Source organism: Catellatospora sp. NPDC049111 (assembly GCF_040648615.1).
GTDB lineage: Bacteria > Actinomycetota > Actinomycetes > Mycobacteriales > Micromonosporaceae > Catellatospora > Catellatospora aurea.
Genome location: NZ_JBEZEB010000024.1, coordinates 1 through 57,671 on the forward strand (window position 1 = coordinate 1; position 57,671 = coordinate 57,671).

Annotated in this window: 47 protein-coding genes and 2 pseudogenes (1 of these 49 running past the window's edge); 32 read left to right on the forward strand and 17 right to left on the reverse strand. The window is 71.9% G+C overall.

What is annotated here, in order from left to right:
* The coding region (locus AB0B66_RS27370; RefSeq protein ID WP_360535466.1) for a helix-turn-helix domain-containing protein at positions 1–526 on the reverse strand (526 nt) is incomplete at its 3' end.
* An 89-nt stretch (positions 527–615) separates the two neighbouring features.
* Positions 616–1,614 (reverse strand): YihY/virulence factor BrkB family protein, encoded by a 999-nt coding sequence (locus tag AB0B66_RS27375; protein WP_360535290.1) that lies wholly within the window; start codon positions 1,612–1,614, stop codon positions 616–618.
* 255 nt (positions 1,615–1,869) lie between these two features.
* On the opposite strand from AB0B66_RS27375, the gene AB0B66_RS27380 reads away from it, so the two are divergent.
* The 3 genes from AB0B66_RS27380 to AB0B66_RS27390 all read left to right on the forward strand — a co-directional run bounded on the left by AB0B66_RS27380 (position 1,870) and on the right by AB0B66_RS27390 (position 5,077).
* Positions 1,870–4,239 carry an MMPL family transporter gene (locus tag AB0B66_RS27380; protein WP_360535292.1) on the forward strand — a complete coding sequence of 790 codons (2,370 nt, stop codon included), beginning with the start codon at positions 1,870–1,872 and terminating at the stop codon, positions 4,237–4,239.
* A gap of 70 nt (positions 4,240–4,309) precedes the next feature.
* On the forward strand, positions 4,310–4,672 hold the full coding sequence (locus AB0B66_RS27385) for a hypothetical protein (RefSeq protein ID WP_360535294.1): 363 nt from the start codon (positions 4,310–4,312) through the stop codon (positions 4,670–4,672).
* Between the two features lie 6 nt (positions 4,673–4,678).
* Entirely contained in the window at positions 4,679–5,077 is a 399-nt protein-coding gene (locus AB0B66_RS27390; protein ID WP_360535296.1) for a DUF948 domain-containing protein, read from the forward strand.
* A gap of 64 nt (positions 5,078–5,141) precedes the next feature.
* Here AB0B66_RS27390 and AB0B66_RS27395 read toward each other — a convergent pair whose 3' ends face one another.
* Complete coding sequence (locus AB0B66_RS27395; RefSeq protein WP_360535298.1) at positions 5,142–5,657, reverse strand: MarR family winged helix-turn-helix transcriptional regulator; 516 nt, start codon at positions 5,655–5,657, stop codon at positions 5,142–5,144.
* Between the two features lie 88 nt (positions 5,658–5,745).
* On the opposite strand from AB0B66_RS27395, the gene AB0B66_RS27400 reads away from it, so the two are divergent.
* Genes AB0B66_RS27400 through AB0B66_RS27415 form a run of 4 tightly spaced genes read left to right on the forward strand, consistent with a single transcriptional unit; the run spans position 5,746 to position 9,423 of the window.
* On the forward strand, positions 5,746–6,795 hold the full coding sequence (locus AB0B66_RS27400; protein WP_360535300.1) for an LLM class flavin-dependent oxidoreductase: 1,050 nt from the start codon (positions 5,746–5,748) through the stop codon (positions 6,793–6,795).
* Positions 6,788–7,816 (forward strand): LLM class flavin-dependent oxidoreductase, encoded by a 1,029-nt coding sequence (locus AB0B66_RS27405; RefSeq protein WP_360535302.1) that lies wholly within the window; start codon positions 6,788–6,790, stop codon positions 7,814–7,816. Before AB0B66_RS27400 ends, AB0B66_RS27405 begins: the two co-directional genes overlap by 8 nt.
* A gap of 28 nt (positions 7,817–7,844) precedes the next feature.
* Positions 7,845–8,567 (forward strand): NAD(P)-binding domain-containing protein, encoded by a 723-nt coding sequence (locus AB0B66_RS27410; RefSeq protein WP_360535304.1) that lies wholly within the window; start codon positions 7,845–7,847, stop codon positions 8,565–8,567.
* 43 nt (positions 8,568–8,610) lie between these two features.
* Positions 8,611–9,423, forward strand: a complete 813-nt coding sequence (locus AB0B66_RS27415; protein ID WP_360535306.1) for a hypothetical protein — start codon at positions 8,611–8,613, stop codon at positions 9,421–9,423.
* Here the strand turns inward: AB0B66_RS27415 and AB0B66_RS27420 are convergent.
* The 3 genes from AB0B66_RS27420 to AB0B66_RS27430 form a co-directional block, all read right to left on the reverse strand.
* Positions 9,377–10,624: an MFS transporter gene (locus tag AB0B66_RS27420; protein WP_360535308.1), complete on the reverse strand. Its 1,248-nt coding sequence runs from the start codon at positions 10,622–10,624 to the stop codon at positions 9,377–9,379. The two genes, AB0B66_RS27415 and AB0B66_RS27420, sit on opposite strands and share 47 nt — an antisense overlap.
* Positions 10,612–12,021 carry an FAD-dependent oxidoreductase gene (locus AB0B66_RS27425; RefSeq protein ID WP_360535310.1) on the reverse strand — a complete coding sequence of 470 codons (1,410 nt, stop codon included), beginning with the start codon at positions 12,019–12,021 and terminating at the stop codon, positions 10,612–10,614. Before AB0B66_RS27425 ends, AB0B66_RS27420 begins: the two co-directional genes overlap by 13 nt.
* Positions 12,022–12,094: 73 nt before the next feature.
* Entirely contained in the window at positions 12,095–12,454 is a 360-nt protein-coding gene (locus AB0B66_RS27430) for a metalloregulator ArsR/SmtB family transcription factor (protein WP_360535312.1), read from the reverse strand.
* 90 nt (positions 12,455–12,544) lie between these two features.
* Between AB0B66_RS27430 and AB0B66_RS27435 the strand changes: the two genes are divergently transcribed.
* The 5 genes from AB0B66_RS27435 to AB0B66_RS27455 all read left to right on the forward strand — a co-directional run bounded on the left by AB0B66_RS27435 (position 12,545) and on the right by AB0B66_RS27455 (position 15,943).
* Positions 12,545–12,898 (forward strand): metalloregulator ArsR/SmtB family transcription factor, encoded by a 354-nt coding sequence (locus AB0B66_RS27435; protein WP_360535314.1) that lies wholly within the window; start codon positions 12,545–12,547, stop codon positions 12,896–12,898.
* Between the two features lie 91 nt (positions 12,899–12,989).
* Positions 12,990–13,307, forward strand: a complete 318-nt coding sequence (locus AB0B66_RS27440) for a metalloregulator ArsR/SmtB family transcription factor (RefSeq protein ID WP_360535316.1) — start codon at positions 12,990–12,992, stop codon at positions 13,305–13,307.
* Positions 13,307–14,056, forward strand: coding sequence for an MIP/aquaporin family protein (locus AB0B66_RS27445; RefSeq protein ID WP_360535318.1), 750 nt, complete (start codon positions 13,307–13,309; stop codon positions 14,054–14,056). Before AB0B66_RS27440 ends, AB0B66_RS27445 begins: the two co-directional genes overlap by 1 nt.
* Positions 14,053–14,466, forward strand: a complete 414-nt coding sequence (locus AB0B66_RS27450; protein WP_360535320.1) for an arsenate reductase ArsC — start codon at positions 14,053–14,055, stop codon at positions 14,464–14,466. Before AB0B66_RS27445 ends, AB0B66_RS27450 begins: the two co-directional genes overlap by 4 nt.
* A gap of 145 nt (positions 14,467–14,611) precedes the next feature.
* Positions 14,612–15,943, forward strand: coding sequence for a YibE/F family protein (locus AB0B66_RS27455; protein ID WP_360535322.1), 1,332 nt, complete (start codon positions 14,612–14,614; stop codon positions 15,941–15,943).
* Between the two features lie 138 nt (positions 15,944–16,081).
* Here the strand turns inward: AB0B66_RS27455 and AB0B66_RS27460 are convergent, their stop codons facing one another.
* On the reverse strand, positions 16,082–16,579 hold the full coding sequence (locus tag AB0B66_RS27460) for a winged helix-turn-helix domain-containing protein (RefSeq protein WP_360535324.1): 498 nt from the start codon (positions 16,577–16,579) through the stop codon (positions 16,082–16,084).
* A gap of 365 nt (positions 16,580–16,944) precedes the next feature.
* Here AB0B66_RS27460 and AB0B66_RS27465 point away from each other — a divergent pair, with 365 nt between their 5' ends.
* On the forward strand, positions 16,945–21,294 hold the full coding sequence (locus AB0B66_RS27465; RefSeq protein ID WP_360535326.1) for a S8 family serine peptidase: 4,350 nt from the start codon (positions 16,945–16,947) through the stop codon (positions 21,292–21,294).
* Positions 21,295–21,363: 69 nt separating this feature from the next.
* On the opposite strand, the gene AB0B66_RS27470 is transcribed toward AB0B66_RS27465, so the two are convergent.
* On the reverse strand, positions 21,364–21,876 hold the full coding sequence (locus AB0B66_RS27470; RefSeq protein ID WP_360535328.1) for a winged helix-turn-helix domain-containing protein: 513 nt from the start codon (positions 21,874–21,876) through the stop codon (positions 21,364–21,366).
* Positions 21,877–22,197: 321 nt separating this feature from the next.
* On the opposite strand from AB0B66_RS27470, the gene AB0B66_RS27475 reads away from it, so the two are divergent.
* Complete coding sequence (locus AB0B66_RS27475; RefSeq protein WP_360535330.1) at positions 22,198–24,489, forward strand: UvrD-helicase domain-containing protein; 2,292 nt, start codon at positions 22,198–22,200, stop codon at positions 24,487–24,489.
* Positions 24,490–24,771: 282 nt separating this feature from the next.
* Here AB0B66_RS27475 and argG read toward each other — a convergent pair whose 3' ends face one another.
* On the reverse strand, positions 24,772–26,223 hold the full coding sequence (gene argG / locus AB0B66_RS27480; protein ID WP_360535331.1) for an argininosuccinate synthase: 1,452 nt from the start codon (positions 26,221–26,223) through the stop codon (positions 24,772–24,774).
* A gap of 126 nt (positions 26,224–26,349) precedes the next feature.
* On the opposite strand from argG, the gene AB0B66_RS27485 reads away from it, so the two are divergent.
* Positions 26,350–28,353: a glycogen debranching N-terminal domain-containing protein gene (locus AB0B66_RS27485; RefSeq protein WP_360535468.1), complete on the forward strand. Its 2,004-nt coding sequence runs from the start codon at positions 26,350–26,352 to the stop codon at positions 28,351–28,353.
* Here the strand turns inward: AB0B66_RS27485 and AB0B66_RS27490 are convergent.
* Positions 28,348–29,283 (reverse strand): LysR substrate-binding domain-containing protein, encoded by a 936-nt coding sequence (locus tag AB0B66_RS27490; protein ID WP_360535333.1) that lies wholly within the window; start codon positions 29,281–29,283, stop codon positions 28,348–28,350. The genes AB0B66_RS27485 and AB0B66_RS27490 overlap by 6 nt on opposite strands.
* A 70-nt stretch (positions 29,284–29,353) precedes the next feature.
* On the opposite strand from AB0B66_RS27490, the gene AB0B66_RS27495 reads away from it, so the two are divergent.
* The 4 genes from AB0B66_RS27495 (at position 29,354) to AB0B66_RS27510 (ending at position 32,286) form a co-directional block, all read left to right on the forward strand.
* The gene (locus AB0B66_RS27495; RefSeq protein WP_360535335.1) at positions 29,354–29,977 is read left to right on the forward strand and encodes a LysE family translocator; all 624 of its coding nucleotides are present in this window, start codon (positions 29,354–29,356) and stop codon (positions 29,975–29,977) included.
* 61 nt (positions 29,978–30,038) lie between these two features.
* A complete protein-coding gene (locus AB0B66_RS27500; RefSeq protein ID WP_360535337.1) occupies positions 30,039–30,599 on the forward strand; it encodes a GNAT family N-acetyltransferase in 561 nt (186 codons plus the stop codon).
* 128 nt (positions 30,600–30,727) lie between these two features.
* Positions 30,728–31,297 (forward strand): hypothetical protein, encoded by a 570-nt coding sequence (locus AB0B66_RS27505; RefSeq protein ID WP_360535339.1) that lies wholly within the window; start codon positions 30,728–30,730, stop codon positions 31,295–31,297.
* Positions 31,294–32,286, forward strand: coding sequence for a tyrosinase family protein (locus AB0B66_RS27510; RefSeq protein ID WP_360535340.1), 993 nt, complete (start codon positions 31,294–31,296; stop codon positions 32,284–32,286). Before AB0B66_RS27505 ends, AB0B66_RS27510 begins: the two co-directional genes overlap by 4 nt.
* A gap of 51 nt (positions 32,287–32,337) precedes the next feature.
* On the opposite strand, the gene AB0B66_RS27515 is transcribed toward AB0B66_RS27510, so the two are convergent.
* Both AB0B66_RS27515 and AB0B66_RS27520 read right to left on the reverse strand, forming a co-directional pair.
* Positions 32,338–33,705: a permease prefix domain 1-containing protein gene (locus AB0B66_RS27515; RefSeq protein WP_360535342.1), complete on the reverse strand. Its 1,368-nt coding sequence runs from the start codon at positions 33,703–33,705 to the stop codon at positions 32,338–32,340.
* A complete protein-coding gene (locus tag AB0B66_RS27520; RefSeq protein ID WP_360535344.1) occupies positions 33,702–34,076 on the reverse strand; it encodes a PadR family transcriptional regulator in 375 nt (124 codons plus the stop codon). The genes AB0B66_RS27515 and AB0B66_RS27520 overlap by 4 nt, the downstream gene beginning before the upstream one ends.
* 106 nt (positions 34,077–34,182) lie before the next feature.
* Here AB0B66_RS27520 and AB0B66_RS27525 point away from each other — a divergent pair, with 106 nt between their 5' ends.
* Positions 34,183–35,292, forward strand: coding sequence for a hypothetical protein (locus tag AB0B66_RS27525; RefSeq protein WP_360535346.1), 1,110 nt, complete (start codon positions 34,183–34,185; stop codon positions 35,290–35,292).
* Between the two features lie 55 nt (positions 35,293–35,347).
* Here AB0B66_RS27525 and AB0B66_RS27530 read toward each other — a convergent pair whose 3' ends face one another.
* Complete coding sequence (locus AB0B66_RS27530) at positions 35,348–36,331, reverse strand: glycoside hydrolase family 11 protein (RefSeq protein ID WP_360535348.1); 984 nt, start codon at positions 36,329–36,331, stop codon at positions 35,348–35,350.
* 348 nt (positions 36,332–36,679) lie between these two features.
* Here AB0B66_RS27530 and AB0B66_RS27535 point away from each other — a divergent pair, with 348 nt between their 5' ends.
* Together AB0B66_RS27535 and AB0B66_RS27540 are read left to right on the forward strand one after the other, a co-directional pair.
* Positions 36,680–37,183 (forward strand): GNAT family N-acetyltransferase, encoded by a 504-nt coding sequence (locus AB0B66_RS27535; RefSeq protein WP_360535350.1) that lies wholly within the window; start codon positions 36,680–36,682, stop codon positions 37,181–37,183.
* Positions 37,184–37,300: 117 nt separating this feature from the next.
* The gene (locus tag AB0B66_RS27540; protein ID WP_360535352.1) at positions 37,301–37,777 is read left to right on the forward strand and encodes a hemerythrin domain-containing protein; all 477 of its coding nucleotides are present in this window, start codon (positions 37,301–37,303) and stop codon (positions 37,775–37,777) included.
* A gap of 39 nt (positions 37,778–37,816) precedes the next feature.
* Here the strand turns inward: AB0B66_RS27540 and AB0B66_RS27545 are convergent, their stop codons facing one another.
* Entirely contained in the window at positions 37,817–38,401 is a 585-nt protein-coding gene (locus AB0B66_RS27545) for an NAD(P)H-dependent oxidoreductase (RefSeq protein WP_360535354.1), read from the reverse strand.
* Between the two features lie 111 nt (positions 38,402–38,512).
* Between AB0B66_RS27545 and AB0B66_RS27550 the strand changes: the two genes are divergently transcribed.
* Positions 38,513–38,875 (forward strand): helix-turn-helix domain-containing protein, encoded by a 363-nt coding sequence (locus AB0B66_RS27550; RefSeq protein WP_360535470.1) that lies wholly within the window; start codon positions 38,513–38,515, stop codon positions 38,873–38,875.
* A 3-nt stretch (positions 38,876–38,878) separates the two neighbouring features.
* Here AB0B66_RS27550 and AB0B66_RS27555 read toward each other — a convergent pair whose 3' ends face one another.
* The gene (locus AB0B66_RS27555; protein ID WP_360535356.1) at positions 38,879–41,236 is read right to left on the reverse strand and encodes an FdhF/YdeP family oxidoreductase; all 2,358 of its coding nucleotides are present in this window, start codon (positions 41,234–41,236) and stop codon (positions 38,879–38,881) included.
* A 198-nt stretch (positions 41,237–41,434) separates the two neighbouring features.
* Between AB0B66_RS27555 and AB0B66_RS27560 the strand changes: the two genes are divergently transcribed.
* From AB0B66_RS27560 to AB0B66_RS27580, 5 genes are all read left to right on the forward strand, one after another.
* Entirely contained in the window at positions 41,435–41,869 is a 435-nt protein-coding gene (locus tag AB0B66_RS27560) for a nitroreductase family deazaflavin-dependent oxidoreductase (RefSeq protein ID WP_360535358.1), read from the forward strand.
* A gap of 101 nt (positions 41,870–41,970) precedes the next feature.
* A complete protein-coding gene (locus AB0B66_RS27565) occupies positions 41,971–46,080 on the forward strand; it encodes a trypsin-like peptidase domain-containing protein (RefSeq protein WP_360535360.1) in 4,110 nt (1,369 codons plus the stop codon).
* Between the two features lie 2 nt (positions 46,081–46,082).
* On the forward strand, positions 46,083–46,439 hold the full coding sequence (locus AB0B66_RS27570; protein WP_360535362.1) for a CU044_2847 family protein: 357 nt from the start codon (positions 46,083–46,085) through the stop codon (positions 46,437–46,439).
* Positions 46,440–46,465: 26 nt separating this feature from the next.
* Entirely contained in the window at positions 46,466–47,209 is a 744-nt protein-coding gene (locus AB0B66_RS27575; RefSeq protein ID WP_360535472.1) for an ABC transporter ATP-binding protein, read from the forward strand.
* Positions 47,194–49,080, forward strand: coding sequence for a hypothetical protein (locus tag AB0B66_RS27580; RefSeq protein ID WP_360535364.1), 1,887 nt, complete (start codon positions 47,194–47,196; stop codon positions 49,078–49,080). Before AB0B66_RS27575 ends, AB0B66_RS27580 begins: the two co-directional genes overlap by 16 nt.
* Positions 49,081–49,134: 54 nt before the next feature.
* Here AB0B66_RS27580 and AB0B66_RS27585 read toward each other — a convergent pair whose 3' ends face one another.
* Entirely contained in the window at positions 49,135–49,809 is a 675-nt protein-coding gene (locus AB0B66_RS27585; protein ID WP_360535366.1) for an alpha/beta fold hydrolase, read from the reverse strand.
* A gap of 370 nt (positions 49,810–50,179) precedes the next feature.
* Here AB0B66_RS27585 and AB0B66_RS27590 point away from each other — a divergent pair.
* The 3 genes and pseudogenes from AB0B66_RS27590 to AB0B66_RS27600 all read left to right on the forward strand — a co-directional run.
* A pseudogene (locus AB0B66_RS27590) lies at positions 50,180–51,970 on the forward strand (family 43 glycosylhydrolase); the annotation flags it as partial.
* A gap of 156 nt (positions 51,971–52,126) precedes the next feature.
* A pseudogene (locus AB0B66_RS27595) lies at positions 52,127–53,116 on the forward strand (ATP-binding cassette domain-containing protein).
* A gap of 67 nt (positions 53,117–53,183) precedes the next feature.
* Positions 53,184–54,032 carry an ABC transporter permease gene (locus tag AB0B66_RS27600; RefSeq protein WP_360535368.1) on the forward strand — a complete coding sequence of 283 codons (849 nt, stop codon included), beginning with the start codon at positions 53,184–53,186 and terminating at the stop codon, positions 54,030–54,032.
* 22 nt (positions 54,033–54,054) lie between these two features.
* Here the strand turns inward: AB0B66_RS27600 and AB0B66_RS27605 are convergent, their stop codons facing one another.
* Positions 54,055–57,129, reverse strand: coding sequence for a tetratricopeptide repeat protein (locus AB0B66_RS27605; RefSeq protein ID WP_360535474.1), 3,075 nt, complete (start codon positions 57,127–57,129; stop codon positions 54,055–54,057).
* A gap of 240 nt (positions 57,130–57,369) precedes the next feature.
* On the opposite strand from AB0B66_RS27605, the gene AB0B66_RS27610 reads away from it, so the two are divergent.
* Positions 57,370–57,671, forward strand: partial view of a hypothetical protein gene (locus AB0B66_RS27610; RefSeq protein WP_360535370.1) — the beginning only. It continues 727 nt past the right edge of the window; 302 of the gene's 1,029 nt are visible here — the first part of the coding sequence; it begins with the start codon at positions 57,370–57,372; its stop codon lies off the right edge, out of view.

Below are 57,671 nucleotides of genomic sequence, written 5' to 3' on the forward strand. Positions count from 1 at the left end.
TGCTGCGGATCCGGAACGACAACTGAGCGCGCTTTTTCGATTTGAACCTGGGGAACCCGACCCGGCGGCCTTTACGGTCGCCGGTCCGCGATGCCTTGTACGCGGCCAGCCCACGACCGAGGTCGACCGCGGCCTCCTCGAACACCTGCTGACACACCTCGGCCCGCCACGCCAGCCCCGTGGTGGTGCCGTCGGCGGCGGCCACCAGCACCCGGCCCGCCGCAGCCGAAGCCTTCCACGCGTTGAACGCGTTGATCAGGTCGAAACCCGACCACGGCACCTTGCCGACCGTCCCACGGCGCTTGCCGTCCAGGGCCTGCTTGACCAGCCGAAGGCACTGGTTGAATCCGAACCGGGCCGCACCCGCATGCCGACGCAGCACCAACTCCTGCTCGACGGTCGGGTCCAGACAGAACCGGAACGTGGTGAAACGGGCCACGGCAGCACCCTGCCACACCCCACCGACAAACACCCACGACCAGGAACCCCAACACAGCTTCGCCCGGAAACGCGTGACGACCGACACCGCCAATCACTTATGAAACACGCCGTAGGCCGCGACCGGGCTCCGGGCGTGTTCGCCGAACCGGTCGCGGCCGCGAGGGCGTGCGCTGGTCAGAGGTGCTGTTTGTCGTCGCGGTCGATCGCCGAGCTGTCCCGTACCTGCAGGTAGGGCTCGCTGTCGGCGGGGTGGCCTGCGGCGATGGCGCGCTGGCGTTCGAGTTCGGCGTCGAGTTCGGCTCCGAACAGGATCGCCAGATTCGAGATCCACAGCCAGACCAGGAACACGATGATGCCGCCGAGGCTGCCGTAGGTCTCGGCGTACGAGCCGAAGTGGGTCACGTAGAAGCCGAAGCCCACCGACGCGGCGATCCACAGCACGACGGCGACCAGGCCGCCGGGGCTGATCCACCGGAAGCCGCCCTGCCGCGCGTTGGGCGACGCCCAGTACAGGATCGCGAACAGCAGCGCGATGAGCGCGACCAGCAGCGGCCACTTGCCGATCTGCCAGGCCGTCACCATCGGCCCGGACAGGCCGAGCACCCGGCCGAGAGCCTCGGCCAGCCGCCCGCTCACCACGACTATGAGCACGCTCGCGACCAGCAGCACCCCCGTCGCCAGGGTCACCGCGAGCCGGATCGGCAGCCGCTTCCACAGCGGCCGGCCCTCGGGCACGTCGTAGATCGCGTTGGACGCCTGCATGAACGCGTCCACGTAACCCGATGCCGACCACATGGCCACCACCAGGCCGATGATCGCGGCCACCCCCGCCTTGCTGTCGTCGGCCTGCACGTTGTCCAGCGCGGCGGTGAAGACCTCGCGCACCGCGGTCGGCATGATCGGTGTGACGTCGTCGAGCACGTCGTCGACCAGCCGGTCGTCGAACAGGCCGACGGCCGCGGCCAGCACCAGGATGCCGGGGAACAGCGACAGCACCCCGTAGTAGGTCAGGGCGGCGGCCCACACCTGCAGGCTGTCGGTGTCGAACTCCTTGGCGGTCCGGCGCAGCACCTGCCACCAGGCCCGCAGGCTGAGCTGGGTGGGACTGCGCGGGCCGGCGTCCGGCGGTGGCGCGGGCACGGCGTTCGCCGGGTGGGGATCTTCGGAGGTCATGCCCCTGCCATACCGCCGCCGGCGCCGCCGCTAACGCGCCCGCGGCGCGCCCGACGCGGGTGTGCGCGGCTCGGGTCTTCGTCGTTTGCCGCGCGGTCGGCCGGGTACCCGACTCACGAAATCCCACCCTGCCGAACCGCCCCGCGGCAACGGCCCCCACCGGGCTGCGCGTGGCGGTTCGACAGGTGTCGCCACAGGAGGAAACGCCATGCGGATGAGGCAGTCGGACCCGGTCGTCGCCGAGCGGGTGCACCCGTGAGCGGGGCGGCGTCGCCGTCGGGCGAGGACATGCCGGTGCGCAGCCGCTGGCGGCCGAGCCGGCTGCTGGAGTACTACGCGATCGCGGTGGTGTGGCTGCGGTGGGTCGTGGTGGCGCTGTGGATCGCCGCCGTGGCGGCGTCGGTGCTGTACCTGCCCGCCATCGGTCACGGCGGCAGCGATCTGGGGCAGCTCGTGGCCACCGACAACGCCGCCGTGCGCAGCGAGGTCCGCTCCTTCGAGAAGTTCGGGTTCCCACTACTGAGCCGGGTCTCCGTGGTGCAGCGCAACCCCGACGGCCTGCCGCTGACGGTCCAGGCCGAAGCCGTCGCCCGCGCCCGCGCCGTGACCCAGGGCGAATACCCCGACGCCGCGCCCATCCTCGGCGCGGTGCCGGTGACCAACACGCTGCAGCTGATGCCGGGCTCGCAGGAGAACGGCACCACCGTCATCACCATGCTGTTCACCGCGCCCGACGTCAGCTTCGCCGGCCAGCTGGCCGCCGCCGAGAAGTTCGTCGCCGCGCACTACGACGCCGACGACGCCGTCGTCGGGATCACCGGCTCGGTCCCGGCCCGGGTGGAGCAGGGCGACCTCGTCCTGTCGACGCTGCCCTGGCTGGAGGCCGTCACCGTCGCCGCGGTGTTCATCATCGTCGCGATCGCGTTCCGGTCGCTGATCGCGCCGCTGCTGGCCCTGGGTGTGGCCGGGGTTGCGATCCTGCTGACCCTGCACGTCGGCGGCGCGCTCGCCGACCGGCTGGGCGTGCCCGTGCCGCAGGAGACCCAGCCGCTGCTGGTGGCGCTGCTGCTCGGCGTGGTCACCGACTACGTCGTGTTCTACCTGGCCGCGGCGCGCACCCAGCTCGCCGCGGGCGCGCACCGGCTGGAGGCGGCCGAGACCGCCACGGCCAGGTTCACCCCGATCATCGCCACCGCCGGGGCGACCGCCGCGGCGGGCACCGGCGCGTTGGTGGTGGCCGGTTCGGCGGCGTTCCGGGCGTTCGGGCCGGGCATGGCGCTGGCGGTGCTCATCGGCATGCTGGTGTCGGTCACCCTGGTGCCCGCGCTGCTGGCCATCCTCGGCCGGGCGGTGCTGTGGTCGCCGCGCCGTGGCCGGGCCGCGGCGCCGAGCGCCCCGGAGCCCGAGGTCGGCAGCGGACGCTGGTCGCGGTTGCTGACCCGTCCCTGGGTCGCCGCGCCGGTGCTGCTGCTGTGCGTCGCCGGGCTGGTCACGGCCGCGCTTCCGGTACGCGACCTCGCGCTCGGGGTGTCGTTCGTGGAGGCGCTGCCCGCCGACCATCCCACCCGCCAGGCCGCCGCACAGGCGCAGCAGGGCTTCGCCGAGGGCATCCTGTCGCCGACCGAGGTGCTCCTGGAAGGCCAGGGGGTGGGCTCCCGGACCAAGGAGCTCGCCGGCCTGCAGGACGCGCTGCGCAAAGTGCCCGGGGTAGCCGCAGTGCTCGGCCCCGCCGACGACGCGATCCCGCAGGATCTGCACGTGTTCCGCACGGCCGACGGCACCGCGGCGCGTTTCCTGGTGGTCCTGGCCGACGAGCCCCTGGGCGCCCGCGCCGTGCAGACCCTGAGCCGGCTGCAGCAGGACCTGCCCGGCCTGGTAAGGGCCGCCGGGCTGACCGACGTGCGGACGAGCCTCGGCGGCGACACCGCCATCGCGCAGCTCATCGTCGACCAGACCAAGCAGGACCTGGGCCGGATCGCGCTCGCGGCGCTCGCGGCCAACCTGCTGTTCCTGGTGCTGTTCCTGCGCGCGCTGGTGGCTCCCATCGGCCTGCTCGCCTGCAGCGTGCTCGCCATCGGGGCCACGCTCGGCCTGACCACCTGGCTGTTCCAGGACGTGCTGCACGCCGACGGCCTGACCTTCTACGTCCCGTTCGCCGCCGCGGTGCTGCTGGTCGCGCTGGGTTCGGACTACAACATCTTCGGCATCGGCCCCGCCTGGAAGGAGGCCCGGGGACGTCCCCTGCGCGAGGCGCTCGCGATCACGCTGCCGCAGTCGGCGCACGCGATCCGCATCGCCGCGTTCACCCTGGCGGTCAGCTTCGGCCTGCTCGCCATGGTGCCGCTGCGCCCGTTCCGGGAACTCGCGTTCGCGCTGGCGATCGGCATCCTCATCGACGCGTTCATCGTCCGGTCGATCCTCGCCCCGGCGCTGCTGACCGTGCTCGGATCGGCCAGCGAATGGCCGGGTCGGCGGCTGTTCGGCCGCCTCTCGCAGCCGCACGGGCGGCCTTCCGAGCCGGTCCCGGGCGATGCGCCGGCCGCGACCGAGCCAGTGGCGGACGACGCGCCGGTCAGGACCGAGCCGGTGGCGCGTGACGCGTCGGCCAAGGCCGCGGCCGATTGATCGCTGTGGCATACGCCGCGGGCGAGCGGGTATCGGCCTGCCAACACCACACACCACTTGGGGAGATGACATGCCAAGCAAGGACGACGCCATCGCCGGCGCGCAGGACGCGCTGAACACGGCCGGGGCGGTCGTGGTCGAAAAGGCGGCCGAGGCCAAGCAGGCCGCGATCGACACCGGTCACGCCCTGGCCGCGGGCGCGGGCGAGCTCAAGGCCAACGTCGCCCACACCGCCGTGGTGGCCAAGGACGCGGCCGCCGAGGCCCTCACCGCGGTCAACGACCGCCTGCCGCACACCGCCGACGAGTGGGAGGCCGCAGGGCGGAGCCTGCTGGACAACATCCGCCGCAACCCCACCCCGTGGGCGGCCGGTGCGGCGGTGTTCCTCGTGGGCTGGCTGCTGGGTCGCAGTTCGGCCGGGTCGAAGAAGTAACCGCCGATGTCAGGTACGGAGATCGCGGCGCTGGTCGCCTCGGGAGCCTTCGCGATGCTGGTGCTGGTGCTCGCCGTGCCGATCCTGCGGCTGCGGCGCACCGTCGACGCGACCACCGACATGATCCGTGAGGTGACCGCCAAGACCGGCCCGCTGCTGGAGAACGTCAACAACACCGTCGGCGAGGTGAACACCACCGTCGGGCAGGTCCAGACCACGCTGGACGGCATCAACGTCCAGCTCGTCCGGGTCGACGCGGTCACCGGGCCGCTGTCGTCGGCGGCGGCGAACATCGCCAAGGTCGCCGACGCCATCACCGGCGCGTCGACGACGCCGGTCGGCAAGGCCGCCACGCTGGCCTTCGGTATCCGCCGCGCGCTTGCCGCGCGCAACCACCGGCAGTGACGTGCAGCCGGTGACGTGAACGGCCGGGCCCGGCACTCGGGCCCGGCCACGTCTCGTTCGCGGGTCAGCCGGTCTGCGAGGGCGTGCCCCGCCGCCTGCCCGATTCTTCGAGATGGGCTCGCAGCGTGGCGGCGAGGTCGCCGGCCGCGACGATCTGATCACGGCTGAGCGCGTCCACGAACAGCTCGCGTACTGCGGTCAGGTGCGGCACCGTCGACTGCCGGAACGACCGCAGGCCGGTGGCCGTCAGCACGATCTCCGCGCCCCGGCTGTCGGCGGCGCACTCCTCCCGGCGGATCAGGTCGCGCCGCTCCATCCGGCCCAGGTGGTGGGAGAGGCGGCTGCGTTCCCAGTCGATGTGCGCCGCCAGTTCGGAGGAGCGCATGCGGTGCCCCTCGGCCTCGCTGAGGGCGAGCAGGACCGCGTAGTCGCCCGACGACAGCGACGACTCGCTCTGCAGCCGCGCGGTGAGCGCGGACCGCAGGACCTCCGCGGTCTCGATGAAGTCGCGCCAGATCCGCAGCTCCTCGGTGGTCGGCAGCCGGCGTGCCCGGCGTGGCCGAGGTGTGTCCTGGGTCATCCCACCTCCAATTGACATGTCAATCATACCGGGGCTACTAATTGACATGTCAATCAGCCGTGCGCGGCGCGGTGCGGAGGGGGAGACCATGACGACCGAACGCTTCGAACTGGGCCTCAACTCGTTCGGAGAGGTGGCCACCGACGGCGACCGGGTGCTGAGCGACGCGGAGACCCTGCGGCTCATCGTCGAGGAGGCGCAGCTCGCCGACGCGGTCGGGCTCGACGTGTTCAGTGTCGGCGAGCACTACCGGGAGGGCTTCACCGACTCGGCGACGCCGGTGCTGCTGGCCGCGATCGCGCGGGCCACCGAGCGGATCCGGCTCGGCACCTCGGTCACCGTGCTGAGCACGAACGACCCCGTCCGGCTGTACCACGAGTTCTCGACGCTGGACGCGGTGTCCGGCGGCCGCGCCCAGCTCGTGCTCGGCCGCGCCTCGGCGACCGAGTCGTTCCCGTTGTTCGGCTACGAACTGGCCGACTACGAGCGCCTGTTCGAGGAGAAGCTCGACCTGTTCATGCGGCTTCAGCGCGAGGACGCGGTCACCTGGTCGGGCACCGTGCGCACCCCGCTGACCGGGCAGCGGCTGCACCCGCGGATGCCCGAGGGCGGCATCCCCACCTGGATCGGCGTCGGCGGCAGCCCGAACTCGGTGCTGCGCGCCGCTCGCTACGGGCTGCCGCTCATGATGGCGATCATCGGCGGCCGGCCGCAGCGCTTCGCCGGCAACGTCGAGCTGTACCTGCGCGCGCTGGAGCAGTTCGGGCACGCCCCGCTGCCCATCGCGCAGCACTCGCTCGGCCTGGTCGCCGACACCGACGAAGAGGCCGTGGAGACCTGGTGGCGCTACTGGCAGCCGGTCGTCACCGACCTCGCCCGCGAGCGCGGCTTCTACGCCCCGACGCGCCAGCGCTACGAAGCCGAACTCGACGGCGGCGCCCTGTTCGTCGGCTCTCCCGAGACCGTCGCCCGCAAGATCGCGACGATGGCACGTGACCTGCGGCTCAGCCGCTTCGACCTCAAGTACGACATCATGCGCCTGCCCCGAGCGGCCCGCGCCCGCAGCATCGAGCTGTTCGGCCGCGAGGTCGCCCCGCGGGTGCGCGAACTGCTCGCGAAGGAGCCCACCCATGTCTGATCTCGTGTTCGGCCTCGACACCTTCGGCGACGTGCCGGACGACGACACCGGCCACCCCGTCTCCTACGCCGCCGCGATCCGGCAGGTCGTCGACGAGGCCGTGATCGCCGACGACCTCGGCGTCGACGCCCTGGCCGTCGGGGAGCACCACCGGCCGGAGTACTCGGTCTCGACGCCGGAGACCGTGCTGGCCGGGATCGCGACCCGCACCAAGCGCATCCGCCTCGGCTCCGGCGTCACCGTGCTGAGCTCCGACGACCCGGTAAGGGTGTTCCAGCGCTTCGCCACGGTCGACGCGCTGTCGCACGGGCGCGCCGAGGTCATCCTCGGCCGTGGCTCCTTCACCGAGTCGTTCCCGCTGTTCGGCTACGACCTGGCCGACTACGAGGTGCTTTTCGAGGAGAAGATCGACCTGTTCGTGAAGCTGCTCGACGAGCAGCCGGTGACCTGGAGCGGCACGGTCCGCGCCCCGCTGCGGGGCGCCGACGTGTTCCCGAAGACCGAGTCCGGGCGATTGAGCACCTGGGTCGGTGTCGGCGGCTCGCCGCAGTCGGTGGTGCGCACCGCCCGCTACGGGCTGCCGCTCATGCTCGCGATCATCGGCGGGCAGCCCGGCCGCTTCGCGCCCTACATCGAGTTGTATCGCCGCGCCGCCGAGCAGCTCGGCACGACCGCGCTGCCGGTCGGCATGCACTCGCCGGGCTTCGTCGCCGACACCGACGAGCAGGCCAAGGAGATCTTCTGGCCGCACTACCGGGTCATCCGGGACCGGATCGGCGCGCTGCGCGGCTGGCCGCCGATCCGCCGCGCCGAGTTCGACGCCGAGGTCGAGCACGGATCGCTGTACATCGGCTCGCCCGACACCGTCGCGCGCAAGATCGCCAACACGGTCCGCACGCTCGGTGTCGGCCGGTTCGACCTCATCTACACGGCCGGCGCGCAACCGGTGAGCGCCCGACTGCGCGCCGTCGAGCTGTACGGCGCGAAGGTGATCCCGATGGTCCGCGACCTGCTCGCCTGATTCCCGCATCGACCCTGAAGGGCACGACATGAACGACACCGCTCAGGACGGTCCCCGGACCCTCGGCATCCTCGGCGCGGGCAAGCTGGGCACCGTCCTCGGGCGGCTCGCCGTGGCCGCCGGATACCGGGTGCTCATCGCCGGTTCCGGTGACCCGGCCAAGATCGCGCTCACCGTCGAGGTACTCGTCCCCGGCGCGGTCGCCACCACCGCCCGCGACGCCGCGGCCCGCGCCGACATCGTCGTGCTGGCACTTCCGCTCGGCAAGTACCGCGGCGTCGACCCGGACCCGCTGCGCGGCAAGCTCGTCGTCGACGCCATGAACTACTGGTGGGAGGTCGACGGCATCCGGGAGGACCTCACCGACCCGCGCACGTCCTCCAGCGAGACCGTGCAGGCCCACCTGGCCGGGGCCCGCGTCGTGAAGGCGTTCAACCACGTCGGCTACCACGACATCGAGGACCAGGCCCGTCCCGCCGGGCAGGCCGGTCGCACCGCCGTCGCGATCGCCGGAGACGGCCCCGCCGACGTCGCCGCGGTCGCGGCGCTGGTCGACGCGCTCGGCTTCGACCCGGTGGTGGCCGGTCCCCTGGCCGAGGGCATCCGTTTCGAACCGGGCACCGAACTCTTCGGCGCGGACGTCGACGCCGCCGAGGTGCGGGCCCGCCTCGACCGCTTCCCGGATTCGGAACGCGGCCGCGCCGTCGCCCGGGCACGGGGGCGGCTGCTCGGCACCGAACAGTGGTCCTGAAACCGGGCAGCCGGGACGGTGCCGAGGCCGCTAGGGTCACCTGGTGCTGCCGCAAGAACATCTGATCGCCCGCGTACGGGAACTCTGCCAGGCCGACGAACACCTCGTCGCCGCGCTCACGTACGGCTCGTTCGCCCAAGGCGAGGCCGACGCGCACAGCGATGTCGAGTTCTGGCTGTTCTTCGGCGCGAACCACGCCAGAGCGCTCGACCATCGTGCCTGGCTCGACCGGGTCGGCCCCATCCGCCACGTGGTGGTGAACGAGTTCGGTTCCCACGTGGTGTTCTTCCCGAACCTGGTCCGCGGCGAGTTCCACTTCGCGACGGCCGGCGACATCGCCTCCGTCGCCGGGTGGCCGGCTCGCAGCGCGCCTGTCGACCGCATGATCGTGCTCGACCGCACCGGCGCGCTGCGGCAGGCCCTGGACGCGCTGCCCGCCCGCCCACACCTGCCGGCCGGCGCGAAAGAGGTCGACGAGCTGTGCGGCCGCTTCGCCAACTGGCTCGTCCTGGCCTACCACGTGGCGCAGCGCGGCGAACTGCTGCGCGCCGTCGACGCCCTGTCGCATGCCCAGCGCCACCTGCTCTGGATGGCGCGCCTGGCCGAGGGCAGGACCGGACACTGGCTGACGCCATCCCGCCGGGCGGAGGCCGATCTCGGCACGGAGCTGGTCGAACCGCTCCGCCGGACCGTGACGGCAGCCGAAGCCGGTGCCGTCGGTGAGGCCATCGCCACCGCATGGGCCTGCGGCCGCCGGTTCTGGGTCGCGCTCGCCGAGCGTCACGGCGGTGAGGTCCCCCAGGAGCTGTTCACCGATCTTGACGCGGTGCTCCTGCCGGAGTCGCGGCCAGCGTGAGGCAGGTCGCCGCGACGGCACAGGCGGCGCTGACCACGGCCAGGACCGGGGTGTAGGTGCCGACGGCGAGGTACAAGCCGGCGGCGGCCAGCGGCGCGCCCGCCTTGGCGACGGTGGTCGGCACGGTCAGGGCGGCGGCGATGGTCGCATAGCCGGTGGTGCCGTACCGCTGGGCCAGCAGCGCGGGGCGGGCGATGGTGCCGACGCCGAAACCGGTGCCGAACAGCACGACGCAGCACACCGCGCCGGGCCGGGTGTGGCCGAGCACGGGCAGCGCGGCTGCGGCCGCCGCCTGGATGCCGAACACGGCCGCCGTGACTGCGGCGGTGGAGCGGCGGCGGGTCAGGCCCGTGGTGACGATCCGGCCGGTGACGGACATGACCCCGAGCAGCCCGGCGACGGTGGCGGCGAACGCGGCAGGGTGGCCGAGGCCGGTCAGGTAGCTGATCAGGTGTACGGACACGACGGAGACGGCGCTGCCGTGCACGACGAACGCGGCGGTCAGCAGCCAGAACCCGCGGTGGCGCAGCGCGTCGCGGACCGCGGCCCGCCGCGCCGCGTGGTCGACCGCCGCTGCGGCCGGATGCCCACGGGGTCGGGCCGGGACGGCCAGGAAGTGCAGCGGGACGGCGATCACGGCGTAGGCCAGCGCGAGGACCACCAGCGCGGTCCGCCAGCCGTGGTGCTCCTGCAGCGCGGCGGCCGTGGGCAGGAAGACCGTGCTGGCGAATCCGGCCACCACGCTGATCGTCAGCAGTGCGCCCGCCCGCTGCGCCGCGGTGCTCGTGGCGACGACGACCGCGAACGCCGCCTCGTAGAGGACCATCGCCGAGGCGACGCCCAGCACCATGAACACCGCGTACAACTGTCTGACGTCGGTGACCCGCGACCAGGCGAGGACCGCGCCGCCGCCGAGGACCGACCCGAAGGTCATCAGGCCGCGGCCGCCGCGGCGGTCCAGCCACCGTCCGATCGGGACGGCCGACGCGGCGGTGGTGAGCACACTGACGGTCAGCGCGCCGGTGACCGTCGCCGTGGTGGTGTGCAGGTCGGCGGCCATCGGTGCGAGGAAGACGCTAAACACGTAGTACAGCACGCCGTAACCGATGGTCTGGGTGACGGCGAGCGCGGCCACGACCGGCCGCAGCCGACCGCCGGCCTCCGTGGTGGAGGCCGGCGTGGGGAACGTCAGCCGCAGCATCCGCCGGTCTCGGTCTCGCCCGGGGCGGCCTGGACCACCGGCAGGGTCAGCAGCCCACCGGCGACACCCGTGGCCAGGCCGCGGGGCGCGGCGGCGGCTGGTTCGGCAGTGCCGCAGCACGCGGCGTCGTCGTCGGCGCCGAGTGCCGCCGACGAGGAGCAGACCCCGGTCTCGGGCAGTTCCAGCCGCACGTCACGGGCGGCGTCCCAGTCGCCGGCGAGGGCGGCGACCACCGAGCGGACCTGCTCGTAGCCGGTGGCCATGAGGAAGGTGGGCGCGCGGCCGTAGGACTTCGCGCCGACGGCGTAGTAGCCGGTCTCGGGCTGGGCGAGCTCGTCGACCCCGTGCGGCGGGACGGTGCCGCAGGAGTGCTGGTTCGGGTCGATCAGCGGGGCCAGGGCGCGGGTCGAGCCGAGGACCGGGTCGAGGTCCAGGCGCAGCTCCGAGGCGATCGTGTGGTCGGGCCGGAAGCCGGTGGCCGACACGATCCGGTCCGCGGTGACGCTCGCGCCGCCGCGGGAGGTCACGGTCACCGTGCCGCCGTCGACTGACACGGCCCGCACCGAGAACCCGGTGTGCAGGGTGATCGCGCCGGATTCGACCAGTGCCCGCACCCGGGTGCCGAGCGCGCCGCGGGCGGGCAGGGCGTCGGCGTCGCCCCCGCCATACGTGCGGGCGGCCGCGCCGGTGCGGATCGCCCAGCTCACGGTCGTGCCCGGAGCCTCGGTGGCGAGCTGCGCCAGGGCGAGCAGCGTGTTGGCGGCGGAATGGCCCGCGCCGACGACGAGGGTGTGCCGTCCGGCGAAGCGGTCGCGATCGCCGCCGAGCACGTCCGGCAGGGCACTGTCGACGTATGCCGCGGCTTCGGGCTCGCCGTGTGCGGGCAGGCCGGAGCCGCCGAGCACGTTGGGAGTGGGCCAGGTGCCGGAGGCGTCGATCACCGCTCGGGCGGTCAGTTCCTCACCGGTGGCGAGGCGGATCAGGAACGGGGTGTCCTCGCGTCCGGTGGTGCGGACCCGGTCGAGCCCGTCGCGGCTGATCGCGACCACCCTCGCGCCGTAGCGGACCCGGCCCGCGAACGCGGGCAGCTTGGTCAGCGGCTCCAGGTAGTCGGTCACGATCTGCGCGCCCAGCGGCAGCTCGGCCAGGTCCGGCGCGATCCAGCCGTCGGCCTCCAGCAGGCGGCGGGCCGCGTGGTCGAGGTTGAACCGCCACGGGCTGAACACCCGTACGTGGCCCCAGCTCGCCATGGCTGCGGCGGGACCACTGCCTGCCTCCAGGACCAGGAAGTCCAGGCCGCGTTCGGCCAGGTGCGCCGCGGCGGCGAGGCCGACCGGGCCGGCGCCGACCACCACGATCGGGAGGTTGTCCGGGGAGCTCGTAGTCGATGAGGGCATGGCGGCGACTCCTTGTTTAGAAGTTTCTCTAAGCGATGTGTTTAGAGTGCCGCCTACTTAGAAGTATGTCAACTCAGCCTGCCTGTCGCCGTGCCGCGTCGCCCGGGGTGGCAACCGGACGGCCCATCACCACATCGGCGGCGGTGGGAAAGTGGTCCAGGCAGTTCTCGTTGATCCGGTAGAGGTTCGCGTTGCCTGCCGCCTCGACCAGCACAAAGCGCACTTCGGCCAAGATCTTCAAGTGCTGGGAGACCGTCGACTGGGCCAGGCCCATCGCGGCGGTGATCTGCCCGACGCTCATCGGCTCGCGCCTGCGGGCGAGCAGCTCTGCGATCTGCACCCGAGTCGGATCGGCAAGTGCCCGGAACCAGGACGCATACCGCTGGGCGACCTCGCGGTCGAGCAGCTCTTCCACGCCATCCTCCAATATCATCGTTCATCGCCGATAGACGATGATAGGCGGCAAGCGTGAGGCGTGGCAACCCGCGTTGCCGTCTGCTTCGAAAGCTGTCAACCTAGGGGCATGTCGAAGCAGTTGACGGTTCTTGAGTCGGAGGTGTGCTGCGCACCCCTGGCCGCTGCCACCGTTCCCGCCGAGGCGGCCGCGGACCTCGCGACCGCGTTCAAGGCCCTCGGTGACCCGGTGCGTCTGCAGTTGCTGTCGATGATCGCCTCCGCGGACGGGGGAGAGGCCTGCGTCTGCGATCTGACCCCCGCGTTCGACCTGACGGGACCCACGATCTCGCACCACCTGAAGGTGCTCCGGGAGGCCGGTCTGGTCGAGTCCGACCGCCGCGGCACCTGGGTCTGGTACCGGGCGAACCGCTCGCGCATGGCCGCCCTGTCCGCCGTACTGGACATCGCTACCACCGCCTGAACCGGGCGCGGATCGGGTGAACAGCCCGCGTCATCCAATGTTCATGATCGCGAAGTTGCGGCCCTGACCGGCAGGGCTGTTTGATTACCGCGTGGTGATATCAGTTTCCGGTGATGCCCCGGCGGAGGTGGTGCGGCTGCTGTCCGACCCCGCCCGAGCTGCCATCGTCGACGCCCTCGCCGCAGGCCCCGCCTGCACCTGCCATCTCGTCGAGGACCTCGGCCTGTCGCAGCCGAACGTGTCCAATCACCTGCGCGCACTGCGCCACGCGGGCGTGGTCAAGGCCGAACCATACGGCCGCTACACCTACTACCACCTCAACGCCGACGCTCTCGACGCCGCCGCGGCACACCTCTCCGAACTGGCCGAGCGGGCGCGGGCCACCTCCGACAACCGCCGGGAGTGCTGATGCCCGCCACCCTGCCCCGCCGCCTGCTCGGCGAACTGCTCGGCACCATGCTGCTGGTCACCACGGTCGTCGGCTCCGGCATCATGGCCACCCGGCTGTCACCGGAGGACACCGGCCTGCAGTTGCTGGAGAACTCCACAGCGACCGTGTTCGCGCTCGCCGTGCTGATCCTGATCCTCGGCCCGGTGTCCGGCGCGCACTTCAACCCCGTGGTGACCGTCGCCGCGTGGTGGTCTGACCGCCATGACCCGGCGGGTCTTTCCGCACGGGACATCGCGCCCTACATCGCGGCCCAGACGCTGGGCGCGATCGCGGGATCGGTCCTCGCGAACGCGATGTTCGGGGTCGCGCAGGGCCTGTCGGCGACCGTGCGCGACAAGCCGCAGCTCTGGCTGGGCGAGGTCGTCGCGACGGCCGGCCTGGTGCTGCTCATTTTCGCGCTCGTCCGCACAGGCCGCGCGGCGCTGGCGGCGCCCGCGGTCGGGGCGTACATCGGTGCGGCGTACTGGTTCACCAGTTCCACCAGCTTCGCCAATCCCGCCGTCACCGTCGGCCGCGCGTTCACCGACACCTTCGCCGGGATCACACCCTTTTCCGTGCCCGGGTACATCGCCGCGCAGGTCCTCGGCGCCCTGATCGGCGTCGGCCTCGTCGCCGCGCTGTTCCCGGCGGTGCGGGCCACCCGCGACGACATCGACGTCCGAGCGGGACAACCTGTCGAACAAATGACCGTAGGAGAGAAGCGATGACCGACACCAAGCCCAGCGTGCTGTTCGTGTGCGTGCACAACGCCGGCCGCTCCCAGATGGCCGCCGGATGGCTGCGCCACCTCGCCGGTGACGCCGTCGAGGTCCGCTCCGCGGGCTCCGCGCCGGCCGATCAGATCAACCCCGTCGCCGTGGAGGCGATGCGCGAGGTCGGCATCGACATCACCGGCCAGACCCCGAAGATCCTCACCCCGGAGGCGTCCGAGGCGTCCAGCGTGGTCATCACGATGGGCTGCGGTGACGTGTGCCCGTACTTCCCGGGCCAGCGCCACGAGGACTGGAAGCTCGACGACCCTGCCGGGCAGGGCATCGACGCGGTACGCCCGATCCGCGACGAGATCCGGGACCGGGTCCGGGTCCTGCTCGACGACCTGACGGCCGCCGAACGCTGAAGCGCTCCGGGAGCCGCGACGGCCCGGCGCGGCTCACGGTGGGGACGGTCGGAGCAGCGACTACACTTCGCCGGACGCTGCCAGCGACGCCACCGCGCCACCGACCCCGGGTGCCGTGGCGTCGACCACCGCCGAGGAGCATCCGGTGAGCCGAGCCCACGACCACGACACCGCCGACGGCCACGCCGGGCACGCGCATTCCCACGCCCCGGTCCCGGTGTCCCGGCGGGCCACCCGGCTGACCCTGGCCGCGCTGGTCCCCGCCGCCGTGCTCACCCTGGTCGGGCTGTTCCTGCTGTGGCCCGGCGACCTCAAGACCGAGCCGTGGACCGGGGCCGTCAACCACGACGGCGTCGTGGCATCGGTACAGATCATCGACTGCGCCGACGCCGCCGAGCCGCCCGTGCAGACCCCTGAGCAGAAAGCGCCGCCGGTATGCGGTGACGTCGTGGTGCGGCTCGCCGACGGCAAGGTGGTCACCACCGCGATCCCGTCGGGACCGGGCGCGCCCGAGGTCGAGGCCGGCGACAAGGTAGTCGTGATGGAGACCGAGTCGTTCGAGCAGGACGGCACGATCAAGTACGACATCGCCGACCACGACCGCACCGACGGGCTGTGGGCGCTGGTGCTGGCGTTCGTCGGCGCGGTGATCGCGTTCGGCCGCTGGCGCGGCGTGTCGGCGCTGGCCGGGCTGGCGTTCACCTTCGCCGTGCTGCTGATGTTCGTGGTCCCCGCCATCCTGCAGGGCAGCTCGCCGCTGCTGGTCGCGATCGTCGGCTCGTCGTTGATCATGTTGGTGGTGCTCTACCTGACCCACGGCTTCAACGCGCCCACGTCGATGGCCGTGCTGGGCACGCTGACCGCCCTGGCGCTGACCGGCGGCCTGTCGGCGCTGTCCGTGTCGCTGCTGCACCTGACCGGCATGGCCAGCGAGGAGTCGCTGTACGTCACGTTCGTCAACGCCGACATCAACATGCCGGGCCTGCTGCTGGCGGGCATCCTCATCGGCGCGCTCGGCGTGCTCGACGACGTCACCGTCACGCAGGCCTACACGGTCGCCGAACTCGCCAACGCGAATCCGAACCTGGGCTTCGGCGGCCTGTACCGGGCGGCGTCGCGGGTCGGGCGCGCGCACATCACCTCGGTCATCAACACCATCGTGCTGGCGTACGCCGGCGCGTCGTTGCCGACGCTGCTGCTGCTCACCGCGGGCGGCGCGCCGCTGGGGGAGATGCTGACCAACGAGTTCCTGGCACAGGAGATCGTGCGCTCGGTGGTCGGCACGATCGGGCTGATCTCCGCGGTGCCGATCACGACGGCGCTGGCGGCCCTCGTCAGCAGCCGCGGCGACGGCAAGCTCGCGACGCCGCGACGCACCCGGCCGCGTCAGGCCGACGCGCTGGAGCAGGCCTGGGGCCTGCCGCCGGAGGCGGACGCGTTCCGGCACCCGGCACCGGCCCGGCACGACCACGGCTGACCTGCGCTTGCCGGGGCGGCCGCTGTCCCCGGGAGGCGGTGCGGGCAGCCTGTCGGCATTCGGACGCGCCGATGGCAGTGCCGGTGCTGCCGTTCGCGGCAGTCGCGCTGCCGAACACCTGCCTGTTTCAGGCAGGAATCAGGCGCGCCCGATCCGGGGCTGCCGGCGATCGGTCAGCCGCAGGCCGACGCCCCGCACCGCGTCGATCGTGGCGCCCGTGCCGATGCGGCGCATCTTGTGCCGGAGCCGCTTGACCACGGACTGGACGTCGGCCTTGCCTTCGAGGCCCTCGTCGCGCCATACCGTGCGGTGCAGTTCGGCGTAGCTCCAGATCCGGACGGGCTCGCTGGTCAGGCAGGTCAGCAGGTCCAGCTCCAGCCGGGTCAGGTCGACCTCGCGGTTGCGGCAGCGCGCGGTGGACCTCGCCGAGTCGATGACCAGGGAGCCGTCGCCGGCGGCGGGGGCGGTCTCGGTGCGCTCCTGCGGAGCCGCGATCAGCCGGCGCAGCTCGTCGAGGTCGGCCACCAGCAGGAGCGGTGCGATGCCGTCCAGGCGCTCGGCGAGCCGGATCCGTTCGGCGGGCGACGGTGCGACCGCGATCAGCAGGGGGAACGGCTCGCCGTCCGGATCGGACACGGCTGATTCGGTTCTCTGGTCCTCGATCACGGCAACCGCCCGAATGTGGTGAGCATGCTGACCAGCTCTCGTCATGGTCCTGACAGTGATTGGCAAATTCGCCGCCAACCTGGCAACCGTTAGCGACAAGTTGCTCACGGCAAGTTATTGATCGTCCTTTCTGCTCGATCATAGTGTCCAAACGGGCAACCGGCGTGACCCGCGCGGTGTATGGGGGTGTCACCGAGGGAGTCGTCGGCTCGGCTCCATCGAACCGGGACGCCCCCGCACCCTCACTTTGGCTCGTTTCAATCGGGGTCGTTCTGAGGGAGGCAGCACCGATGATCAGACGTCCACAATGGAGAACCAGTGTCACCAGAAAACTGGTGAGCGCCGGAGCGGCGGTTGTGCTCGCCGCGACCGGACTGGTCGCCACCGGCTCGGCCGCACAGGCACAGGCCGCGGCAGCCGACAAGATCCGGCCCGAGCTCGCCAGGCAGCTCCAGGCCAAGAGTGAGGGAGACTTCTGGATCCGGTTCACCGACCGGGCCGACCTCGGCAAGGCCAAGGCCGTCAAGGACTGGGCAGAACGCGGCACCGCGGTCGCCCAGGCGCTGCGCAAGACCGCCGCCGAGAGCCAGAAGAAGGTCCGTGCCGACCTCGACGCCGCGGGCGTGAAGTACCAGACGTTCTGGGCGACCAACGCCATCAAGGTGAGCAGCGGCTCCTTGGCCATGGCGCAGAAGTACGCGGCGCACGCCGAGGTCGAGGGCCTCTACGCCCCGGTCGTCTACCAGGTGCCCGAGACCACCAAGGGCACCGACGAGCAGACCGTGAACGCCCTGGAGTGGGGCATCGCGAACATCAACGCCGACGACGTCTGGGCGCAGTACGGCGTCAAGGGCGAGGGCATCACCATCGCCAACATCGATACCGGGGTCCAGTTCGACCACCCGGCGCTGGTCGCCTCCTACCGGGGCAACAACGGCGACGGCACGTTCGACCACGACTACAACTGGTTCAACGCGGCCGGCACCTGTGACACGCCGTGCGACGACGACGGCCACGGCACGCACACCATGGGCACCATGGCCGGAGCCGACGGCGCGAACCAGATCGGCGTGGCGCCGGGCGTGAAGTGGATCGCCGCGAACGGCTGCTGCCCCAGCGACGCCGCGCTGATCACCTCCGGCGAGTGGATGCTGGAGCCGACCGACCTCGACGGCCAGAACCCCGACGCGAGCAAGCGGCCCAACATCATCAACAACTCGTGGGGCACCGAGCTGCCGTCCAACGACCCGTTCATGGAGGACGTGACGCTGGCCTGGGCCGCCTCGGGCATCTTCGGCACCTGGTCCAACGGCAACAACGGCTCCGGCTGCCAGACCAGCGGCTCGCCGGGCAGCCTGGTCAGCAACTACTCGACCGGCGCGTACGACGTGAACAACAACATCGCCGGCTTCTCCTCCCGCGGCGCGGGGCAGAACGGCGAGATCAAGCCGAACATCTCCGCCCCCGGCGTGAACGTGCGGTCCAGCGTGCCGGGCGACGGATACGCCAGCATCAGCGGCACCTCGATGGCGGCTCCGCACCTCGCGGGCGCGATCGCGCTGCTGTGGTCGGCGGCTCCGGCGCTGGTCGGTGACATCGACGCGACCCGCGCGCTGCTCAACGGCGCGGCGATCGACAAGGCCGACGCCCAGTGCGGCGGCACCGCGGCCGACAACAACGTCTACGGCGAGGGTCGCCTGGACGCGCTGGTGCTGCTCAACTCCGCGCCGATCGGCGACACCGGCACGCTGGCCGGCACCGTCACCGACGCCGGCACCGGCAGCCCGCTGGCGGGCGCGACGGTGACCATCACCGGCTCGGTCGACCGCGAGGTGAGCACCGGGGCCGACGGCAGGTTCTCCACCCTGCTGCCGGTCGGCGACTACCAGGTCGCCGTGGCGCTGTTCGGCTACACCGGCACGACCCGCACCGCCACGGTCACCGACGGCGCGACCACCACGGTCGACGTCGCGCTGAGCCCTGTCCCCAGCGTCGACGTCACCGGCTCGGTCACCGACGGCTCCGGGCACGGCTGGCCGCTGTACGCGAAGGTCACCGTGGAAGGCCCGTCGGGCGTCTACGACCACACCACGCCGGTCAACGGGCGCTATGCCCTGCGGCTGCCGGCCGGGGCGACATACAGCCTGAAGGTCGAGCCGCAGTACCCGGGCTACCAGACGGTGACCAAGCAGGTCGTCGTCGGCACGGGCAACGTCGTGGCGAACGTCGCCGTGCCGGTGAAGGCCGACAGCTGCACCGCCGCGCCCGGCTACGCCTACGGCTCCGACGGTGAGTACGAGACCTTCGACGGCACGACCGTGCCGCCGGGCTGGTCCGTGGTCGACAACAAGGGCAACGGCCAGGTCTGGAAGTTCACCGACGACGGCAACCGGGGCAACCTCACCGGCGGCACGGGCGGCTTCGCGATCATCGACAGCGACGACTACGGGCTCGGTGGCGCGCAGGACAGCTCGCTGGTCAGCCCGGTGGTCAACCTGACCGCGGTCACTGCCCCGGTCATCCGGTTCAACCAGGACTTCAACCAGCTCGGCTCCGACCGGGCCGACGTCGACCTCAGCCTCGACGGCGGTGCGACCTGGACTAACCTGCTGCGCCAGGCCGCCGACTTCCGCGGTCCGCGGACCACCGAGATCCCGATCCCGCAGGCCGCGGGCCAGTCGCAGGTCCAGGTGCGTTTCCACTACTACGACGCCTCGTACGAGTGGTGGTGGTCGGTCGACAACGTGCTGATCGGCAGCCAGGTCACCTGCGCCCCGGTCCCCGGCGGGCTGGTGCTCGGGCACGTGCGCGACAAGAACGACAACTCCTACCTCAACGGCGCGACGGTCACCAGCGACGACAAGCCGGCCGAGAAGGCCACCACGGTGGCCACACCGGACGACCCGGAGCTGCCCGACGGCTTCTACTGGATGTACTCCTCGCTCACCGGCGCGCACAAGTTCACCGCGCGGGCCGGCAACTACGTGACCCTGAGCAAGTCGGTCACCGTGCAGACCGACTGGGCGACCGCGGCGAACTTCGTGCTCGCGGCGGGCAAGCTCACGGTCAATCCGGCCGCGGTGAGCGCGACCGTGCAGATGCCGACCGGCAAGGCGAGCAAGACGTTCACGGTGACCAACACCGGCGGCGCGCCGGTGCAGGTCGAGTTCAGTGAGCGCGAGGGCGGCTTCGAACTGCTGCGGGCCGACGGCTCGCGGCTGACCAGGCAGGAGGTCCTCGGCAGCGCCGGCGCACCGGAGCAGCGGCTCAACACGCCGACGTCGTTCGCGGCGAAGGCGGCCGCCGGCAAGTCGCCCAATGCGGCGTCGCCCGCGGTCGGCCCGCAGGCCGAGCCGTGGACCGACATCGCCGACTACCCGGCCAACGTGATGGACAACCGGGTCGTCAGCCTCGACGGCAAGGTGTACTCCATCGCGGGCGGCGACGGCACGGACTCGTCGACGAAGAACTTCGTCTACGACCCCGTCGCCCAGACCTGGACGGCGATCGCCGACCTGCCCGGGGCCCGCAACGCCATGACCGTGGGCGTCGTCGGCGGGAAGATCATCGCTACCGGCGGTTGGGGCGATTCCGGCCCCGACGGCAGCACCTGGTCGTACGACCCGGCGGCGAACACCTGGACGGAGAAGGCCGACAACCCCGCGCCGCGCGCCGCGGCCGGGCAGGCGGTCGTCGACGGCAAGCTGTACGCCATCGGCGGCTGCACCACCGCCAGCTGCACCCCGATGTCCAACGACGTGGTCCGCTACGACCCCGCCACGAACACCTGGGCGGCGGTCGCCGACTACCCGAAGTCGGTGGCGTTCGCCTCCTGCGGCGGGATCGACGGCACGGTCTACTGCACCGGCGGCAACGACGGCAGCGCCGCGCAGAAGGCCGGCTACGCCTACGACCCGGGCGCGGACACGTGGACGGCGATCGCCGACGCGCCGACCGACAACTGGGCCAGCTCGTTCGCCGTCGCGAGCGGCAAGCTGCTCGTCGTCGGCGGCTCGCTGGGCGGGGCGATCAGCAACGCCGGCTTCGCGTACGACCCGGCCACCAACTCGTGGTCGAACCTGCCCAACGCCAACACCGCCCGGTACCGCGGCGGCGCGGCGTGCGGTTTCTACAAGATCGGCGGTTCGTCGGGCAACTTCAGCGCGATGCCGGACAGCGAGGTGCTGCCGGGTCTGGAGGGCTGTGCCGAAGCGGCCGCCGACGTCAGCTGGCTGACGATCGACAAGGCCGCCGTCACGCTGGCGCCGGGGGCGAAGGTCACCGTCACCGTCGGCATGTCGGCCAACGTGGACCAGCCGGGCACCTACACCGCCTCGGTCGGGATCAAGGAGAACACGCCGTACACGGTGGCTCCGGTGGCCGTCACGATGAATGTGACGCCGCCGAAGACCTGGGGCAAGCTGCTGGGCACCGTCACCGGGACCAGTTGCCAGGGCGTGGGCGCGCCGATCGTCGGCGCGGTGGTCCAGGTCGACTCGTGGGCGAACTCGTGGACGTTCGCGACCGACGCCCAGGGCAAGTACGCCTACTGGATGGACCGCCGCAACAACCCGCTGCAGCTGATCGTCGCCAAGGACGGCTGGAAGCCCCAGACCCGTCAGACGAGGATCAACACCAGCACACCCACGGTGGAGGACTTCGCGTTGTCCCCCATCCGGTGTTGACGGCTGACCGCTAGCTGATCCGGCCCGCCTGGTCCTCCGACCGGGCGGGCCGGACCGCTTCCGGGGCGGTCAGACCGGGGCCAGCCGGAAGCCGACGCCGCGTACCGCGTGGACGGTCACCGCGGCGTTCAGCCGGGCGAGTTTGCGGCGCAGCCGCCGCACCACCGAGTGCATGTCGGAGCCGCGGCCCAGGTGCTTGTTGCCCCAGACCTCCAGGTGCAGCCGCTCGTAGGTCCAGACCTGCCCGGGGACGTCGGCCAGGCACAGCAGGAAGTCGTGCTCCAGGCGGGTGAGGGCGACCTCACGGTCGCGCCAGCGCAGCACCCGGCGGTCGGAGTCGACTGCCAGGTCGGTCGGCGGTTGCTGCTGCGGTTCAGGAATCCGGGCGGGCGGCTTCGGGAGCGGGGGAGCGGCCGGGGCGACGGGCGGCGTTCCGGCGACGCCCAGGAAGTCCCGGGCCTGCTCGACACTCGACACGATCAGCAGGGCGGCGCTGCCGCCGAGCAGCCGGGCCAGGTGGCAGCGCTCGGCCGGCGAGGACGCGATGCCGATGACCAGCGAGTCGGCCGGGATTCCCCGCATCTGCCGACACCTCCGGTTCCCCATGGGTCTGGACGGTTTACCGCACAGCCGACCGATAGATCCACAATCGGCGCACTGACCCTAACCGACGAACGGCCTCGATGGGGATAAATATCTGCCGGTACGAGTATCGTGGCATGCTCCGCCGCGCTCACCGCAAACAGCGACGGGAGGTGAACCAAGCCCTCGCTTGTTCCCTCCCGCGGTTCCAGTCTAACCGGTGCCACCCCCATGGCGAATCGGCCCGAATGACGATCTTTGTGCGCTCAGCCGCACATATGCTCGTGAACTCCACCCCAGCCGCCACTCCAGGGGAGCACTGTGCCTGACGTCAGAACGCAGGAGATCGCCGCCGAGCAGCAGCTCGTCGACCGGGTCTACGACCGGACCGAGGCCATGCGCGCCCAGGCCCGGCAACTGGTCCGCGAGGGCCACGGTCGCGCCGCCGCCGGGCCCGCGGGCGGACTCGTGGAACGCGACGCGATGGTCCACCACGCGGCGGGCAAGCTGCGGGCGCTGGACGCCGAAGCCGAAGGGCTCGTGTTCGGCCGCCTCGACTTCGACGACGGCGAGACCTACCACATCGGCCGCCTCGGTGTCCGCGACGAGGACCGAGAGCCGCTGCTCATCGACTGGCGGGCCCCTGCCGCGGCGGCCTTCTACCGGGCCACACCCGGCGAACCGCTCGGCGTCGTCCGCCGCCGCGTCATCATCAGCCGCGGCCGCGAGGTCGTCGACCTCGACGACGACCTGCTGACCCCGGACGAGGCCGCGAACCTGCGCGTACTCGGCGAAGGATCACTGCTCGCGGCCCTGCAGCGGGCCCGCGGGCCGCAGATGCGTGACATCGTCACCACCATCCAGCGCGAGCAGGACGAGGCGATCCGCGCGCCCGCCCGCGGCGTCACCCTCATCAGCGGCGGGCCGGGCACCGGCAAGACGCAGGTCGCGCTGCACCGCGCCGCGTACCTGCTCTACACCGACCGGGGCCGGTTCGCCGACGGCCGGGTCCTGGTCGTCGGGCCCTCGACCGTCTTCACCAACTACATCAGCCGGGTCCTGCCCGCGCTCGGCGAGGACAGCATCCAGCTGCGCGCCCTCGGCGAGCTGGTCGAGGGCGTGAGCGCGGTCTGCCGCGACCCCGCGCCGGTCGCCGAGATCAAGGGCAGCACCCGGCTCATGGACGCGGTGCTGGCCGAGCTGATCTGGCAGACCCCACCGACCGCACCGGACCGGCTGAAACTGGTGTACGCGGGCCAGGTCCTGAGGCTCGGCCACGCTGAACTGGCCGCGGTGCGCGAGCGGGTCCGCGCCGCGGCCGCGGCCACCGGGACCCTGCCCAACAGCGCCCGCCCGCTCGCTGCGAAAGCGCTGCTGGAGGCGTCGTGGGCGGCGGTCGACGGCGACCACCTGGACCGTGACCTGTTCATCGACGACGTCGGCGACCGCCCGGAGTTCCGCGGCTTCCTCGTCGCCTGGTGGCCCCGGCTGAGCCCGCCGGACGTGCTGGCCTGGCTCGCCGACGCCGACCGGACCCGCGGCGTGCTCGGCGACGACGCGGCCGAGCTCCTCGCCGCCTCCTACCGTGGCGGCACGGACTGGTCGATCGACGACGTGCCGCTGCTCGACGAGCTGTCCGAGCTGCTCGGCGAGCCGCCGGCCGCCCCGGCCGCCCGCGTCGAACCCGCCCGGCTGCGCGAGCTGACCATGGGTCCGCAGCTGGTGGACACGTTCGTGCTCAGCCTCGGGCTGCACGACGGCTGGAGCCTGTACGCCCCCGGCCTGCCCACCCCGATGGCCGTCGCCGGGCAGTCGATCGACAACGACGCGATCGCCGCCGCGCAGCGCTGGGCCGCCGCCATCATCCTGCGCGAGGGCCACCAGGTCGTCAGCTGGATCGACGGGCACGACCCGTACGGCGAGGACGGTTACGTGCCCGTGCTGGCCGAGCCGCTGCCGGTTGCCGAGCCGGAGGACGAGGCGGCCACCTGGGACGATTACGCGCACGTGATCCTGGACGAGGCGCAGGACCTGTCGCCGATGGAGTGCCGGATGATCGCCCGCCGGGCCGCGTACGCGTCGATGACGATCGTCGGCGACCTCGGTCAGGCCACCCACCCACTGGCCGCTGCATCGTGGAAGGAGCTGCTCGCCCGGCTCGACCGGCGTGAGGCGCGGATGCTCGACCTGCGGACCGGATACCGGGTGCCGCAGACACTCGCCGATTTCGCGGCGCGGATGCTCGCCCCGGGCATCGCGCCGACGCGGTCGTACCGGCCCGGGGGAGAGCTGTCGGTGCGGCAGGTCGACGACCTGGCCACCGCCGTCCGTGACGCGGCCCGCAACGCGCCTGGCGACGGCAGCGTCGCGGTGGTCGCCGCCGACCACATGATCGCGGCGCTCGGCCCGCTCGCCGACGCGCCGCACGTCACCCTGGTCCCGGCGGGCCTGGTCAAGGGCCTCGAATACGACCATGTGATCGTCGTGGAGCCCGCCGAGATCGTGGCTGCCGAACCCCGCGGCCAGCAGCGGCTATATGTCGTGCTGACCCGCGCGGTCGCCCGGCTGGAGGTCGTGCACCGGTTGCCGCTGCCACCCGCCCTCGTGCCCTGAGCCGGCTCGGCTCGCGTAGCGGTGTCGGGCCGCGCGAAGGTCGGCTCGACGGCGGCTACATCTTTTTTGATGTGCCCACATCAAAAAAGATGTGGCCGCCCACACGCCATGGTGTCCCGATGCTGTGCGGCGGTGGCTGCGCTGGTGACGGCAGGTCCGCCGAGGCGACGGAGACCGCCAGTCCGCCGCCACGCCCGCCCTGGTCAAAGCCGGTCTGATGTTAGGAAGGGCACCTTCTATAACGCGGAGCGTTAAGAAGGTGCCCTTCCTTTGTTCGGGGCGTCAGTCGGTGCCGGATTCCATGGCGGCGTTGTCGAGCAGTTCGTCGTCGCCGGGGGCGTGGCCGCGGGAGGCGATCGTGTCGGCGCCGCCCTCGGGGAGGGCTCCGATGAGCTGGTGCGGGCCGGGCGGCACGGCGGCGGTGACCTGCAGGTGCGGGCCGCCGCCGACGATGCCGAGCTGGGCGTACTGCTCCAGTTTGGCGCGTGAGTCGGCGATGTCGAGGTTGCGCATGGTCAGCTGGCCGATGCGGTCGACGGGGCCGAACGCGGAGTCCTCGGTGCGCTCCATGGACAGCTTGTCCGGGTGGTAGCTCAGCGTGGGGCCGGTGGTGTCGAGGACCGAGTAGTCCTCGCCGCGCCGCAGCCGCAGGGTGACCTGGCCGGTGATCGCCGAGCCGACCCAGCGCTGCAGGGCCTCGCGCAGCATCAGCGACTGCGGGTCGAGCCAGCGGCCCTCGTAGAGCAGCCGGCCCAGGCGGCGGCCGTCGTTGTGGTACGCCGCGACGGTGTCCTCGTTGTGGATCGCGTTGACCAGCCGCTCGTACGCCGCGTGCAGCAGCGCCATGCCAGGGGCCTCGTAGATGCCCCGGCTCTTGGCCTCGATGATCCGGTTCTCGATCTGGTCGGACATGCCCAAGCCGTGCCGACCGCCGATCACGTTGGCCTCCATGACCAGGTCGACGGCGGAGCCGAACTCCTTGCCGTTGATGGTCACCGGCCGGCCCTGCTGGAAGCCGATGGTGACGTCCTCGGGCTCGATCTGCACCGAGCTGTCCCAGAACCGCACGCCCATGATCGGCTCGACGATCTCGATGCCGGTGTCGAGCCGCTCGAGGGACTTGGCCTCGTGGGTCGCGCCCCAGATGTTGGCGTCGGTGGAGTACGCCTTCTCGGTGCTGTCCCGGTAGGGCAGGTCACGGGCGAGCAGCCACTCGGACATCTCCTTGCGGCCACCGAGCTCGGTGACGAACTGGGCGTCCAGCCACGGCTTGTAGATCCGCAGTGACGGGTTGGCCAGCAGGCCGTAGCGGTAGAACCGCTCGATGTCGTTGCCCTTGAAGGTGGAGCCGTCGCCCCACACCTGCACGCCGTCCTCCAGCATGGCCCGCACCAGCAGGGTGCCGGTCACGGCGCGGCCGAGCGGGGTGGTGTTGAAGTAGGCGCGGCCGCCGGAGCGGATGTGGAACGCGCCGCAGGCCAGGGCGGCCAGGCCCTCCTCGACGAGAGCCGCGCGGCAGTCGACCAGCCGGGCGATCTGCGCGCCGTACGCGTGGGCGCGACCGGGAACCGACGCGATGTCCGGTTCATCATATTGGCCGATGTCTGCGGTATAGGTGCACGGAATGGCACCTTTTTCGCGCATCCACGCGACAGCAACGGAGGTGTCGAGCCCGCCGGAGAAGGCGATGCCGACGTGTTCACCGACAGGAAGGGACGTTAGGACCTTGGACACCTGCAAAGTATATGCACACGGCCGTATGACTATGCAAGTTGCGCGGGTGAGTGAGTCGCGGCACTCACCCATCCGGTTGACCTGGCCGGGAGCACACCCGGGCCGGTCTAGCCTGTGGTGGTGGCGATGTCGCAGGAACGGCTGACACTGCTCGACGGCAGCACCTTCTTCACCACGAACGGCCTCGGCGACACCGGCGGGCCCGACGACGGCCTCTACTTCGCCGACACCCGCCACCTGTCCACCTGGCGGCTGACTCTCAACGGTGCGGAGCTGCGCCTGCTCAGCTTCGACACGCCCCAGTACTACTCGGCGCGCATCCACACGACCCTGCCCAGCGCGAGCGTCGGGGTCAACCCGGCGCTGTCCGTCCGGCGTGACCGCATCGTGTCCACCGGCGTGCACGAGGACGTCATCGTGCAGAACTACGGCGACGAGGTGTGCGAGCTGGTCCTCGAACTGTCGCTGGACGCCGACTTCGCCGACATCTTCGAGGTCAAGGACGCGAAGATAGGCCCCCGCCAGGTGAACGCCACCGTCGCGGGCGACACGGTGACCTTCGCGTACCGCAATGGCGGCTTCACCCGGGCGACGACCGTCGTCTTCAGCGAGCCGGGCGAGCTGCGGCCGACGCGCATGCGGTGGGCGGTGCGGCTGCCCGCCCACGGCGAGTGGATGACGTGCATCGACGTGACCTGCTCCGACAACGACGGCGAGCACCCGCTGCGGGTCGGGCACGGCGGCTTCGGGCAACTGGAGCCGGACATGCCGCAGACCATGCAGCAGTGGCTGGACGCCGCCCCCGTCCTGCACACCACGTTCGACCCCGCCCGGCACGCGTACCGGCACGCCCTGATGGACCTGGCCGCGCTGCGCTTCCGCCCGCTGAAGGGCAGCGCGCACTCGGTCCCGGCGGCCGGCGCGCCCTGGTTCATGGCGCTGTTCGGCCGGGACAGCCTGATCACCGCGTACCAGGCGCTGCCGTTCCATCCCCGGCTGGCCCGCACGACCCTGCAGGCGCTGTCCATGGTCCAGGCCAAGGAGAGTGACGACTTCCGCGACGCCGACCCGGGCAAGATCCCGCACGAGCTGCGCCACGGCGAGCTGACCTTCACCGGCCGCACCCCGCACAGCCCGTACTACGGCACCCACGACGCGACGCTGCTGTTCCTCATCCTGCTCGACGAGTACGAGCGGTGGACCGCCGACACCACCCTGGTCCGGCAGCTCGAACCGGCGGCTCGCGCGGCGGTGGGCTGGATGCGCGGCCCGGCCGACCCCGACGGCGACGGCTACCTGGAGTACCGGACGCGGTCCCCGCAGGGCCTGGTCAACCAGTGCTGGAAGGACTCCTGGAACTCGATCATGTTCGCCGACGGGCGGATCGCGACCCCGCCCATCGCCACCTGCGAGATCCAGGGGTACGCCTACGACGCCCGGATCCGCACCGCGCGCCTGGCCCGGGAACTGTGGCACGACCCCGACCTGGCCGAGCAGCTCGAAAAGGAGGCGGCCGCGCTGCGGCAGCGGTTCAACAACGACTTCTGGCACGCCGAGCGTGGCCACTTCGTGCTGGCCCTCGACGGCGACAAGCGCCAGGTCGACGCGGCCACCTCGAACATCGGGCACCTGTTGTGGAGCGGCATCGTCGACGACGAGCACGCCGAAGCGACCGTCGCGCTGCTGCTCGATCCGCGGATGTCGTCGGGCTGGGGCGTGCGGACCATGTCCAGCGCCGACCACGGCTACAACCCGATCGAGTACCACGACGGCACCGTCTGGCCGCACGACACCGCGATCATCGCCGAGGGCCTGCGCCGGTACGGCCGCCGCCAGGAGGCCGTCGAACTCGCGGTCAAACTGCTCGAAGCCGCGGCCGCGTTCGGATACCGGCTGCCCGAGGTCTTCGCGGGTTTCGACCGTGAGGGCAACAAGCCGGTGGAGTACCCGACACCCTCCTCGCCGCAGGCCTGGTCGGCGGGCTCGGTGCTGCTGGTGCTGCGCACCCTGTTCGGCCTCGACGTGCAGGACGGCACCCTGCGCTGGGCCGAGCGCCCCGCCGCCTTCGACGGCCCCATGCGCCTGGACAACGTCCTGGTCCGTGGCCACCGCCACACCATCGACCTATGACGCCCCGCCGGTCGGCCATGGGCCGGTGAGGTCGGTGGCGACGTCGTGGAGCAGGTGGAGGAAGGTCGCGACCATGGGGGTGGCGGTGTGGTCGGACAGGGTCACGGTGTACAGGTCGCGGGCCAGGCCCGGCGAGGCGAGTTCGCGGTGCGCGGTGCCCGGAAGGCGGGTCAGGGCCAGGCGCGACACCAGGGCGACGCCGACGCCGGTCGCCACGAACGCCTGGGCGACGTCGTACGACTCGGTCTCGAACCGGATGCGGGGCGTGAACCCCGCCGCCGCGGCGGCCCGGTCGAACTGGGCGCGTGCCGCGTGACCCGCCCGGATGGTCACCCAGGCCTCGTCGCGCAGCCCGCCCAGCTCGATGGCGGCGTCCGTCTCCCGAGCCAGCGCGTGGTCGTCCGGCAGCACGATCACCATCGGGTCCGTCAGCAGCGGATGCAGCCGGACGTGCTCAGGCGGCACCGGCGGCCGGTCCCACGCCGCGATGACCGCCACGTCCAGCTCGCCCGTGGCGACCGCGGGCACGCCCCGGTCGGACGTGATGTCCATGATCGACAGATCGGTGGCCGGATACCGGTGCCGCAGCGCCGTGAGCGCGGGCGGAAGCACGTGCAGCGCGGCGGCCTGGAACGCGCCGATGCGCAGCCGCAGCGACAGCCGCCCCAGCAGGCCGTCCAGTTCGTGCGCGGCCGCCGTGGTCTGCTCGTCGATGACGCGGCCGTGCCCGGCCAGTGCCTGCCCGGCCTCGGTCAGCGTGGCACCCCGCGCCCCGCGGCGCACCAGCGCCGTACGGCAGTCCCGCTCCGCCCTGGCGACCTGCTGCGTCACCGCGGCCGGGGTGATGCCGAGCGCGTGCGCCGCCGCCGCGAGCGACCCGTGCCGCTCGATCAAGGCGAGGAGCCGCAGAGCCTCCGGACCCAGAAGCATTCACTGATCTTAAGCCAGCACACCTGATCTTTAACTTCTCTGCATGCCGGTTCGCGGCCATCCTGGAGCCATGCCCACCAACGTCGCCCTGTTCGTCGGCACCACCTGGCTGCTGGCCATGCTGCCCGGCGCCGGACAGGCGCTCATGCTGCGCCAGACCCTGCACGGTGGACCGCGCCTGGCCTGGGCCAGCATCGCGGGCACCTGCACCGGCCTGCTCGTCTGGACGGTCGCCGCCGCGGCGGGGCTGTCGGCCGTTCTGCTCGCCAACCCCGACGCGTACACCCTGCTACGGCTCGCGGGCGGCGTCGTGCTCGCCCTGCTCGGCATCAGCACTCTGCTCTCCCTGCGCCGTCGGCCGACCGATCTCGGGTCGCCGCCGGAGCGGGGCTCGCGCGGCCGCTGGGGCGCGTACACCGCCGGGCTGGCCACCAACCTCGGGAACCCGAAGGCGGGCGTCTTCGCGATCTCGCTGCTGCCGCAGTTCGTCACCCAGGACGGCCCGGTGTTCGCCTCCAGCGTCGCGCTCGGCGCGCTCTGGGCCCTGGTCACCGCCGCCTGGTACGTGCTGTTCACCTGGGCGGTGAACCGCGGCCGCACCCTGGTGTCCCGGCCCGCCGTCCACCGCAGACTGCAGCTGCTCACCGGCGGCACCCTCGTCTGCCTCGGCGCCGCCGTGGCCCTGGGCTGGTGAACCCGGCGGCAGGGTGAGCCGCGCCGGGAACGCGGACGTGCGCCACGCCTAAGATCACCTGATGTTCCAGCCGACGTACCCGCTGCGCACCGCACGGCTCACGCTGCGCCCGATGGTGCCGGGCGACCTCGACGACGTGTACGCCTGGCAGAGCCGGCCCGACGTCGTGCGCTGGATGCTCGGCGCGGGACCGCGCACCCGGGAACAGTCCCAAGCGTCGGTGACCGCGATGGTGGCCGAGGACGCGCTGCGCGCCGAGGGCGACTGCCTGACCCTGGCCGTCGTCGCCGAGGCCAGGGTGATCGGAACCGTGGAACTGGTCTGGCGCAGCCAGGCCGACCGCACGGCCGAACTCGGGTACGTCTTCCACCCCGACCACGGGGGCCGCGGGCTGGCCACCGAAGCCGCCCGAGCGCTGCTGGACTGGGCGTTCGGCGAATTCGGCCTGCACCGGGTCTACGCCCGCTGCCACGCCCGCAACGAGGCGTCGGCCCGGTTGATGGCGCGGCTCGGCATGCGCCAGGAGGCGCGCCACGTCGAGAGTTACCTGTTCCGCGGCGAGTGGGCCGACCAGCTCGTCTTCGCCGTCCTGGACCGCGAGTGGCGGTCGGCCGAGGGCTGACCTCCGCCGTCCGGGTGGCGTGCCTGTCGGAATGGCGTCGAGCCGTTGGCGGGCGCTTCGCGCCGGTGCCACAGTGCGTTGGCCCGCGGCGGTGTTCGCCCCGGGTGTCGCGGCACGGTGGAGGAACAGTGAGTTTGACCAAGGACGACGGTCCGGCGCCCGCCGGGTTCACCGCCGCTCTGGAGGCGGGCGGGTACGGGCTGCCCGACCCGTCGACGGCCGGGCACGGGCACGCGCACGGCGTCGACGGGGTGTCGACGTCGGTGCGCACGGCGGTGCACCGGGGGCGGGAGATCCGCATCGAGACCACATACAAGATCACTATTGACGGCAAGCCGCTGGAAGGTGGCCTGGAGGTCCTCGACAACGGCGCGGTGCACTATCACGGGCTGCCGCAGTACGCCCTGCCGTCGGCGATCGACATGTGCAAGCGGGTGCTGGACTACTTCGGCACCGAGCCGCCGGCCGTCGACGAGCTCGGCTGCCTGACCGGCGAGCACGGCGAGCACTGCGGCAACGGCACCACCTGCTGCGTGCCCGACCAGGACCACCAGCACGGCACGGACCACGAGCACGGGACGAGCCACCAGCACGGTGAGCACCAGCACGGTGAGCCCGAGGCGCCGCGGCCGGTCCCCGCGCAGCCGCAACCGCACGACCACGACCAGCACCAGCACCACGGGGAGGGGCACCGGTGACCGCCGTCCGCGCCGACATCCAGACCTCCGACGCCGCCCGTGAACGATTCCTGGCCGGTGTCGTCGCCCTCAACGCCGAACAGTCGGGCTACACGACCTCGCAGCTCAACCAGCTCCTGTCCCCGTCCCTGCCGGGCTTTCGGCTGTACGGCGTGGACCAGCCGCTGACGACCTGGGACCTGTTCGTGCTGTGGCACTTCGTGGCGATGCAGATGCCGAGCAGCCCGCAGCGCCCGATGCGCAACCTGGCTCACGGCGGCCCGATCTTCCTGCCCTGGCACCGTTTGTTCCTGCTGCGCCTGGAGCAGCAGATCCAGCGGGTCACCGGCGACCCCGAGGCCGGCCTGCCGTACTGGGACTGGACCGTCGACGGCGGTCTGCCCGCCGACCAGCAGCACACCAGCTCGCTGTGGGGCGCGGCGGCGCTGGGCGACGCGCGCGGCGACGTGGTCAGCGGCCCCCTCGCGGCGATGCGCGTGCGCCTGATGGGCTACGGCACGCAGTTGTGGTCGGTCGCGCCGCGTCCGCTGCAGCGCAACGCGGGCACCGACACCGACGTGCCGGGCCTGCCGACGGCCGAGGACGCCAAGTGGGCGCTCGAAGAAGGGCTCGGCTACGACAGCGCGCCCTGGGACGTCAGCTCCGACGGCTTCCGCAACCGGGTGGAGGGCTGGATCGACCCGCGCCGGATCGGCCAGGCCGGCAGCCCGCAGATGCACAACCGGGTGCACGTGTGGGTCGGCGGCGACATGGGTCCGGGCAGCTCGCCCAACGACCCGCTGTTCTACCTCAACCACTGCAACGTGGACCGGCTGTGGGAGGCGTGGCTCACTCGCGGTGGGCGCGTCTACTCCCCGGGCGACGGCGACGACCAGCGGCCCAGCGGGCAGGGGCCCGACGACACCATGGTCACGCTGCTCGGCGAGCCGCTTACCCCGTCCCAGGTGCTGGACGCGTCCGCCTGGTACAGCTACGACTCGATCGCCTAGGAAAAGCGCGACGGCGCGGCCGACCAGGCCGCGCCGTCGCACGTCGTCGGCTCAGGCGAAGGAGAACAGGGGCGGGAACACCAGCACCACGATCCAGGCCCAGGCCGCGTACACCACCAGGTAGCGGGTCTGCCAGCGCTCCAGCCGGCCGAACGGCAGCTGGCCGCGCACGAAGCCCAGGAACAGCCACGCCGACCAGGACAGGTTCGCCAGCAGGACGAGGTTCTCGCCCAGCGCGGCGGTCTTGTTGGCGGTGAAGCCGAACTCGGTGATCCGGCCCGTGATCGCGGCCAGCACCAGGACGTCGATGACGAGCGCGGTGACCACCAGCGCGAGCTGCACCTTGTCGAAGACGCCGGCCGGGGCGGCCGGGTCGCGGGCCGAGATGGCGTACAGCAGCAGGCCGAGCACGACGACCAGCAGCAGGTCGAAGATGATGAGCACGTCGCGCTCGACGTCGATGCCGCTGCTCGACCAGACGATCGCGCCGAGCAGCACCACCAGGGTGACCGTGAACAGCGGGGTGAACACCCGGGTCAGCACGGGCGCCATGTTCTCGATGACGCTCTGCTTCGCCTCCACCAGCCAGGCCGCGACCACGACCGCGGCCATCGCGCCGCAGGGCACCAGCCAGGTGCCGACGAACGTCTCGGCGTCCAGGCCGATGGCCGAGAACGTGCCGACGGTGAACGCGGTCAGCACGCCGCCGCCGAGGGCGATCAGCACGAAGTAGATGAACCACTCGCCGGTGAACCGGATGAAGTCCATCCGCCGCCGGTCGTTGAGCCAGTCGCCGCCGGTGTAGGCGACCCCCACCACGAGCCACAGCGCGATCGGCAGGTGGATCGCGCTGAGCACGATGGTCTGCGAGTCCTCCGCCATCGGGAACGCGTTGGCCGCCACCGCGCCGACGGCGAACAGCGCCGCCAGCACGCCGATCACGGCCGGTGCCAGCCGCCGCCGCCAGGCGAAGTAGGCCGCCAGCGGGGCGAGCGCGAACAGGCCGAGGTTGCGTGCGTAGAAGGTGCTGCCGCCTTCCATGCTCACCCCGAACAGCGCCGGGGCCTTGATGCCGAGCGCCGCCACCGCCGCGAACGCGATCATGATGAACAGCTCGCGCCGGTTGCCGCTGCTGGGTGCGGCGGCGTCGTCGCCGGTGAGCACGAGCTGCTTCCACAGCCGCTCGGAGTGCTCCCGGGCGAACTCCCGGGACAGCTCGTCGAGGCTGCCCATGCGCTTGACGGCGATGAGGAACGCCTCGTCGGGGTGCAGGCCCGCCTCGGTCAGCTCGGTGATCCGGTCGCGGAGGTGGTCCTCCAGCTCCTCGGCGTCGGTGGAGTGCAGTTCCCGCCGGCGGCGCATGTACGCGCGCCACTCGGCGATCTGCTGTTCGAGTTCGTTGCCGCTGTCCACCGTCATCCGGCCACGCCCCAGGCCGGGGCGGGGATGGGGCGCAGCGACGCCCCGGCGTTCCAGACACCCCGCAGGGTCTCCACGACCGCGGCCCACTGGCGGCGCTGCTCCGCCAGCTCCTTCAGGCCCTGGTCGGTGATGCGGTAGTACTTGCGCCGCCGCCCCTCGATCGGGGTGTGCCAGGTCGCCTCGACGTGGCCGAGCCGCTCCAGCCGGTGCAGCAGCGGGTAGAGCAGGCCGTCGGTCCATTCGAGCTGTCCGCCGGACAGCTCGTTGACCTGTTTGAGGATCGCGTAGCCGTAGCTCTCGCCCTCTGCCAGGATGCCCAGCACGAGGGGGGTTGCCGAGGCCGCGACGAGATCTTTCGTGATGTGCACGAGGACACCGCCCTATACCTTGAACTGCTATGCATCTTAGTTCTAGGTATCACGGCGGCGCAACGTCGCCCGGCGGCCCGTGATCATGGTGTGGCAGGCTGGGCGGGTGCAGCAGGATCCACTCACCTCGGCCCAGCGGCTGGCGAACCTCGGCGACCACGCGGGCGCGCTCCGCTTCGCCCGCGAGCTGGAGACGCTGTACGCGGGCGAAGGCGACGACGGCGCGACCATGCTCGTCTGGGTCCGCCTGTGCATGGCCCGCTGGCTGGCCGTGCAGGAGGAGCCGGACCGGCCCGCGGCCCTGCGCACGCTCGACGAGGCCGAGCAGACCTGGCGCTCGCCGGTCGTCCAGGGCTCGGAGATGGTGCATGTGCTCGGCGCGGAACTGATGTCGCTGCGCAGCTTCGTGCTGCGCCAGCTCGGGCACGCCGCCGAGAGCCTCGCGGCGGGGGAGCAGGCCCTGGACCTGTTCGCCGAGCTGGAGCAGACCGCGCCGGAGGTGCTGTCCGCCGTGGGCCGGGTGCCGCTGCTGCTCAACCGGGGCGCCGCGCTCGCCGACCTCGGCCGCACCGCCGCGTCCCTCGCGCCGCTGACCGAAGCCCTCGACGTGCTGCGCACGACCGCTCCGGACAGCCACCGCGAGATCGAGATCGAGCTGCTCGTGCTGCAGGGCACGTCGCTCACCCTGCTCGGCCGCTTCGCCGACGCCGCGGCCGCCGAGACGGAGGCGATCGCGTTGGCCCGTACGCAGACCGGCCGGGCCGCCCGGCACCTGCTCGCCACCGCGCTGGCCAACCACGCCACCACGCTGACCCGCACCCGCCGGCTCGACGAGGCACTCGCCACGGTCGAGGAGTCCGAAGACGTGCTGCGGGAGACCGACGGCGAACCGGCGACCGCCGTGCAGCGCCGCCGCTGGGCGATGCCGCTGTCCACCGAGGCCGAGATCCTGCTGGCGCAGGGCCGCCGGGAGGAGGCCGCACGGACCGCGCGCCGGGCCGAACCGATCCTTCGCGAGTACGCCGAGCAGGCGCCGCTGCTGGTCGAGGGCTCACTGGCCAACGTCTGCCTGCTCATCGGCGACGCCGAGGACGACCCTGGTTACGCCGCCGAGGCCTTCGAGCGCCTGGACCGGCTCAACGAGCAGTTCCCGGGCCGGTACGAGTACTGGTGGCGGCGCGCCGCCGACCTCGTCGCCCGGCTGCGCGGGGCGTGAGCCGCGCCGAGGCGCGACGGTCCGTGAGCCGTAGCGCCCCGGCGGATCACTCCGGTCAACCCGCGGCGCAGGAGACCGTCGGCCAGGTGTAGTTGCCGTTGTGCTGGATGGTGACGCCCCAGTTGTTGCCGCTGCCGTTGGGTCTGGCGACAAGCTGCTGAGCGGTCGGATAGCTCGCGCTGATGTTCCAGGTGGCGAGCACCTTCGCCGGGGACGGCACGTTCATCGTCACGGTCCAGTTGGTGGCCCCGCTGACGGCGACGTTCAGGTTGTAGCGGTCGCTCCACTGCTGGCCCGCGGACAGCGTCGCGGTGCAACCGCCACCGCCGCCTCCACCGCCACCGCCGCCTCCACCGCCGGAGGAGCCCAGCGTGATGTTGGAGCTGCCGCTGCTCTGGTAGCCCTCCGTCGCCAGGATCATGTAGTCGTGGCTGCCGAGGCTCATGCCCTTGCTCGCCCACGCGTCGAAGTGGTTGCCGGAGGTGATGGTGCCGCCGGTCTTCTTCGACTGCCGGACGCTCCAGTACTGGTTGAACGTCCTGGTGCCCTCGATGGACGGCGCGTTGTAGCGGGTCGTCTGGTAGATGTCGTAGGTGCCGCCGTCGCTGGTGACGGTGCCCTTGTACGTGCCGGTGGGCCGGTAGGTGCCCCAGTTGTCGACGATGTAGTACTCGACCAGCGGGTTGCGGGTCCAGCCGTAGAGCGTCAGGTACGCGTTGCCGGACGGGTTGAAGCTGCCCGAGTAGGTCACGGACCGGCGGCCGCCGGTGCTCCAGCCCTTGCCGGCGACGAAGTTGCCGGTGTTGCTCCACGAGGTGCTGTAGTTGCCGCCAGAGCCGAGCTCCATGGACACGGTGCCCTGGCTGTCTGTCCAGAACGAGTAGAAGTAGCCGTTGTTGGTGCCGGTCTGGTTCGAGGTCACGGCCGCGTTCGCGGCGCCGGGCAGCATCGTCGAGGCGGCGACCATCGCTGCCACGCAGGCAGTGCCGAGCAGCAGCCTGGCGCGGCGGCGGCGGTTCGGGGGAGCGGGTGCGTTCATGGGGGTGCTTCCTCCTCGTGAGGTTCCGACGGGACGGTTCGGGTCACCCGGGATCGACTGTGTTGGGCTCCGTCGATGGCGCAAGTATTCGTTCGACGTCGATGGACTGTCAACGACTTCCGGAAACTATCGGTTGCCACGCGGTGGCTGCGAATCTGGCTCGCTGCGCAGATATTGACCTATGGAATCCAGGCGCGCATGCTGTCAGGCGACGCCGAATGGCCATGACCGACACCCACGCGTCGGCGAAAGTTTCGGAGCGCTTCCGGCGCATGGGACGCTGGTGCCCGGCATTGCCGCGTGGCAAAGGGGTGGCGAGGCGCCGGTCCCGAGGGCAGACTGCTCGCCATGATCGAGTTGCGGGTGCTGGCTCCGGACGACTGGCCGATCTGGCGGGAGCTGCGGCTCGCCGCGCTGGCCGAGGCGCCGTACGCCTTCGGGTCCCGGCTGGCGGACTGGCAGGGCGATGGTGATCGTGATGAGCGGTGGCGCGGCCGGCTGGAGATTCCCGGCTCGTACAACCTGGTCGCGCTGCTCGACGGCCGCTCGGCCGGCATGGCCAGCGGCGTGCCGACCGAGGACCGGGGCGTGGTCGAACTGATCTCGATGTGGGTGCACCCGGACGCCCGTGGACGCGGCGTCGGGGACCAGCTGCTGGCGGCGGTGGAGCAGTGGGCCCGGCAGGTGCGCGCCGAGGTTCTGAAGCTGGCCGTGGCCGAGGGCAACGACTCCGCCACCGGGCTCTACCGGCGCCACGGCTTCCAGCTCACCGCCGAGGTCGGTGACCTGATGCCCGACGGCGTACGCCGCGAGCAGATCATGGCTAAGGAACTGGGGACCTCGGTCAGCTGACGGGTGCCGAACCCGGTTGCCCTGCCCGCGCGTCCCGTGATCGGATGGCGGCAGCATCGCGTGCCGGTGGCGGACTGCGCCAGGCATGGAGGTGTGGAATCGAAGGGACCGGCCCCGGTGGCTTCCCCTGCCGGCGACCGTGCGGTCGCCTTGAGCACCCAGCTCGCGCAAGCGCATCAGGAACTGCGGCGGCGCATCCACGAGATCAGATCGGGCATCACCCGCCGCGCTGTGGGCCATGACGCGCTCGTCACCCACTGCCTGGCGTTCTGCGCCGCGTTGACCTCGCACCACCAGGGCGAGGACGCCGGGATGTTCGCCGAGCTGCTTCGCGAACGCCCTGACCTGGCCCCGACGATCGCCAAACTCGTCGAGGACCACGGTCTGATCACGTCGATCCTGTCCCGGGTGGCCGAACTCGCCGGGTCGCGCGACGGCACGCTGGAGGAGGTCGGCCGCGAGCTCGACGGCCTGGTGGCGATCATGGAATCTCACTTCAACTACGAGGAACGGGTGATCGCCGCGGCGATCGACGCGGGCGTGGCCGACACCGGCTGGTCGGGCATGGTGTTCCGGTTCCGCGACCACGTCTGACGTGCCGGGGTGCGGCGCGGGCCGCACCCCGGCACCGGGTCAGGACGCGTCGCGGGTACGCGCGGCGTGCAGCGCGCCGGTCCACCACAGCAGGTCGTCGGTGAGCAGTTTCAGGAACGGCTCGGCCGGGGCGAACACCGCCGTGTCGGTAGGGTCGGCCTGGTCGCGGGCAGGCAGGTAGATCTCGGGCGCGATGTGCACCGCGTGGCGCAGCGGGGCCATCTCGAACTCGACGGTGACCTGGCGCAGCTGCTCGATCGCCCGCGCTCCGCCGACGCCGCCCCAGCCGACGAAGCCGGCCGGCTTGCGGTGCCATTCGGCGTACGTCCAGTCCAGGGCGTTCTTGAGCACCGCGGAGTAGCCGTGGTTGTACTCGGCGGTCAGGAAGATGTAGCCGTCGGCGCGGTCCACCGTCCGGCCGAACCGTGCCACCGCCTCGTCGGTGTACTGCCGAGGGGTCCACATGGGGGCGGCCCCGTCGAAGAACGGCAGGGGATGGTCGCGCAGGTCGACCAGCTCGAACGCGACCCCCTCGTACTGCCGGGCGAAGTCCAGCACCCAGTGGGCGATCCGCTCGCTGAACCGTCCCTCGCGGGTCGTTCCGTTGATGACCTGGATGAGCATGTGTTGTCCCTTCGTGGCCTCGCGGCATTTGATCACCGCGTTTCCCAGCTTGGCCGGGGTCGGCACGAGTGGGCAAAACTCGGGTTAGCTACTTACCATGGGTAAGTGACTATGAAGCTCTCCGCCTACGTGCCCGACCACCACGACGCCAGCGACGCCGCCTGCCGGGGCTTCCAACCGGTCCTCGAACTGCTGGGCCGCCGGTGGGTCGGCATGATCATGCTCGCCGGGCGGCGCGGGGCACGCCGGTTCGGGCACTACCGCGCCTTCGCCGACGGCATCTCCGACCGCGTGCTGACCCAGCGCCTGCGCGAACTCGAACAGCACGGACTTGTCGAGCGGCAGGTCATTCCCAGCACTCCGGTGCAGATCCTGTACACGCCCACGGCCCGCGGCGTCGAGCTGATGGACGCGCTGCAGCCGCTGTTCGACTGGACCGCCCGCAACCCGGGCGTGTTCACACACCAGGAGTGACCGTCAGGCGGCCGCCTGCTTGACCACCTCGACCACCAGGTGCTTGGTGACCGGCTGTTCGCTCTGGCTGCTCATGTCGGCGAGGCCGCACAGCACGTTCAGTTCCGGCATGTAGCCGGCCGCGTTGCCCGGTGGGACCATGTACTCGACCGCCCGGTAGCCGTACAGGGTGCGCCGGGTGCCGTCCTTGGAGAAGCTGGTCACGTCGATCAGGTCGAAGTCGGACAGGCCCCGTTCGCGCATGTCGTCGGCGTTCATGAAGATGACCGTGCGCATGCCCTTGACGCCGCGGTAGCGGTCGTCGTTGGAGTAGATGCTGGTGTTGAACTGGTCGTGCGAGCGCACCGTGGTCAGCATCAGCCGGCCCTCGCCGGGGTCGACGTCGTCGGGCAGCGGCCCGGACCAGAACTCGGCCCGCCCCGACGGCGTCAGGAACGTCCGCTCGCGGGCCGGCTGGGCGAGCCGGAACCCGTGCGGGCGGCGGGCCTTGGCGTTGAAGTCCTCGAACCCGGGCAGCACCTGTGCCATGGTGTCGCGGATGCGGTCGTAGTCGTCCACATAGTCCTGCCAGGGCGTACGGCTGTCGGGCAGGGTGGCGCCGGCCATGCCGCCGAGGATCGAGCACTCCGAGCGCAGGTGCGGTGAGGCCGGGTCCTTCATCCCGTACGAGATGTGCACCATCGCCATCGAGTCCTCGACGGTGACGCCCTGCTCCCCGGCGGCCTGCTCGTCGCGTTCGGACCGGCCGAGGCACGGCAGGATCAGGGCGCGCCGCCCGTGCACCACGTGGCTGCGGTTGAGTTTGGTGCTCACCTGCACGGTCAGGTCGCAGTTGCGCATCGCCTCGAAGGTGCGCGGCAGGTCGGGCGCGGCCAGCACGAAGTTGCCGCCCAGGGCGACGAACACCTTCACCTCGCGGCGCTGCATCGCCTCGATCGCCGCCACGGTGCCCAGGCCGTGCTCGCGCGGCGGGTCGATCCCGCACACCTGCGCCAGCTTGTCCAGGAACGCCGGGGTCGGCCGGTGGTCGATGCCGCAGGTCCGGTTGCCCTGCACGTTGCTGTGCCCGCGGACCGGCGCGGGACCGGCCCCCGGGCGGCCGATGTTGCCGCGCATCAGCAGCACGTTCATGATCTCCCGCACGGTGTCCACGCCGTGCTCGTGCTGGGTCAGCCCGAGGCACCACGCGATGATGACGCGCTGCGAGGCCAGGTAGGACGCGGCCAGGGCCCGGATGTCGGCCTCGGCGATGCCCGAGCCCTGCACGAGGTCGGCCCACGGCGTCGCCGCGACGACCGCGCGGTACTGATCGAAGCCGGACGTGTGCGTGTCGATGAAGTCCCGGTCGAGCGCGGCCGGGTCGCGGTCGGCGGCTTCGAGCACCGCCTTGGCCACCCCGCGCATCAGGGCCAGGTCGCCGCCGATGCGGACCTGGACGTTGCGGGTGCCGGTGCGGGTGGTGCGGAAGGTGGCCATGTCGACGAATTCGTGCGGCACGATGGTGCGCCGCGAGGCCGCCTCGATCAGCGGGTTGATGTGCACCAGCGCCGCGCCGCGCCGGTCGGCCTCGGCGAGCCAGGTGAGCATGCGGGGCGCGTTGCTGGCCGCGTTGTCGCCCATCAGCCAGATCGCGTCGGCCTGCTCCCAGTCCTCCAGGTCGGTGGTGCCCTTGCCGGAGCCGATGGCCGCGGTCAGCGCCCGGCCGCTGGCCTCGTGGCACATGTTCGAGCAGTCCGGCAGGTTGTTCGTGCCGAACTCACGTACCCACAGCTGGTAGAGGAACGTGGCCTCGTTGCTCAGCCGCCCGGAGGTGTAGAACGCCGCCTCGTGCGGGCTGCCCAGGCCGCGCAGAGTGGTGCCGACCAGGGCGAACGCGTCCTCCCAGGAGATCGGCACGTAGTGGTCGGTGTCCGGGTCGTAGGCCATCGGCTCGGCCAGCCGGCCGACCGCCTCCAGGTCGTAGTCGGTCCACGTGGCCAGCTCGGCGACGGTGTGCGCGGCGAAGAAGCCGCGGTCGGCCCGGGGCGGTGTCATCTCCCAGGTGACGTGTTTGACGCCGTTCTCGCAGATGTCCAGCCGCAGGCCGGTCGGGTCGTCGGGCCAGGCGCAGCCGGGGCAGTCGAACCCGCCGTCCTCCTGGTTCATCACCAGCAGCGCCCGGATGCCCTCCACCGGCTCCGGGCTGCCCAGCAGGACCTTGCCGACGCTGCGCGCCGCGCCCCAACCGGCTGCCGGGTGGTGGTATTCGTGCCGCGAGTGGTCGCCGTCGGGCATCGGGCCGCGGCCCAGCGCGGCCGCGCCGGGCACCGCGCCCATCATCAGCTGTTCGGTGTCGGCTGCCGGGTCGGGTGACGGTGCCATCGGATCCGCCTTCCTGGCGCCTGCCGGAACCGGTCGGCGCCGGAGGTCGTGCATGACTCGGACCGCCGGATCGCGACGCCTCCACGGGGCAGCGACCGGCGCAGATGGAGATCACTTTATGCCTGCCGGCCCGGCCTGGGGCGAGTTCGGCCAAACCGCGCGGCCCGCACCGGCCGCGGCCGCCCTAAAGTGTGACGAATGGAGCTGACAGGGGAGTACGTACCCGGGACCTGGGACATGTCGGTCAAGCAGGTCGAGACCTACGAGTCGAGCGGTGGCACGAAGGGCACCACGATCATGGGCAAGCCCGTGGTCATCGTGACGATGCGCGGCGCGAGGTCCGGGAAGATCCGCAAGACCCCGCTGATGCGGGTCGAGCACGGAGGCAGCTACGCCATCGTGGCGTCGGTCGGTGGGCGGCCGAGCAACCCCGACTGGTACCACAACATCGTCGCCGACCCCGAGGTGATGCTGCAGGACGGGCCGGACCGCCGGGCGTACACGGCGCACCTGGCCACCGGTGACGAGCGTCGCGTGTGGTGGGACCGGGCCGTCGCGGCGTTCCCGACCTACACCGACTACCAGCGCAAGGTCACCCGCGAGATCCCGGTGTTCGTGCTCGACCCGGCCTGAGCGTACGCCCTCCGGGACCGCGCCCCGCCCGACGAGCCTCTAATATGGAGCCTTTGTCGGGCCGGGGTCGCCCACCGGCACGGAGGGGGCGTGATCGGGGAATGTCCGCCGAGCAACGGCTGCACGCGAGCGTGGTGTCGATCGATCTCCCGAACGGCCACCCGGTCGGCGCGGGCTTCGTGGCCGCGCCCGACCTGGTCTGCACCGCCGCACACGTGCTCACCAAGTTGCTGGCTCGCGGCTCCGCGGAGCCCGGCGTGGGCACGCGGATCGAGGTCCGCTTCCGGGCCACCGGCACCACCGGCACGGCCGTCGTCGAGGTGTGGCGGCCCGCGCGGGAGGCCGACATCGCCGTGCTGCGGCTGGCCGAGCCCGCGCCCGACGGGGTGCGCCCGGTCCGCCTCGTGGACGAGCCCGACGCCTGGGGGCACCGGTGCCGGATGTTCGGCTTCCCGGAGCACCACCCGGACGGCGTGTGGGCCGTGGGCACGATGCACGGCCGGCAGGGTTCGGGCTGGCTGCAGATCGACGACGACCGCAACGCCGGCTTCTGGGCCACGCAGGGCTTCAGCGGCGGCCCCGTCTGGGATGACGACCGCCAGGCCGTGACCGGCATGATCGTCGCGACGGAGGCGCTGGCCGGGCGGCGTACGGCGTACGCCCAGCCCGCGGCCGCGCTGCTCGCCGCGGCACCGGAGCTGGCCGGCTGGGCCGAACCGCCGGGCCGGTGGGACGACAGCCCGTTCCGCGGCCTGGAGCCGTTCCGCGAGCAGGACGCCCCGCTCTACTTCGGACGCGCCACCGAGGCGGCCGAGCTGGCCGAGACCGTGTGGCGGGAGCCGTTCACGGTGCTCAACGGCGCGTCCGGCACCGGCAAGTCGTCGCTGCTGTCCGCCGGGGTGCTGCCCCGGCTGCGGGAACGGCCCGCCGTCATCGTCGGCCTGCGGGTCGCCGCCGGGGTCACCGCCGAGAGCGTGCTCACCCGTGCGCTTTCGCAGGCGTTCGACCTGCCCGACGCCACTCCCGCAGAGATCGCCGCCGAACTACGGGCCGGCCGGATCGGCGACCTCGTCGTCCGAGCCCTCGATCAGGCGTACGCGCAGCGGCTCGTCATCGTCGTCGACCAGCTCGAAGAACTGGTCGGCCACGACCCCGCGCAGGCCACCGAACTGTTCACGCTGCTGCGGGCGCTGTGGGAACCGACCCGCACCGTGCGGGTCATCGTCACGCTGCGCTCGGACTTCCTGGACCAGGCCGCGGCGCTGTCCGGGCTCGGTCCGGCGTGGACGCACGCGATCACCTACCTCGCCCCGCTGACCGGCGACGCGCTGCGCGAAGCGGTCGAGGGGCCGCTCGCGGCGGCGGACCGCGCTGCCGAGCCGCGGCTGGTGGACCGCATCCTCACCGACGCCGGCGCGACCGCCGGTGCGCTGCCGATGGTCGAGTTCCTGCTCGAACGCCTGTGGCGGTCCGAACCGGGCGACGTGCTCACCCACGAGACGTACGACGCGCTCGGCGGTGTCGGCGGCGTCATCGCGGGCTACGCCGAGGAGGTGCTGCGCGAACGCGTTCCGAAGGCCGAGCTGCCCGCGGTGCGCTCGCTGATGCTGCGCCTGGTGCAGCCGACCGCCGCCGGGACCGCGCTGCGGCGTCCCGTGCGCGCCCAGGACCTGACCGCGCCGATGCTGGCCGTCGCGCGGGAACTGGCCGCCGCCCGGCTCGTCGTCACCTCGCAGGACCGCGACACGGGGGCGGTCACCTACGAGCTGACCCACGACGCGCTGACCCGCCGCTGGCAGCGCCTGGAGGACTGGCTGAAGGAGTCGGCCGAGTTCTGGCAGTGGTACGAGACCCTGCGCATCAGCCGCGAGCAGCAGGAACCGCTGCGCGGAGCCCGGCTGGAGGCGGCCCGTGACTGGCTGCGCAGCAACGGTGACGACCTCACCCAGGACGACCGGGACTTCATCCTGGCCAGCCGGCAGCGCAGCCGCCGGTTCGCCTGGGCGTGGCGGTCGGCCGCCGGCGCGCTGGTGGTGCTGCTGCTGGCGACCGGCGGGTTCGCGATCCTGCTGCAGGACAGCAACGCTGACCTGATGGAGCAGCTGCGCGAGGCGAGTGCCCGCGTGCAGGCGGCGGACGCGGCGCGATACCTGTCCGTCGACCCCGACAAGGCGGCGCTGACCGCGCTGACCGCCTACCAGAGCAAGGCGCTGCCCGAATCGGCCAGCGCCCTCTTCCAGGTGTACGCGCAGTTCAATCAGGTCAAGCGGATCCTGCCCGACACCGCCGACGTGCAGGCCGTCGCGGTCATGTCCGACCCGCCCGCGCTGGTGACGGCCGGTCCGGACCTGCGCCGGTGGCGGCTGGACGGCCCCGGTCGGCCCGTCTTGGAGCAGTTGGCCGACCGGGCCAAGAGCGTCATCGCCGACCGGTCGGGCACCCGGCTCGCCTACATCGGCGCGAACACGGTGACTGCGGTCCAGCCGGATGGGCAGCGCTTGACCCGCAAGTTCACCCACCAGATCAACCTGGAGCGGTTCGACCCGTCCGGGCAGGCGCTGCTGCTGCGCGTCCAGCCCCGGTCGGAGGACCCCATCCGAGCCGTGATCTGGGATCTGGGCACCGACACCGACATCGAGCTGCCGCAGACCGGCGTGAGCGCCGCCTGGTTCGGTCCGGACGCCGGAACCGTGCTCGTCAAACTGGAGTCCGGCGACACCGAGGTCTGGGACGTCAAGGCCCGCCGCGCCGTCGAGAAGATCACCGACGACGTGGTGGGCGTCAGCCCGGACGGCACCCGGCTGGTGCGCTGCCCGAAGTCCACCAGCAGAGCACCGATGCGCCTGTACGGACTGCCCGGACTGCGCCCGGCCGGTGAGCTCACCACCTCGTGCCTGGGCGCGTTCGGCAACCAGCTCGGGTTCGACCCCGCCGGCAAGATCCTGCTGGGAATGCCCTGGGATGTCAGCTCCGCGAGCCGGCAGCGGATCCAGGTCGTACTGACCGCGACCGGTGAGGCGACCACGCTGGGGCTGCCACTGCTCGGCGCCGTGGACTTCGGCAACCGGGTCGTGCCTGTCGCCGTCCCGCACGACGGGGGCTGGTTGGTCGCCTACGCCGGAGACGGCGGCGTGGTGCTCGCCGACGTGGCCCGCAGCAGCCTCACGCAGCTCGGCGCCGACCTGACGGCCTACGACGCCGAGCCGGTGGACCTGATCGGGCCGCTCGCCGTGGCCCGCTTGGCCCGCCCGGCGCGGCTGTGGGACCTGGCATCCGGACGTCGGATCACCGGTGTGCTGCCGGACCGGGAGCGGGTGCTGATCGCCGACGACCGCTACCTGTTCACCACGGACGCCACCCGCACCACCTTGTCCCTGCGGGACCTGGCCGACCCGAGCCGGGTCCGGCACGAGCTGGCCTTGCCGCCCAGCCCCAGCCTGTCGCCGGCGGCTGACGGAAACGGACCGGGTTGGGCGTGCATCGTCCGCACGGACAGCATGCTGGTCCACTTCAACGGCAGCGTGATCCGCCGCTGGGAGTATCCGAGCCTGCGCCCGCTGGAGCCGGTCACACCGACCCCAGATGACGGCGTCGACCCACGGGCGCGGTTCGGCACCTGTGCGTACGACGCCGAAAAGCAGCTGTTGGCGGTGAACACCACCGGGCCGTACATCTCGGTGTGGAACGCGGACACTGGCGATCCGGTGCACGTGTTCACGGTCGACGGGGTGCAGATCGTCCGGCAGATCGCGTTTGGCCGGGGCAGTGACCTCATCGCGGTGCTCGGCGAGCGCGGGCAGGTCGGGGTCGTCGACCCCGTTCGGGAAACCGAGGTGTCGAAGGTGACAGCACCCGAGAACACGCTGGTCGACGCGTGCTGCCGGATCCAGTCGCTGCACGATGGCCTGATCTACCTGCAGAGCGGCGAGCAGTTCCTGGTCTGGGCGACGGCAGAGGCGACCGTGCGGTTCACGCTGGTGCTGCCCAGGTCCAACGACTTCCAGGGGCTGGAGCGCAGCAGCATCGACGGGGTCGGCACCACCCTGACGGTCAGCGGCACCGAGTTCGGCGTGCAGCGCTTCGCACTCGATCCGGAGGTGTGGCGCGGACACCTGTGTGATCTGGTCGGCCGCGGACTGACCGACGACGAGCGGGCCAAGGCCGTCACCCACCCCGACGACGGGGACATCTGCCCCGGCTGGAAAGGCTGACCATGCAACCGCTGATCGAAGTGACCCTGGAGGACGGCACCCGGCTGCTGGTCGAGCCGAGCGACGGCGAGCGCGACGAGCTGGTCGAGGCCGGGGTCGGCGACCACATCACCACCGCGCGGGACAGTTTCCAGACCATGATGAGCCGGCTGCGCCCGGTCATCCAGACGGTGACAGACCAGGTCAGCTCGCTGCCCCGGCGGCCGGACAAGTTCACCGTCGAGATCGGCATCAAGATCACGGCCGAGTCCGGCGTGGTGATCGCCAAAGCCGCCAGCGAGGGCCACCTCACCCTCACCATGGAGTGGTCCGGCCCGGAGCGCGGCCAGGTCCCGGGTCCGCGGCAGCCGGGGGAGTGACCGTGGAGACGGAACCGGCCGCGGCGCTGCGGCTGACCGCGCTGCACAAGGCGTTCGGCGACACCGTCGCCGTCGACCACATCGACCTGGCCGTGCCCCAGGGGTCGTTCTTCGGGCTCGTCGGGCCCAACGGCGCGGGCAAGACGACGGCGCTGTCGATGGCGGTCGGCCTGCTGCGACCCGACGGCGGCCGGTCGCAGGTGCTCGGCGTCGACGTCTGGGCGGACCCGGACCGGGCGAAGGCGCTCATGGGCGTGCTGCCCGACGGGCTCGCCATGCCCGAACGCCTCACCGGCCGGGAGCTGCTGACGTTCCTCGGCCAGTTGCGCGGCATCCCCGACGAGGTCCTGACCGGGCGGGTCCAGGAACTGCTCGACGTCATGGAGCTGGGCGACGCCGAACGCACCCTGGTCGTCGACTACTCGACCGGCATGCGCAAGAAGATCGGCCTGGCCACGGCCCTGCTGCACGGGCCGCGGCTGCTGGTGCTCGACGAGCCGTTCGAGGCGGTCGACCCGGTGTCGGCGGCCGCGCTCAAGTCGATCCTGGTGCGGTTCGTCGCCGCGGGCGGGTCGGTGATCCTGTCCAGCCACGTCATGGCACTGGTCGAGCAGCTGTGCGACACGGTTGCCGTGATGGCCAAGGGCCAGGTCGTGGCAGCCGGCCCACTCGACGCCGTACGCGGCGACGGCACGCTGGAGGAGGCGTTCGTCCGGCTCGTCGGCGTCGACACCGGCGACCGGGAGGGCCTGTCGTGGCTGGCGTCCTGAGCGCTCTGCCGGCCGAGGCGCGCATCCTGATCCGGATGAAACTGGCGATCATGCGCCACTCCATGACCGGTGGCAAGGCCGCCTGGATGATCGTCGGCGGGGTCCTCGGGCTCGCGCTGGCGGCCGCCACGACATGGCTCGGCCTGGCCCTGCCCGCCCAGCCGACCGTGGTCGCCGACCTGCTCGCCGCCGTATACCTCATGTGGGCACTGGGCTGGGTGGTCGGGCCGGTCTGGGGTGGCTCGACGCTGCTGCGCGCCGACCACTTCGGGCTGCTGCCCGTGCCGCGCCGGCGGCTCGCCGTCGGCCTGCTCGCCGCGGCCTTCGTCGGCGTCACCGCCGCGGTGACCCTGCTGGCGTTCCTCAGCCTGGTCGGCTACGCGGTCCGGCTCAGCCCCGCATCCGTGCTCGTCGCGCTCCCCGCGGTCGTGCTGCAGCTGGTGTTCGTGGTGCTGCTGTCGAGGGTCGCGACGGTCGTGTTCGGAGTGGTGGCCAAGTCGCGCACCGGCGCGGCGTTCACCGGCGTGCTCATCGCGGCGATGATGGTGCTCGCCCAGTCCGGCTGGATGGTCGCCGTCGCGATCCAGGTGTCCGGTGTGCTCGACACCGGCTTCGGACCGGGCTTCGCCCGCACGGTGCGCGCCGTCCCGTCCGGCTGGGGCGTGGTCGCCGTCGAGTCGGCAGCCCGGGGCAGCTGGTGGTCGGCGGTGGGCGCGCTGCTCGGGCTGGTGCTGCTGATCGTGCTGCTGCTGCTCGCGTGGAGCCGCAGCCTAGGCACCCCGCGCCGAGCGCGGGTGACCATCCGCGGCTCCCGCCGGGCTGCCGCGCCGTGCCGGGGTCTGTTCGCCGGGCGCACCGGCGCGGTGCTGCGCAAGGAACTTCGCACCTGGTGGCGCGATCCGCAGCGGACGCAGTCGGTGTTCGTGCCGCTCGCCTGGGCGCTCGGCACGACCGCGCTGCCGCTGACGTTCGGGGAGAAGGTGCTGCTGCCGTGGGCCGCGCCCGCGCTCGCGCTGATGGCGGGCGCATCGGTGGCCAACCTGTACGGGCAGGACGGCACGGCGCTGTGGATGACCCTGCTCACCGGCAGCGAGCGGGCCGACCTGCACGGCCGTCAACTGGCCTACCTGCTGATCTTCGGGCCGGTCACGCTCGCGGTGGCGGTGGGGTTCACCGCGTGGAGCGGGCTGGTCTGGGCGTGGCCCTGGGTGCTGGCCCTCGTGCCGGCGATGCTCGGCGGCGGTGCGGGGCTCGGTGCGCTGCTGTCCGTGGTGGCGCTCGCGCCGGGCCCCGACGCCCACAAGCGTCCCGAGAACCCCCTCGAACACGGTGACACGACCGGCCAGGCCAATCTCATGTTCTGGGGCGGGCTGCTGCCGGGCATCCCGGCGGCGACGGTGCTCACCCTCGGCACGGTGTATGACGACCTCTTCCTGCTCTGGGCGGGTGTGCCGGTCGGCGTGGCCACCGGCGTCTTCCTGGCCTGGTGGCTCGGCCGGGTCGCGGTCGGGCGGCTGCGGGCAGGCGGGCCGGAGCTGCTCTTCCTGATGCGCACCGGCCGCAGCAAGCCGGTCCGCGCAGAGCTGCCCAAGCGTGCCGAGGTGTCCAAGGGCGCGGCCCGCACCGCGCTGCTCGGCTGGACACTGGGCTCGATCGCGCTGTTCCCGCAGGGCCTGGTGCCGATGATCTTCCTGCTGGCCGGCGTCGACGTGAAGTCCTGGTTCCTGGCCATGCACGTGCCCGGCGCGTACGCGTGGCCGATCGCCACCGTGATGGTCCTGCTCGGCAGCTACCTGTACTACCTGGCCATCAGGGCGAGCCGGAAGCCGCGCGCGACGCCGGGCCAGGACCAGCAGCTCGAATCGGTCTGAGCACGGCGGCACACGTCGGCGCCGCCCCCGGGCAGGGCGGCGCCGACGGGCCGGTCAGGCCGCGATGAAGCTGCGGATCTGGGTCAGCACGCTGGTGTTGGTGAGGAACCCGATGTGGGTCTCGCACAGCACGTTGTTGTTGCTCGCCCCGGTCAGGCGGGTGCTGGTGTACGGGATGATGATGCCGTCGCAGGCCGAGTACCAGGTGCCGTACTTGGCGCTGCCGGGCGTCTCGTCGCCGTCGGCGAGGTCGAGCAGGAACAGCGAGCCCGGGTACATCTCGATGCACGAGACGTTGATCAGGCACGCGCCCGCGTACGTGGTGCCGTGGTTGGCACCGGCGATCGAGGCGACATGGCTGACGTTGGCCGAGCCGCCCAGCTCCTCCAGGTACCAGCGGGTGACCAGGCCGCCCATCGAGTGGTTCACGATGGCGACCTTCGACGCGCCGGTCTGCGCCTTGACCTGGTTCACCTTGTCCCGCAGCCCGGCCGCGCTGATCTGGTTGGAACCGGCCCAGTTGTAGTCGTACGTGTAGAGCCGGGTGAAGCCGCCGGCCCGGAAGACCGACAGGGCGGTCGTCCAGTTCGACGAGTTGCCGATGAAGCCGTGTACGAAGATCACCGGCGTGCTGGTCGCCGCGTTCGCGGGCGAGGCCGGGGCGACCACGAGTGCCGCGGCGGCGACCAGTGCCGCGCCGGCGGCGATGAGACGTTGGCGGATACGCATGGGGGAGCCCTTCGTCGGGACGGTGCGTGTGGTGCCAACGAGCATCGGAGCAGCGCCCCGCCTTCTGCATCGGTGTAATCACCGGTCCGCCATCCACGTCGGACATCGTCAGATGGCGATGTATTGACGTATAGTGACGACCGGTGGTACGGCGGCCACTCGCGTTCCCGTGTGTTTGATTCCGTGGATTCGGGATCGAACGTGAACGATGCCGACCCGACCCACTGAGGGGAGACCGCCGATGGGCAACCGTCCCTGCCGCATCGCCGCCACCACCGTGCTCGCCGTCCTCGCCGGGATGCTGCTCGGCGTGCCCGCGGCCTCGGCCGTGCCGCCCGACTACACCACCAGCGAGGCCGGCAACCCGTTCGCCGACGGCTGGTACGCCGATCCCGACACGGTCGTCTACGGCGACCGCTACTGGGTGTTCCCGACCACCTCGAAGAGCTATGCCGAGCAGACCTACCTGGACGCCTTCTCGTCCACCGACCTCGTCAACTGGACCAAGCACCCCAACGTGCTGACCAAGGCGAACGTCTCCTGGGCCTCGTACGCGATGTGGGCGCCCGCGCCGATCCAGCGCAACGGCAGGTACTACCTGTACTTCGCGGCCAACGACATCCAGAACAACAGCAGCCTCGGCGGCATCGGCGTGGCCGTGGCGACCCAGCCCCAGGGGCCCTACACCGACGCGCTGGGCCGCCCGCTGATCGCGCAGTTCCAGAACGGGGCGCAGCCCATCGACCAGGACGTCTTCATCGACGACGACGGCCAGGCGTACCTGTACTACGGCGGCTGGGGCCACGCGAACGTGGTCAAACTCAACGCCGACATGACCAGCCTCGGCACGCACACCGACGGCACCGTCTACAAGGAGATCACGCCCGCGGGCTACGTCGAGGGCCCGCAGATGTTCAAGCGCAACGGAAAGTACTACCTGATGTGGTCCGAGGGCGGCTGGACCGGCCCCGACTACTCCGTCGCGTACGCCGTCGCGAACTCGCCGCTGGGCCCGTTCACCCGCCTGGGCAAGGTGCTCGCCCAGGACGCCGCCGTCGCCCGCGGCTCCGGGCACAACTCCGTGGTCAACATCCCCGGCACCGACACCTGGTACATCGTCTACCACCGCCGCCCGCTCAGCGAGACCGACGGCAACCACCGGCAGCTCGCGTACGACCGGATGGTCTTCAACGCCGACGGCACGATCGCCCCGGTGACGATGCGGGTGCGCGACAACTTCGCCGACGGCAACGCCTTCGGCTGGCGCACCTACGGCGGCACCTGGTCGGCGACCGGCGGCCGCTTCACGGCGGCGAACTCGCTGGGCGGCAAGGCGCTGCTGGACACCAACTTCGGCAACCTCACCTACGACGCCGACGTGGCGGTGACCTCGGGCGGTGGCGACGCCGGGCTCGTCTTCCGGGTCACCAACCCCTCCACCGGCACCGACGGCTACACCGGCTACTACGCCGGCATCAGCCCCGCGGGCCGGGTCGTGCTCGGCCGGGTCAACAACAACTGGACCCAGCTCCAGGCCACGGCCATGACCGTGGCCGTCGGCACGACCTACCGCATGCGGGTGACCGCGATCGGATCCTCGATCAAGGTGTACGTCGACGACATGGCCACGCCGAAGATCAACGTCACGGACGCGACCTACGCCACGGGCGCGACGGGGCTGCGGGTGTTCAACGCCGCGGCGGCCTTCGACAACGTCGCCGTCAGCCCGCCCGTCGGTGCCGGGACCAACCTGGCGCAGGGCCGCCCCGCGACCGGCTCCACCGCGTGCCAGGCCGCCGAAGGCCCGGAGAAGGCCGTGAACGGCACCGTCAACGGCGGCAACACCGACAAGTTCTGCTCCGCCGTCACCGGGGCCTGGCTGCGCGTCGACCTCGGCGCGACGCGGGCGATCAACCGCTTCGAGGTCGCCCACGCCCAGGCGGGCGGCGAGTCGGCGTCCCTCAACACCAGGGCGTTCACCATCTCGGTGTCCGCTGACGGGGTGAGCTGGTCCCAGGCCGTCAACGTCACCGCCAACACCGCGGCCACCAGCACCCACCCGGTCACCGTCAGTGGCCGGTACGTCCGGCTGGACGTGGCCACACCGACCCAGAACTCTGACATCGCGACCCGTATCTACGAGCTGCGCGTCTTCGGCTGACCCGTTTCCGCCTGCCGCGCCTGCTCGGTTGTCCGGGTGGCGGGGCACCCGCGCCCCGCCAGATCCGATCTGGCGGGGCGTCTGGCGCCTACCGGGTGGCAGGGTCGCCGCACCGTGCGAGCCGGCCGCGTTGACGTGGTGGACGAGAGGAATGTGATGGCGGTGAACCGAACCGGCCTGGCGGTGGAGACCTCCGGGCTGGTGAAGACGTTCGGCAAGACCCGGGCGGTGGACGGGCTCGACCTGGCGGTCCCCGCCGGGACGGTGTACGGCCTGCTCGGGCCCAACGGGGCGGGCAAGACCACGGCGGTGCGCATGCTGGCCACGCTGCTGCGACCCGACGGGGGAGAGGCCCGGGTGTTCGGGCACGACCTGCGCACCGAGGCCGACGCGGTGCGCACCCGGGTCAGCCTGACCGGGCAGTACGCCTCGGTCGACGAGGACCTGACCGGCACCGAGAACCTGATCCTGCTGGGCAGGCTGCTTGGCTACCGCAAACCGGCCGCGCGCGAGCGGTCCGCGTAGCTGCTCGCGGCGTTCGGGCTGACCGAGGCGGCCGACCGGCAGGTCAAGAAGTACTCCGGCGGCATGCGGCGGCGCATCGACATCGCCGCCAGCATCCTGAACACCCCCGACCTGCTGTTCCTGGACGAGCCGACGACGGGCCTGGACCCGCGCAGCCGCAACCAGGTGTGGGAGATCATCCGGGCGGTGGTGGCGCAGGGCACCACGGTGCTGCTGACCACGCAGTACCTCGACGAGGCCGACCAGCTCGCGGGCCGGATCGCGGTCATCGACGAGGGAAAGGTGATCGCCGAGGGCACCCCGGGGCAGCTCAAGTCCTCGATCGGGGCGGGCACCGTGCACCTGCGGCTGCGCGACGCGGCCCAGCGCCCCGAGGCGGAGCGCATCCTGGCGAAGGTGCTGGACACGACCGTGCAGCAGGAGGCCGACCCGGTCGCGCTGACCGCGCGCGTCGGCGGCTCGGGCGCGGCCGTGGACGCCGCCGCGGCCGGTTCGCGGGCCCTGGCGGAGCTGGCCGGGGCGGGCATCGTCGTCGACGAGTTCTCCCTCGGCCAGCCCAGCCTCGACGAGGTGTTCCTGGCCCTGACCGACAAGGCCGCCCGGACGGAGGAGAAGGCATGAGCGAGCGCAGCGAGCGAATCATGTGGCTGCCGAACCATGCCGCCGACGAGCGAAGCGAGGAGAAGGCATGAGCACCACGACAGTCGCACCTGAGACGTCGGCTTACACGCCGTCGGCGGAGTCCATCGCCGCGGTGCTGGCGCCGGGGGAGAAGCCGCGGCGGCCGGGGCCGCTGTCGGCGTCGCTGACGTTCGGCTGGCGGGCGATGCTGAAGATCAAGCACGTGCCCGAGCAGCTGTTCGACGTCACGATGTTCCCGATCATCATGACGCTGATGTTCACCTACCTGTTCGGCGGCGCGCTGGCCGGTTCGCCGCGCGAGTACCTGCAGTACCTGCTGCCCGGCATCATGGTCACCAGCGTTGTCATGATCACGATGTACACCGGGGTCGGCCTGAACACCGACATCGAGAAGGGCGTCTTCGACCGCTTCCGCACCCTGGCCGTGTGGCGGCCCGCCGCGCTGGTCGGCATGATCTTCGGCGACCTGCTGCGCTACGTGCTGGCCGCACTCGTGATCATGGGCGTCGGGCTGGTGCTCGGCTTCCGGCCCGGCGGCGGCGTGATGGGCGTGGCAGCCGGCATCGGCCTGCTGGTGGTGTTCTCGTTCGCGTTCTCCTGGATCTGGACCTGGCTCGGCCTCATCCTGCGCAGCGAGAAGTCGGTGATGGGCGTCAGCATGCTGGTGCTGTTCCCGCTGACCTTCCTCAGCAACGTGTTCGTGCAGCCCACCACGATGCCGGGCTGGCTGCAGGCGTTCGTGGACGTCAACCCGATCACCCAGCTGGTGGCGGCGGTGCGCTCGGTGATGACCGGCGCGCCCGACGCCGGGGCGATCACCTGGGTGCTGGTCGCGAGCGTGGTGTGCACCGCGGTGTTCGGCGCGCTGACCATGTACCGCTACAACCGCAAATGACGGCCCACCGCCCTGGCGGCGCTCACAGCCGCCAGGGCGGTGCCGGGTCCGGGTGGTAGCCGCAGGCGTTGCCGGTCGACACACTCGCCCGCAGATGCGCGGCCAGCTCCGGGTGCAGGTCGTCGAGCCGCCGCAGCGTGTCGCGGATCCGGGCGGTGACCGCCTTGCGGGCGCGCTCGCCGTCGTCGCCGAGCCGCCGCGTGCGCCCGCCCAGGCCCGCCGCCGCCCGCAGCTCCGCGAGCAGTGCGTCGCGTTCGGACTCCAGCGCCTGCCGCCGGGCCGTGTCGTCGCGTCGAGCGGCCGCATCGAGCGCGTCGTCGAGCTGGTCGAGCCGCTGCCGATAGTGCGCCTTCGCCGTGTCGTCGAGCACCGGGTCCGCCCCCATGCGCCGGGCCGCGACCGCCGTCGCGCCGCCCGGTGGGTCGGCCAGCTCCACCGCCGCGATGTCCGTGCCCGGGTGGCTGAGCAGCTCGTGCAGGTCGCGCAGGCCCTTGGCGTCGGGCAGGTGCACGGTCCGGCCCGCGTACCGCAGCCGCCAGGTGGCGTCCTCCCGCAGGAATTCGCACACCTCGGCGGCCTCGGCCTCGCGCGCGCCTGGGTCGCGCAGCAGTGAGGCGGCCCGTGTGTCGCCCGGGGCGTCCCGGGCGGTCAGCGCGCGGGCCAGGCCAGCCCGAGCCCGCTCCGCCCAGGGCGGGGCCTGCATCCGCTCGGCCGACTCCGCGGCGGCCGTGTACTCGGCCACGGCGTCGTCCCAGCGCCCCGCCGCCGCGTCGACCTCGGCCAGCCACAGGTCCAGCGGGCCGCTCACGTCGCAGCCCCACAGCGAGACCGCCCACTCGCCGCGGTACGGCAGCAGCGCCTCCCGGGCCCCGTCGCAGCGCTCCGGGTCGGCCGTCGCGGCGGCCAGCTGCGCCCGCAGGCGCAGCCACAACCTGTTGACCGAGGACGGGTACGGGTCGTTCCTGCTGTAGGCCTCCGCGGCCGCCACCAGCCGCAGCGCCTCGCCGACGTCACCGCGCTCCACCGCCGTGATCGCCTGGACCAGCGGCAGGTACGGGTGGTCCTGCGCGTCGAGCTGCCCCAGCAGCCGGTCCGCCTCGGCGAACTGCCCGCGCTGCATGGCCAGGGCCCACTCCAGGTGGTACTGCATGAACGTGAAGTCCGCGTGCGGATGCCCTTCGCTGGTGCGCAGCCGCGCCAGCAGCTCCTCCGCCTCCGCGAAGCGGCCCCGCATCGTGTCGATGACGGCCTGGTCGACCAGTTGCGAGATGCGCATCCGTAGGCTGCCGTCGCGCTCGGCCGCCGCCAGGAACACGCTCAGCTGCTCCAGGTAGCCCGGGTCGCCCATCTCCAGCAGCGCCACCCACCGGAACGACGCGGCCAGCGCCTCCGTGCCGGTGTCCGCCGCGCGACGACTCACCTGCTCCATCTCGGCGGTCAGCGCCTCACGCTCACGGGCGCCGCCCGGCCCCCAGTTCAGATCGTGGCGCGCCCACAGGCTGAACATCAGCGCCTCGTCGTCGCGGCCGGTGCGGGCCACCGCCTCGGTGCGGACGATCAGGCTCAGCGCCAGCTGCTCGGGGTTCGCGGCCTCCGCGCCCTCGCCGATCAGCAGCCGGTACGCCTCCCGCAGCAGGCTCTGCCGCAGCTCGGTCCGGCCGCCGTCGGGACGGCCGTGCGGGTGCACCACCAGCGCCACCCAGGCCAGCAGCTCGCCGTCGCCCGTCTCCCGGGCGATCGCGGCAGCCTCCTCGAACAGCCGCCAGCCCTCCGACTTGTCGCCGAGGTGGTAGACGCTGCGGCCCAGTTCGATCAGCACGCGCACCCGCCGGGCGGGCTCGCGCACCCGCTCCAGCGCCCGCCGGTAGTGCGAGATCGCCTCGTCGGCGGCCAGCCGCTCGCCCGCGTCGGCGGCGGCCGCGAGCAGCCGCCGCACCGCGATCTCCGGCTCCAGCAGCGGGCCGGCCAGGTAGGCGTGCCGCGCCAGATCGGCGGGCAGCACCTGGACGGCCAGCTCCGGCGAGGCCTCGGCCGCTCGCACCACCGCCGCGTGCAGTTCCTGCCGCGCCCGCTCCGGCAACCCGTCGTGCAGCGCCTCACGGACCAGGTCGTGGGCGAAGCCGTACCGTCCGACGCCGCGCACGGCGACCAGCCGGGCCTCCTCGGCCTGCGCCAGCAACCGGTCCACCCCGGCCTCCGGCGTGCCCGACGCCGCCACGAGGACCTGCCGCGGGAACTCCCGGCCGAGCACCGCGGCCGTGGCCAGCAGCGCGGTGACGTCCTCGGGCAGCAACGCCAGCCGACGGTCCAGCGCGTCGCGCACCCCCGGCGCGACCGCCAGCAGGCTGCCGCCGCTGTGCCACAACCGCGCCGTCTGCTCCACGAAGAACGGATTGCCGCCGGTGCGCCGGTGCACCTCCTCGGCCAGCGCCGGGTCCGGCGCCCTCCCGGTGGTACGCGCCATCAGCTCGGCTACCTCGTCGCGGCCCAGCCCGGTCAGCGTGACCGTGGTCGCCTTCACCGACAGCGGCACCATCAACGCCCGCAGCGGATGTTTCGGTGCCTCCACTTCAACGTCGCGGTATGCCCCGATCAGCAGCACCCGCTCCGACCACGTGTGCTGCGCGGCGAACCGGAGCAGTCGCAGCGACGCCGCGTCCGCCCAGTGCAGGTCGTCCAGGGCCACCACCAGCGGACGGCGCTGCGACAGCGCCACGAACGCGCTCGTGACCGCGTCGAACAGGGGGAACTCGCCGTCGAGCGCCGTGTCGTTCGCGTCCGGGCCGCCCTCGCCGAGCAGCACGCTCAGCCCGGCCCCGCCGGCCTGCCGCGCCGCCGCCCAGTCGGCCTGGCCCACGCCGCGACGCACGGCCCGCAGCACCTGCGTCCACGGCCAGAACCCGGGCGCGCTTTCGGCATCCCAGCAGGTTCCCGCGACGACCAGCGCACCGGACGCGCGGGCCTGCGCCATGGCCGCGGTGAGCAGGGAGGTCTTGCCGATGCCCGCCTCCCCGGCGACCAGCACCAGCCCGCCGTGCCCGGCCATCGCCCGGGACACCTCGTCGTGCAGCAACGCCGCTGGGTGGGCACGCCCGATCAGCCCCGTGCTCACTCCGGCCTCCGCGCGATCGTCGCCGGCCCGCTGCCCCGAATGCCCATAGACCGACCAGGCTATCCGCCAGGCCGGACATCCTCCCGACAGCGTGGCCGCCACCCGGCGGCGTCGCCGAGCGCCGTTCCCCGTGGCGTTGCCCCGCTGTAGCCCTGATGTAGGGCGAATGTAGGCAATGCCGTCACCGTGAACCGGTCGGCAGTCCAACGGTGGGAAGGAAGCCCCATGCCGGTTCGTCACCGCAGATTCGTCCAGGTAACCGCGGTCGCGGCGGTGCTGCTCGCGGGCGGTGTCGCGGCACCGACCGGGTCGTCGGCCGCGCCCGCCCCGGCGGCAGTGGCCGATCGCGTGCTGCGGGTCTACAACAACAACATCGAGAACCTGGTGACCAACAACTCCGACGGGTCGTGCACCCGGATCTCCGGCCCGGACCACCTGACCTCGATGCTGGTCGACGACGCCGGGCGCACCGGCACCAGCGGCGTCGTCGCGCCCGACATCCTCATCGTGCAGCAGGTCCGCGGCAC

Bases quoted from the DNA above. Each gene is read 5' to 3' on its own strand.
- AB0B66_RS27425 (WP_360535310.1), bottom strand. From the start codon at position 12,021: ATGCCCTCATCGACTACGAGCTCCCCGGACAACCTCCCGATCGTGGTG.
- AB0B66_RS27470 (WP_360535328.1), bottom strand. From the start codon at position 21,876: ATGCGGGGAATCCCGGCCGACTCGCTGGTCATCGGCATCGCGTCCTCG.
- AB0B66_RS27385 (WP_360535294.1), top strand. From the start codon at position 4,310: ATGCCAAGCAAGGACGACGCCATCGCCGGCGCGCAGGACGCGCTGAAC.
- AB0B66_RS27560 (WP_360535358.1), top strand. From the start codon at position 41,435: ATGGAGCTGACAGGGGAGTACGTACCCGGGACCTGGGACATGTCGGTC.
- AB0B66_RS27410 (WP_360535304.1), top strand. From the start codon at position 7,845: ATGAACGACACCGCTCAGGACGGTCCCCGGACCCTCGGCATCCTCGGC.
- AB0B66_RS27450 (WP_360535320.1), top strand. From the start codon at position 14,053: ATGACCGACACCAAGCCCAGCGTGCTGTTCGTGTGCGTGCACAACGCC.
- AB0B66_RS27390 (WP_360535296.1), top strand. From the start codon at position 4,679: ATGTCAGGTACGGAGATCGCGGCGCTGGTCGCCTCGGGAGCCTTCGCG.
- AB0B66_RS27405 (WP_360535302.1), top strand. From the start codon at position 6,788: ATGTCTGATCTCGTGTTCGGCCTCGACACCTTCGGCGACGTGCCGGAC.
- AB0B66_RS27585 (WP_360535366.1), bottom strand. From the start codon at position 49,809: ATGCGTATCCGCCAACGTCTCATCGCCGCCGGCGCGGCACTGGTCGCC.
- AB0B66_RS27490 (WP_360535333.1), bottom strand. From the start codon at position 29,283: ATGCTTCTGGGTCCGGAGGCTCTGCGGCTCCTCGCCTTGATCGAGCGG.
- AB0B66_RS27375 (WP_360535290.1), bottom strand. From the start codon at position 1,614: ATGACCTCCGAAGATCCCCACCCGGCGAACGCCGTGCCCGCGCCACCG.
- AB0B66_RS27395 (WP_360535298.1), bottom strand. From the start codon at position 5,657: ATGACCCAGGACACACCTCGGCCACGCCGGGCACGCCGGCTGCCGACC.
- AB0B66_RS27400 (WP_360535300.1), top strand. From the start codon at position 5,746: ATGACGACCGAACGCTTCGAACTGGGCCTCAACTCGTTCGGAGAGGTG.
- AB0B66_RS27570 (WP_360535362.1), top strand. From the start codon at position 46,083: ATGCAACCGCTGATCGAAGTGACCCTGGAGGACGGCACCCGGCTGCTG.
- AB0B66_RS27445 (WP_360535318.1), top strand. From the start codon at position 13,307: ATGCCCGCCACCCTGCCCCGCCGCCTGCTCGGCGAACTGCTCGGCACC.
- AB0B66_RS27545 (WP_360535354.1), bottom strand. From the start codon at position 38,401: ATGCTCATCCAGGTCATCAACGGAACGACCCGCGAGGGACGGTTCAGC.
- AB0B66_RS27420 (WP_360535308.1), bottom strand. From the start codon at position 10,624: ATGCTGCGGCTGACGTTCCCCACGCCGGCCTCCACCACGGAGGCCGGC.
- AB0B66_RS27495 (WP_360535335.1), top strand. From the start codon at position 29,354: ATGCCCACCAACGTCGCCCTGTTCGTCGGCACCACCTGGCTGCTGGCC.
- AB0B66_RS27485 (WP_360535468.1), top strand. From the start codon at position 26,350: ATGTCGCAGGAACGGCTGACACTGCTCGACGGCAGCACCTTCTTCACC.
- AB0B66_RS27530 (WP_360535348.1), bottom strand. From the start codon at position 36,331: ATGAACGCACCCGCTCCCCCGAACCGCCGCCGCCGCGCCAGGCTGCTG.
- AB0B66_RS27555 (WP_360535356.1), bottom strand. From the start codon at position 41,236: ATGGCACCGTCACCCGACCCGGCAGCCGACACCGAACAGCTGATGATG.
- AB0B66_RS27535 (WP_360535350.1), top strand. From the start codon at position 36,680: ATGATCGAGTTGCGGGTGCTGGCTCCGGACGACTGGCCGATCTGGCGG.
- AB0B66_RS27600 (WP_360535368.1), top strand. From the start codon at position 53,184: ATGAGCACCACGACAGTCGCACCTGAGACGTCGGCTTACACGCCGTCG.
- AB0B66_RS27565 (WP_360535360.1), top strand. From the start codon at position 41,971: ATGTCCGCCGAGCAACGGCTGCACGCGAGCGTGGTGTCGATCGATCTC.
- AB0B66_RS27515 (WP_360535342.1), bottom strand. From the start codon at position 33,705: ATGACGGTGGACAGCGGCAACGAACTCGAACAGCAGATCGCCGAGTGG.
- AB0B66_RS27550 (WP_360535470.1), top strand. From the start codon at position 38,513: ATGAAGCTCTCCGCCTACGTGCCCGACCACCACGACGCCAGCGACGCC.
- AB0B66_RS27430 (WP_360535312.1), bottom strand. From the start codon at position 12,454: ATGATATTGGAGGATGGCGTGGAAGAGCTGCTCGACCGCGAGGTCGCC.
- AB0B66_RS27500 (WP_360535337.1), top strand. From the start codon at position 30,039: ATGTTCCAGCCGACGTACCCGCTGCGCACCGCACGGCTCACGCTGCGC.
- AB0B66_RS27435 (WP_360535314.1), top strand. From the start codon at position 12,545: ATGTCGAAGCAGTTGACGGTTCTTGAGTCGGAGGTGTGCTGCGCACCC.